The organism is Nonomuraea sp. NPDC049625 (genome assembly GCF_040675285.1).
Taxonomy (GTDB): domain Bacteria; phylum Actinomycetota; class Actinomycetes; order Streptosporangiales; family Streptosporangiaceae; genus Nonomuraea; species Nonomuraea angiospora_A.
Genome location: NZ_JBFAOQ010000010.1, coordinates 165766 through 223436, shown reverse-complemented (window position 1 = coordinate 223436; position 57671 = coordinate 165766). Strand labels below are relative to the sequence as shown.

At 69.5% G+C, this 57671-nt stretch carries 48 protein-coding genes and 1 pseudogene (1 of these 49 running past the window's edge); 27 read left to right on the top strand and 22 right to left on the bottom strand.

The genetic code is table 11. The features are described from left to right. Positions 1 to 218, bottom strand: the 5' portion of a protein-coding gene (locus tag AB0J87_RS37940) for a hypothetical protein (RefSeq protein WP_363973578.1). 37 nt of this gene lie to the left of the window's left edge; the window shows 218 of its 255 coding nt (coding positions 1–218); it begins with the start codon at positions 216 to 218; its stop codon lies off the left edge, out of view. A gap of 122 nt (positions 219 to 340) precedes the next feature. Here AB0J87_RS37940 and AB0J87_RS37935 point away from each other — a divergent pair, with 122 nt between their 5' ends. Both AB0J87_RS37935 and AB0J87_RS37930 read left to right on the top strand, forming a co-directional pair. After that, the gene (locus tag AB0J87_RS37935) at positions 341 to 472 is read left to right on the top strand and encodes a hypothetical protein (RefSeq protein WP_363973575.1); all 132 of its coding nucleotides are present in this window, start codon (positions 341 to 343) and stop codon (positions 470 to 472) included. Between the two features lie 427 nt (positions 473 to 899). Further along, a complete protein-coding gene (locus AB0J87_RS37930; protein WP_363974062.1) occupies positions 900 to 1220 on the top strand; it encodes a Tn3 family transposase in 321 nt (106 codons plus the stop codon). 6 nt (positions 1221 to 1226) lie between these two features. Here AB0J87_RS37930 and AB0J87_RS37925 read toward each other — a convergent pair whose 3' ends face one another. The 3 genes from AB0J87_RS37925 to AB0J87_RS37915 are packed head-to-tail and all read right to left on the bottom strand — an operon-like array spanning position 1227 to position 3562. Then, positions 1227 to 2162, bottom strand: coding sequence for an ABC transporter permease subunit (locus tag AB0J87_RS37925; RefSeq protein WP_363973572.1), 936 nt, complete (start codon positions 2160 to 2162; stop codon positions 1227 to 1229). A gap of 48 nt (positions 2163 to 2210) precedes the next feature. Next, entirely contained in the window at positions 2211 to 3173 is a 963-nt protein-coding gene (locus AB0J87_RS37920; RefSeq protein ID WP_363973569.1) for an ABC transporter ATP-binding protein, read from the bottom strand. Further along, a complete protein-coding gene (locus tag AB0J87_RS37915) occupies positions 3170 to 3562 on the bottom strand; it encodes a GntR family transcriptional regulator (protein WP_350730686.1) in 393 nt (130 codons plus the stop codon). The genes AB0J87_RS37920 and AB0J87_RS37915 overlap by 4 nt, the downstream gene beginning before the upstream one ends. Positions 3563 to 3880: 318 nt before the next feature. Here AB0J87_RS37915 and AB0J87_RS37910 point away from each other — a divergent pair, with 318 nt between their 5' ends. From AB0J87_RS37910 to AB0J87_RS37900, 3 genes are all read left to right on the top strand, one after another. Continuing rightward, positions 3881 to 4663: a recombinase family protein gene (locus AB0J87_RS37910; RefSeq protein ID WP_363973565.1), complete on the top strand. Its 783-nt coding sequence runs from the start codon at positions 3881 to 3883 to the stop codon at positions 4661 to 4663. A 240-nt stretch (positions 4664 to 4903) separates the two neighbouring features. Next, the gene (locus tag AB0J87_RS37905; protein ID WP_363973562.1) at positions 4904 to 6205 is read left to right on the top strand and encodes a DUF4158 domain-containing protein; all 1302 of its coding nucleotides are present in this window, start codon (positions 4904 to 4906) and stop codon (positions 6203 to 6205) included. Positions 6206 to 6221: 16 nt separating this feature from the next. Next, positions 6222 to 7892, top strand: a complete 1671-nt coding sequence (locus tag AB0J87_RS37900; RefSeq protein ID WP_363974059.1) for a transposase — start codon at positions 6222 to 6224, stop codon at positions 7890 to 7892. 325 nt (positions 7893 to 8217) lie between these two features. On the opposite strand, the gene AB0J87_RS37895 is transcribed toward AB0J87_RS37900, so the two are convergent. The 7 genes from AB0J87_RS37895 to AB0J87_RS37865 form a co-directional block, all read right to left on the bottom strand. After that, entirely contained in the window at positions 8218 to 8844 is a 627-nt protein-coding gene (locus AB0J87_RS37895; RefSeq protein WP_363973560.1) for a DinB family protein, read from the bottom strand. Continuing rightward, positions 8841 to 9392, bottom strand: a complete 552-nt coding sequence (locus AB0J87_RS37890; RefSeq protein WP_363973557.1) for a hypothetical protein — start codon at positions 9390 to 9392, stop codon at positions 8841 to 8843. The genes AB0J87_RS37895 and AB0J87_RS37890 overlap by 4 nt, the downstream gene beginning before the upstream one ends. A 6-nt stretch (positions 9393 to 9398) precedes the next feature. Continuing rightward, on the bottom strand, positions 9399 to 9827 hold the full coding sequence (locus AB0J87_RS37885) for a hypothetical protein (RefSeq protein ID WP_363973554.1): 429 nt from the start codon (positions 9825 to 9827) through the stop codon (positions 9399 to 9401). A gap of 228 nt (positions 9828 to 10055) precedes the next feature. Then, positions 10056 to 11408, bottom strand: a complete 1353-nt coding sequence (locus AB0J87_RS37880; RefSeq protein WP_363973551.1) for a hypothetical protein — start codon at positions 11406 to 11408, stop codon at positions 10056 to 10058. A gap of 231 nt (positions 11409 to 11639) precedes the next feature. After that, entirely contained in the window at positions 11640 to 11834 is a 195-nt protein-coding gene (locus tag AB0J87_RS37875; RefSeq protein ID WP_363973548.1) for a hypothetical protein, read from the bottom strand. A gap of 989 nt (positions 11835 to 12823) precedes the next feature. After that, complete coding sequence (locus AB0J87_RS37870; protein ID WP_363973545.1) at positions 12824 to 14179, bottom strand: aspartyl protease family protein; 1356 nt, start codon at positions 14177 to 14179, stop codon at positions 12824 to 12826. Beyond that, complete coding sequence (locus tag AB0J87_RS37865; RefSeq protein WP_363973542.1) at positions 14176 to 14388, bottom strand: hypothetical protein; 213 nt, start codon at positions 14386 to 14388, stop codon at positions 14176 to 14178. Before AB0J87_RS37865 ends, AB0J87_RS37870 begins: the two co-directional genes overlap by 4 nt. A gap of 896 nt (positions 14389 to 15284) precedes the next feature. Between AB0J87_RS37865 and AB0J87_RS37860 the strand changes: the two genes are divergently transcribed. Then, positions 15285 to 15851, top strand: coding sequence for a dihydrofolate reductase family protein (locus AB0J87_RS37860; RefSeq protein ID WP_363973539.1), 567 nt, complete (start codon positions 15285 to 15287; stop codon positions 15849 to 15851). Positions 15852 to 16105: 254 nt separating this feature from the next. Here the strand turns inward: AB0J87_RS37860 and AB0J87_RS37855 are convergent, their stop codons facing one another. From AB0J87_RS37855 to AB0J87_RS37845, 3 genes and pseudogenes are all read right to left on the bottom strand, one after another. Further along, complete coding sequence (locus AB0J87_RS37855; RefSeq protein ID WP_363973536.1) at positions 16106 to 16855, bottom strand: class I SAM-dependent methyltransferase; 750 nt, start codon at positions 16853 to 16855, stop codon at positions 16106 to 16108. Positions 16856 to 17094: 239 nt separating this feature from the next. Further along, a pseudogene (locus AB0J87_RS37850) lies at positions 17095 to 18239 on the bottom strand (sigma-70 family RNA polymerase sigma factor). Next, positions 18236 to 18643 carry a YciI family protein gene (locus AB0J87_RS37845; RefSeq protein ID WP_363973533.1) on the bottom strand — a complete coding sequence of 136 codons (408 nt, stop codon included), beginning with the start codon at positions 18641 to 18643 and terminating at the stop codon, positions 18236 to 18238. Before AB0J87_RS37845 ends, AB0J87_RS37850 begins: the two are co-directional and overlap by 4 nt. Positions 18644 to 18781: 138 nt before the next feature. On the opposite strand from AB0J87_RS37845, the gene AB0J87_RS37840 reads away from it, so the two are divergent. Both AB0J87_RS37840 and AB0J87_RS37835 read left to right on the top strand, forming a co-directional pair. Next, positions 18782 to 19672, top strand: coding sequence for a GNAT family N-acetyltransferase (locus tag AB0J87_RS37840; RefSeq protein WP_363973530.1), 891 nt, complete (start codon positions 18782 to 18784; stop codon positions 19670 to 19672). A 56-nt stretch (positions 19673 to 19728) separates the two neighbouring features. After that, positions 19729 to 21159, top strand: coding sequence for an MFS transporter (locus AB0J87_RS37835; protein ID WP_363973527.1), 1431 nt, complete (start codon positions 19729 to 19731; stop codon positions 21157 to 21159). A gap of 15 nt (positions 21160 to 21174) precedes the next feature. Here AB0J87_RS37835 and AB0J87_RS37830 read toward each other — a convergent pair whose 3' ends face one another. Continuing rightward, complete coding sequence (locus AB0J87_RS37830) at positions 21175 to 22578, bottom strand: FAD-binding protein (RefSeq protein WP_363973524.1); 1404 nt, start codon at positions 22576 to 22578, stop codon at positions 21175 to 21177. Between the two features lie 105 nt (positions 22579 to 22683). Between AB0J87_RS37830 and AB0J87_RS37825 the strand changes: the two genes are divergently transcribed. The 5 genes from AB0J87_RS37825 to AB0J87_RS37805 all read left to right on the top strand — a co-directional run bounded on the left by AB0J87_RS37825 (position 22684) and on the right by AB0J87_RS37805 (position 29603). After that, complete coding sequence (locus AB0J87_RS37825) at positions 22684 to 23130, top strand: MarR family winged helix-turn-helix transcriptional regulator (protein WP_363973522.1); 447 nt, start codon at positions 22684 to 22686, stop codon at positions 23128 to 23130. Positions 23131 to 23314: 184 nt separating this feature from the next. Then, complete coding sequence (gene lanKC / locus AB0J87_RS37820; RefSeq protein ID WP_363973519.1) at positions 23315 to 25873, top strand: class III lanthionine synthetase LanKC; 2559 nt, start codon at positions 23315 to 23317, stop codon at positions 25871 to 25873. A gap of 77 nt (positions 25874 to 25950) precedes the next feature. Next, on the top strand, positions 25951 to 26049 hold the full coding sequence (locus AB0J87_RS37815) for a class III lanthipeptide (RefSeq protein WP_350730711.1): 99 nt from the start codon (positions 25951 to 25953) through the stop codon (positions 26047 to 26049). Positions 26050 to 26226: 177 nt separating this feature from the next. Next, positions 26227 to 27516 carry an MFS transporter gene (locus tag AB0J87_RS37810; protein WP_363973515.1) on the top strand — a complete coding sequence of 430 codons (1290 nt, stop codon included), beginning with the start codon at positions 26227 to 26229 and terminating at the stop codon, positions 27514 to 27516. Continuing rightward, positions 27513 to 29603 (top strand): prolyl oligopeptidase family serine peptidase, encoded by a 2091-nt coding sequence (locus AB0J87_RS37805; protein WP_363973512.1) that lies wholly within the window; start codon positions 27513 to 27515, stop codon positions 29601 to 29603. The genes AB0J87_RS37810 and AB0J87_RS37805 overlap by 4 nt, the downstream gene beginning before the upstream one ends. Here the strand turns inward: AB0J87_RS37805 and AB0J87_RS37800 are convergent. Then, positions 29587 to 30438: an AfsR/SARP family transcriptional regulator gene (locus tag AB0J87_RS37800; protein WP_363973509.1), complete on the bottom strand. Its 852-nt coding sequence runs from the start codon at positions 30436 to 30438 to the stop codon at positions 29587 to 29589. The genes AB0J87_RS37805 and AB0J87_RS37800 overlap by 17 nt on opposite strands. Positions 30439 to 30741: 303 nt before the next feature. Between AB0J87_RS37800 and AB0J87_RS37795 the strand changes: the two genes are divergently transcribed. The 4 genes from AB0J87_RS37795 to AB0J87_RS37780 all read left to right on the top strand — a co-directional run bounded on the left by AB0J87_RS37795 (position 30742) and on the right by AB0J87_RS37780 (position 35646). After that, positions 30742 to 31059 carry a hypothetical protein gene (locus AB0J87_RS37795; protein WP_363973506.1) on the top strand — a complete coding sequence of 106 codons (318 nt, stop codon included), beginning with the start codon at positions 30742 to 30744 and terminating at the stop codon, positions 31057 to 31059. A 216-nt stretch (positions 31060 to 31275) separates the two neighbouring features. Continuing rightward, positions 31276 to 31467: a hypothetical protein gene (locus AB0J87_RS37790; RefSeq protein ID WP_363973503.1), complete on the top strand. Its 192-nt coding sequence runs from the start codon at positions 31276 to 31278 to the stop codon at positions 31465 to 31467. Between the two features lie 350 nt (positions 31468 to 31817). After that, the gene (locus AB0J87_RS37785; RefSeq protein WP_363973500.1) at positions 31818 to 35036 is read left to right on the top strand and encodes an AAA family ATPase; all 3219 of its coding nucleotides are present in this window, start codon (positions 31818 to 31820) and stop codon (positions 35034 to 35036) included. Positions 35037 to 35475: 439 nt separating this feature from the next. Then, positions 35476 to 35646, top strand: a complete 171-nt coding sequence (locus AB0J87_RS37780) for a hypothetical protein (protein ID WP_363973497.1) — start codon at positions 35476 to 35478, stop codon at positions 35644 to 35646. A 237-nt stretch (positions 35647 to 35883) separates the two neighbouring features. Here the strand turns inward: AB0J87_RS37780 and AB0J87_RS37775 are convergent, their stop codons facing one another. After that, positions 35884 to 36486 carry a dihydrofolate reductase family protein gene (locus tag AB0J87_RS37775; RefSeq protein ID WP_363973494.1) on the bottom strand — a complete coding sequence of 201 codons (603 nt, stop codon included), beginning with the start codon at positions 36484 to 36486 and terminating at the stop codon, positions 35884 to 35886. Positions 36487 to 37069: 583 nt separating this feature from the next. Here AB0J87_RS37775 and AB0J87_RS37770 point away from each other — a divergent pair. The 3 genes from AB0J87_RS37770 (at position 37070) to AB0J87_RS37760 (ending at position 40644) form a co-directional block, all read left to right on the top strand. Further along, positions 37070 to 37834, top strand: a complete 765-nt coding sequence (locus AB0J87_RS37770; RefSeq protein ID WP_363973491.1) for a class I SAM-dependent methyltransferase — start codon at positions 37070 to 37072, stop codon at positions 37832 to 37834. Positions 37835 to 38332: 498 nt separating this feature from the next. Further along, positions 38333 to 39106, top strand: a complete 774-nt coding sequence (locus AB0J87_RS37765; protein ID WP_363973488.1) for a TIGR03084 family metal-binding protein — start codon at positions 38333 to 38335, stop codon at positions 39104 to 39106. Positions 39107 to 39384: 278 nt separating this feature from the next. After that, positions 39385 to 40644 carry an SMI1/KNR4 family protein gene (locus tag AB0J87_RS37760; protein ID WP_363973485.1) on the top strand — a complete coding sequence of 420 codons (1260 nt, stop codon included), beginning with the start codon at positions 39385 to 39387 and terminating at the stop codon, positions 40642 to 40644. Between the two features lie 224 nt (positions 40645 to 40868). Here the strand turns inward: AB0J87_RS37760 and AB0J87_RS37755 are convergent, their stop codons facing one another. Beyond that, a complete protein-coding gene (locus AB0J87_RS37755; RefSeq protein ID WP_363974056.1) occupies positions 40869 to 41555 on the bottom strand; it encodes a discoidin domain-containing protein in 687 nt (228 codons plus the stop codon). Here AB0J87_RS37755 and AB0J87_RS37750 point away from each other — a divergent pair. Then, positions 41509 to 42048 (top strand): DUF4127 family protein, encoded by a 540-nt coding sequence (locus AB0J87_RS37750; protein ID WP_363973482.1) that lies wholly within the window; start codon positions 41509 to 41511, stop codon positions 42046 to 42048. The genes AB0J87_RS37755 and AB0J87_RS37750 overlap by 47 nt on opposite strands. A gap of 128 nt (positions 42049 to 42176) precedes the next feature. Beyond that, positions 42177 to 44609, top strand: coding sequence for a pentapeptide repeat-containing protein (locus AB0J87_RS37745; RefSeq protein ID WP_363973479.1), 2433 nt, complete (start codon positions 42177 to 42179; stop codon positions 44607 to 44609). 67 nt (positions 44610 to 44676) lie between these two features. Here the strand turns inward: AB0J87_RS37745 and AB0J87_RS37740 are convergent, their stop codons facing one another. Then, entirely contained in the window at positions 44677 to 45411 is a 735-nt protein-coding gene (locus AB0J87_RS37740; RefSeq protein WP_363973476.1) for a tyrosine-type recombinase/integrase, read from the bottom strand. A gap of 330 nt (positions 45412 to 45741) precedes the next feature. On the opposite strand from AB0J87_RS37740, the gene AB0J87_RS37735 reads away from it, so the two are divergent. The 3 genes from AB0J87_RS37735 to AB0J87_RS37725 all read left to right on the top strand — a co-directional run bounded on the left by AB0J87_RS37735 (position 45742) and on the right by AB0J87_RS37725 (position 49663). Continuing rightward, positions 45742 to 47226: an alpha/beta fold hydrolase gene (locus tag AB0J87_RS37735; RefSeq protein ID WP_363973473.1), complete on the top strand. Its 1485-nt coding sequence runs from the start codon at positions 45742 to 45744 to the stop codon at positions 47224 to 47226. A gap of 80 nt (positions 47227 to 47306) precedes the next feature. Continuing rightward, positions 47307 to 47753 carry a hypothetical protein gene (locus AB0J87_RS37730; protein ID WP_363973471.1) on the top strand — a complete coding sequence of 149 codons (447 nt, stop codon included), beginning with the start codon at positions 47307 to 47309 and terminating at the stop codon, positions 47751 to 47753. A 179-nt stretch (positions 47754 to 47932) separates the two neighbouring features. Beyond that, on the top strand, positions 47933 to 49663 hold the full coding sequence (locus AB0J87_RS37725; protein WP_363973468.1) for a tachylectin-related carbohydrate-binding protein: 1731 nt from the start codon (positions 47933 to 47935) through the stop codon (positions 49661 to 49663). Between the two features lie 13 nt (positions 49664 to 49676). On the opposite strand, the gene AB0J87_RS37720 is transcribed toward AB0J87_RS37725, so the two are convergent. Continuing rightward, positions 49677 to 50273 (bottom strand): HAD family phosphatase, encoded by a 597-nt coding sequence (locus AB0J87_RS37720; protein WP_363973465.1) that lies wholly within the window; start codon positions 50271 to 50273, stop codon positions 49677 to 49679. A gap of 89 nt (positions 50274 to 50362) precedes the next feature. After that, positions 50363 to 54394 carry a glycosyl hydrolase 115 family protein gene (locus tag AB0J87_RS37715; protein ID WP_363973462.1) on the bottom strand — a complete coding sequence of 1344 codons (4032 nt, stop codon included), beginning with the start codon at positions 54392 to 54394 and terminating at the stop codon, positions 50363 to 50365. Positions 54395 to 54596: 202 nt separating this feature from the next. Between AB0J87_RS37715 and AB0J87_RS37710 the strand changes: the two genes are divergently transcribed. Beyond that, positions 54597 to 55589, top strand: a complete 993-nt coding sequence (locus tag AB0J87_RS37710; protein WP_363973459.1) for a LacI family DNA-binding transcriptional regulator — start codon at positions 54597 to 54599, stop codon at positions 55587 to 55589. Positions 55590 to 55996: 407 nt separating this feature from the next. Here the strand turns inward: AB0J87_RS37710 and AB0J87_RS37705 are convergent, their stop codons facing one another. After that, a complete protein-coding gene (locus AB0J87_RS37705; protein WP_363973456.1) occupies positions 55997 to 56206 on the bottom strand; it encodes a hypothetical protein in 210 nt (69 codons plus the stop codon). A gap of 753 nt (positions 56207 to 56959) precedes the next feature. On the opposite strand from AB0J87_RS37705, the gene AB0J87_RS37700 reads away from it, so the two are divergent. Then, positions 56960 to 57364 (top strand): nuclear transport factor 2 family protein, encoded by a 405-nt coding sequence (locus tag AB0J87_RS37700; protein WP_363973453.1) that lies wholly within the window; start codon positions 56960 to 56962, stop codon positions 57362 to 57364. Positions 57365 to 57671: the final 307 nt, after the last annotated feature.

Sequence of the window (57671 nt, the reverse complement as noted above, 5' to 3'; positions counted from 1 at the left end):
GCGAGGCCGGCAGCGGTCGGGTCGCCGAGGCCGACGCGGACGCAGGCGGCTCCGTCAGCGAGCGTGAGCAGGGTGGCCGCGACTGCGTCAGGGGCCGTCTCCCCCGCCGCGGCGGCGAGTTCGGCGAGGTAGCGGAGGATTTCGCGCTTGTGGTCGCGGATCGCGAGACGCACCGGGGTGATCGGCGTCGGGGTTGGGCGGGTCAGCAGGATGCGCAAGGACCGGGTGCTGCTCACCGGGGATGCGGCGTTCGTAGTCCGACCCGCACACGGCGGCCAGCGCGGAGAAGTCGGCCACAGACGCCATCGCCCTTTTCGCCGCCCTGGGGCAGTTCCCATCCGTGGACGCCGCCCTGCAGGCGTGGGAGAAGGACCGGCTCGCCGAAGGAGCCGCCCTCTACCGGCACGGCGTAAGCCTCGGGCACCGGCTGGGCCTCAGCGCTCCCGCGGCGATGCCCGACCGAATCGGCTGACACAGCGTTCCCGGGCCGGCCCCGGGCGGGCCGTACAGGGCGAGCACCGCGTGCCGCCGGACTCCGCCGCCCTGCTCGGAACGCCTCGCCCGGGTCAGGACACTGGCGGAGACCCTCAACCCGCGCGCCGCCTGACCAGACCCTCGGCCATCTGGCTTGGCTCGGTGAACACGGCGCCGCTGGGCATAGGCCAAAGCTGCCTTTGCCGTCTTCACCTGGGATCATTTCTTCCCGCTGTCCGGCGACCCGGACGGGCGGCACTTCGAGTGCTGGACGGCGCTCGCCGACTGGGCCGAGTCCGCCTCACGAGCACACACCCAACAGCAGTCACGCGCCCTGGCGTCCGACGCGTCATCGGACGTGAGGCAGGCGGCAACCTTTCCGATCTCGTGCAACTCCCCCAACGGTCGAGCGGCACCAGCAATGTATCGCTGACCGTCCGATCGGGTCAGAGAGGGCACCGTCCCCGGCGCGGCACCTGGAGCAGCAGACCGAGCAGGCGTGGTGCCTGACGCTCGTGACCAACTCCGTGGTCGCATGGGCGACGGAGTTTTACGGCCTGGCCGTGGACTCGATGCGCGCCACCGGGCGGCGCGTCGACGATGAGGTGCTGGCCCAGCTTGGCCCCACTGGCTTCCGGCCCGACCTACGGTCCTGCATGATCCACTGCTTGCCCTCTACCGGACGTCTTGCAGAAGGCGGTGACGGTCCTGCGCCAGGCCGCCCCGTCACCGTGATGAGGCGATAACTGGCTTCAGATACGAGGCCGAAGGGTGCGCCGGACGGCGACACCGCCCAATGCGAGAGCGGGGATGAGCAGGATTCCCGCTTCGGTCCATTGGAACCGCCAGAACCTGTTCGCGGGGTGGAATTCGGCCACCTGTCGGTAGCCATGGCTGAATGAGCACTTGGCGTACTTCTTGGTCGTCTCGTCTGTCCCGCAAGGGCCGGCGAGCGCGAGCGCTACGTCCTGAGAGGTGAACTTCACGCCGCTCTTGTCGATCCAATAGTCGGTCACAGACAGGGAGTCTTCCGGTACGAGCTCGTCCATGACCTTGGCCTGCACGGCTCGCTCCGGCGGCGCGTAGGAGGACGGCGCCCTGAGGAGTCCGAAGAATGCCAACGCGCACACCGCCAGGGTCACCGCCATCGCCGGCAGCGTCCGCCGGAACAGCGCGCCCGTGGCCATGCCGAGCACGAACGCGGCCAGCCACCACGCCGCCGGAACGATGCCGACAAGACGGAACCATCTCAAGTCGAAGCGGTCGACGTTGTAGGGAGGGACGTCGAAGGCGGCCAGCCACGGACCCACGATGCCGGCCAGCGCCAGCCCGCCGAGCGTGACCGCGGCACCGAGGCCGACGATTTTGGCCGCCAACCAGCGGCGGCGCGTCACCGACTGGGTCCAGGTGAGCTGGTGCGTGCCCTGTTCGAACTCCCGGGCCAGGAGCGGAGCCCCCCAGAAAGCGCCGATCATTGCCGGGGCCAGCAGCGGAAGCCAGCCGAGGAGTTCACCCACCAGCCGTATGCGCTCGTTCATCTCCACGAGGTAGGCGCTGCACGCGGGCGTGTCCATCACACAGTCGGCCGCCGGAGCGTTCTGGGCGGCGAAATCCGCCGCGCCCAGACCGCTGACGAGCAGAACCGCGCCGAGGACGGCCAGCAGCGCCGTGGTGACGAGCACCTGCATGCGATGCTGCCGCCAGGTAAGCCACAACACTTCCAGGTCTCCTAGCAGTCAGGAAATGGTCAGGGTCGGACGAGGCAATGAGGTTGTGTCGGGGCGGCGCAGGTAGGCCAGCACCAGCTCCTCCAGGCTCACACCGGACTCTCTCCATCGCGGGTCGTGCAACGGCGTTCCCGAGCCGATGCGAGCCAGCAGGTCGGCCTGCCGTTCGCTGCGGCTGTCGCTGATCACCGGCACCCGGGCTGCCATCCCGTCGGCGAGCTCGGCCGGACCGGACAGCATCCGGTGAGTGGCGAGCAGCTCGTCGACCTCGCCGCTGATCTGGACCTGGCCGCGGTTGAGCACCACCAGCCAGTCGCAGGCGTTGGTCAGGTCGGACACCACGTGGGAGGACAGCACGACGGTCATCTGCGTCTCGGCCACCGCCGCCATCAGGGAGCGCATGACGTCGTGCCGGGCCACCGGGTCGAGGTTGGCCAGCGGCTCGTCCATGACCAGCAGCTCCGGCCGCTTGGCCACGGCGATGGTCAGCGCGACCTGCGCCTGCTGACCCCCGGAAAGCTTGCCGACCTTGCGGTTCAGCGGGATGTCCAGTTCCGCCAGCCGCTGCCGGGCCAGGGCGTCGTCCCACCCCGGATTGAGATGGTGTCCGAAGCGGAGCATCTCAGCGACGGTGAAGCCGTCGTAGAGGGGTTTGTCCTGGGCCAGGAACGCCACCCGCGCGAGGGCCTCCGCCCGCTGCCCGACCGGCTCGCCGAAGACACGCACGCTGCCCCGGGTGGGGGCGATCAACCCGGCGACCAGGTGCAGGAACGTGGACTTGCCCGCGCCGTTCGGTCCTACGAGCGCGACGACCCGGCCGGCGGGCACGGACAGCGTGCACTCGCGCAACGCCCACGTGCCCCGATACCGCTTGGCGAGCCTCACGGCCTCCAGAGCCGCCGGGCTCTGTGCGGGGGCGGTGAGCTCACCGGATCCGCCGCCGAACATCCCCACTGTCCAATCCGCCGTCATGCGATCCCCTCCTGGGGGAAGTCAGCGAGCACCGAGGCGAACAGCGCCTCCATATCCCCTTGGTCGAGCCCCGCTTCACGGCAGCCGCGCACCCATTGGGCGAGGTCACGGCGGAACCGGGTGTGATCGGCCGTGGATCCGCCGCCCAGGGACCGCTGCACAAACGTGCCCAACCCGGGCCGGCCGACGACGAGGCCCTCGTTTTCCAGCTCGCGGTAGGCCTTGGCCACCGTGTTCGGATTGATCGCGAGGTCGCTGACGACCTCTTTGATCGTCGGCAGCCGATCGCCCGGCATGAGCGCACCGAGCCGCAAGGCGTGTTTGACCTGATGCACCAGTTGCAGATAGGTCGCCACACCAGAGCTTGGATCGAGGCGAAACTTGATCACCACAATACCCTTTTCCTATTTGATTAGTAAAAGGGTATTAGCCGCCCACGATCTTCGTCAACTCGGCCTCCTGGCCTCTCGCGCGGGTCGTCGTCGTCTCTTCCCGTGAGCCCCAGATTCGGCCCGCACTGCCAGCCGCAAAGCAGCTCTGCGTGACAGCGGCGACGGACTGCGGTTCGCAGAAACGAAGAGCGGCGCCCGTGCCCGCGCTGCCTGGTCGAGCCCGGCTCGCCGTGTCGGTCGCGCTCCGGCACCGTCGCCGGCGCCTACCACGCCGGGCGGTTCACCAAAATCCCTCGGCCGGCGAAGCTGCTGCGCGTGCCGACCCCGACCGACCGCGGGCCGGGGCTGCTGTGGCGGCCAGGCGCCCCGCCTCCGACGCCGTTCCTCGCTGACACCCCGGCCACGGACATCCGCGTCGCCTACGCCCGCCGCTCCCGCCTCACCCAGGAACTTCAGTCCCAGCTGGACGCGCTGACCGCACACGGCATCCCGCGCGAGAAGATCTTCGCCGAGAAGGTATCCACTCGCGTGCGGGTTCGCCCGAAGTTCGAAGCCGCCCTGGAGGCCTGCCGCGCGATCAAGGCGCACGCCCCGCCGCACTGCCGAGTCATCCTCACCGTGTACGAGATGAAGCGGCTGGGCCGGGACTCGGCTGAGTTGACCGCGCCGGCCGACCACCTCACCGCGCACGGCATCGCCCTGGAGATGCTCGCCGGGCCGCTGACCGGGAGCTACGACCCATCCGGCGCAGGGCGGGTACTGTTCGCATTCTTCGCCGCAATGGCCGAGAGCGAACGCGAGAACATCCGCGAGGCCACGCTGGAAGGCCTGCATGCCGCCGCCCGCAAGGGAAACCACGGCGGACGCCCGCCAGTGATCACCGACATGCTGCACACCGTGCTCCGCCGCCGCGCGAACGGCGAATCGGTGGAGGAGATCCGCCCGGACCTGATCATCCCCACCGGCAAGCGCAAGGGACAGCACCCTAGCCTGGCGAGCATCTACCGGGCACCGGCCGAGCACAACAAGCGGCAGGCGTATCCCAAGGTCGTGGAGCAGGCCCATACCGACTTCGCCTTCCTCCAAGCGAGCACCTGATCGGCACGGCCAATCGGCCGCATCATCGCCGGCCGGCGATACCCGCCCGATTCTCGGCGGCAACCACGGCTACCCCCTTGGGGGGTCAGCCCACATAAGCCCAAAACCCACATTGGGGTGATCTTGAAGGGTTGAACGGCGAGGTTGATGAAGCTGTGATCTTCTCTTCCTGTTGTGTGCGTGTTCGTCTCGCTACGGTGTGTCTCGTCCGTTGGCGGGGTGAGCCGGGAGGCGTGTGCGGTGACGTCGGTGGAGCGGACCGCCTACCGGGTGTTCCCGCGGTTGGTGATGACGCGTGAGCTGTACCTCTCCTACTCGCCCTCGGACGAGGAGACGGTGTGGGCGCGGGAGAAGACCGACACCGATGAGCACTTGCTGGCGCTGATGCTCGCGCTGAAGTGTTTTCAGCGGCTGGGCCGTTTCGCCAAGGCCCGCGAGGTTCCGCCGGTGGTGGTGGAGCATGTACGGCGGTGCCTGGAGCTGGGCGAGGATGTTGTGCCGGTGTATGCCTCACCGCGGACGGCTGAGTCGCATCGGGTGCTGGTGCGGCGCCGCGAGGGAGTGGGCTACGCGCCGGGCAAGGCCCGTAAGATCGCAGCCAAGGCGATGACCCGGGCGGCGTGGGTGAAGAACCATCCGCCCGACCTGATCAACGTCGCGTTGGAGCGGCTGGCTCAGGCCCGGCTGGAGCCGCCGGCGTTCTCCACGCTGGACAGGATGGAGTCGACGATCCGCGGTCAGGTCAACGGGCAGATCTTCGAGACGATCTGGCGGCGGCTGAGCGCCCAGGACCGCGCCCGGCTCGCGGCGTTGCTGGTGGTCGGGCCGGGCGGCAAGAGCGATCTGGATCGATTGAAGAAACCGGCGCGCAGGGCGAGCTGGTCGAAGTTCAAAGCTCAGGCCGCGCACCTGGCCTGGGTGGAGGGAATCTGCGACACCGAGACGGTGCTGGAGGGCATTGCCGCCTCGAAGATCGCCGACTTCGCAGGGGAGGCGGATGCGGTTGATGCCGATGTGCTGGCCCGCACCTACAGCGTGGAGGCCAAGCGGATCGCGCTGCTGGTGTGCCTGGTCCATACCGCGCAGGCGCGGGCACGCGATGACCTGGCCGCGATGTTGTGCAAGCGGATGGCGGCCACCGCCAAGAAGGCCAAGGCCAAGTTGGAGGAGATCCACCAGCGGCAGCGGCAGGTGGTGGAGAACCTGATCGGAACCTACCGGGGCGTGCTGCAGGGCTTGGTGCCGGGCGGGCCGGTGGAGCGGCCGCGCAGCTGGCCGACATCGAGAGGTGACGGCCTACCAGCACGACAACCACGAGCTGCTCATCCAGCAGTTCTTCAAGGCCGACCGCTCCACCGTGCTCGCTCTGGCCGCGGTGCTGAGGTTCAAGGCGACATCGGCCGACCGCAGCGTGCTGGACGCGCTGCAGCATGCTCTCACCTACTGGAGCAAGACCCGCGACTTCATCCCCGGCTGGGACGCCGATGGCCGTCGCCTGGATCTGGGGTTTGCCTCGGCCAACTGGCAGCGTGCCATCTCTGACCGCAAGCAGCCGGGCATGCTGGTCAAACGGCACTTCGAGGCGATGGTGTTCGCCTACCTGGCCGAGGAGCTGCGCACCGGCGATATCGCGGTGGACGGGGCCGCGGAGTACGGCGACTGGAGCTCGCACCTGCTGAGCTTCGATGAGTGCAGGCCGCTGCTGGCGGCCTACTGCGCCGAGGCGGGGCTGCCGGAGAGCGCGGCCGAGTTCGTGGCGGAGTTGAAGGAGCGCCACCGCCAGGCCGCCGAGCATCTGGATGCCGGCTACGCCGACAACGAGGACTTGACGTTTGCCAAGGACGGCACCCCGACGCTCAAGCGGCTGGGCGGGCTCGGTACCAGCGTGGCCGCGACCAAGCTAGGGGCGGAGATCAAAGCGCGGATGCCCGAGCGCACGCTGATCGAGATCGTCTCGCGCACCGCGTACTGGCTGGGCTGGCATCGGCACTTCGGGCCTGCTTCCGGCCACGACAACAAGCTGAAGAAGCCGCAGGAACGCTACGTGCTGACCACGTTCGCGTGCGGGTCGAACATGGGCCCGGCCGAGGCGGCCCGGCACATCGAGGGGATCACCGCGCACGAGATCTCGCTGGCCAAGAACCGGCACATCACCTTGGCCAAGCTGAACAAGGCGATCACTGATGTGGTCAACGCCTTCGCTCAGCTGGACGTGGTCAAGGCTTGGGGCGATGGCAGCAGCGTGGGCACCGACGGCACCCAGGTCGACACTTGCATCGACAACCTGCTCGCCGAGACCTCGATCCGGTACGGAGGGTTCGGCGGGATTGCTTACCATTACGTATCGGACAACTACATTGCGTTGTTTTCCAGATTTGTGCCGTGCGGGGCGTGGGAGGCTATCTACATCATCGACGGGCTGCTGGCCAACGCCTCGGAGGTTCAGCCCAAGACCGTGCATGCCGACACGCAAGGTCAGTCGTTCCCTGTCTTCACGTTGGCGCACTTATTCGGGTTCGATCTGATGCCGCGTATCCGCAACTGGAAGGGCCTGACCTTCTTTCAGCACACCGACCAGGTCGCCTACCACCACATCGACTCCCTGTTTCGCGGGGAGGGCGGGAACCGCAACATCATCGACTGGGACCTGGTGAAGAAGATGTGGCCCGACCTCATGCGGGTGGCGATCTCCATCCGCGAGGGCAGGCTCAACTCCGTCACCCTGCTGCGCCGGCTGGGCTCCCACTCCCGCAAGAACGAGATCTACCGGGCCTTTCGCGAGGTCGGGCGTAGCGTGCGCACCGTGGCGCTGCTTCGTTTCCTGGCCGATCCCGCGCTGCGGCGGCGCATCACCGCGGTCACCAACAAGGTCGAGGGGTTCAACGGTTTCTCCGGCTGGCTGCGCTTCGGCAACGACGGCGTCATCGCCGACAACGATCCAGCCGAGCAGGAGAAGATGATCAAATTCAACTCGTTGCTGGCCAACTGCGTGATCTTCCACACGGCGCTGGACATGACTGATGTGCTGCGTCAGCTGCTGGCCGAGGGCTGGCAGCCCGAGCAGGGCAAGGAGATCACCGCCGCCGACATCGCGCAGCTGTCGCCCTATCTGACTGCGCACATCAGCCGGTTCGGGCTGTATGCCACCGACGTACTGCGCTTGCGCCCCGACGACTTCGACCCCGACCTACCCGCGATCGACTTCACCGCCTTGGCCGAGGCGGCGTAGACGGCAAGCAGGCCAGAGGCAAGCGCTGGGGATCGTGGTGAGGCGTTTCGGGCGGCAGGGGCAAGGCTGAACATAGGCACGGCGCTCTCGCCGATCTTGGCGTCGGCTGGTGGGCGCTTTTCCACGGTGTGGCCGTTCCTGTCGCTGCTGACCCAGGTCGTCGACTTCGGCGCGAGCCCGGAAGGGGCGCCGGTGCTGAAGGCCTTCAAGGCGCTGCTGGAGCTGATGGGCCGGAAGAAGGTCACCGGGAGGAAGGAGATAGCCGCCGACCCCGGCCGTTGTCTGGCGGCACACGGCCGCCGGACAAGGTCGCCCACCGACGAAATCAGACGTCTTCGCGCAGGTACAGGTCGCGCAGCAGGCCGATTTCGCCGCCGTGATGTGTGACCTCTTTCAGAGCGTGCAGCGCGAGCTTCAGATAGGTCTCATCGGCCCAACCGCCGGGGCCCATGCCTATCGGCGCCAGCAGGCGCTTGTCGCCGAGGGCTGCGATACGGGAGATGAAGTGCTCCCAGTCCTCGGCCAGCGCCTGGACGCCATCCTTCGCGGTGCCCGGCCACTCGTGGCGGTCGCCGAGCTCGGGGACGTCCTCGAAGCAGTAGATCACGTAGCCGCGCAGGCAGAGGTTGCCGATGTGCCAGATGCGCCAGGCGATTGTCGTGACGGGGTCCGGTTCCTCCGGGCCCGATTCCGGAAAGAGCGTGGCGACGCGGAAGACACCGTCGTCGCCGGGGCGGATGCTGATGCAGTCGCTGACCGGCTCCCAGTGATACTCGGCGTCGGTCAGGCCCTCTAAGCGCCCGAACAGCCGGGATCGCACGCCTTCAAAGGTCGCGAGAACGTCGCGGGTGACGGGGTCGGTCACGATCATGTCAGCCATGTCAGCTCCAGGGCTCGGTGGTTTCGGGTCGGTCGGGATGATCAGGATCGACGGGTCGGGCGGCTCGGTCACGTGTCGCCGCCTCGGCGTGTGTCGCCGGGTGCGAACAGGCTGGTGAGTTCGGTGATGGCGTCCGGCGACGGCTTGAAGTAGCGGCGGACGTTCTCCGCCTTCTTGTGCCGCGACTTGGCCATCAACATCAGCAGGCTCGCCCCCTGCTCCCCGAGGTGGGTCAGCCCGGAGCGCCGGAACCCCTGCAGATCCCAGCCTGTGCCCGCCCCGTGCAGCGCGGTGTGCTCGTCCAGCAGGGCGCGGGCCTGGCCGTACGACAGCCGGGCCAACCCGGAATCCGGGCACACGTCCCGCGACGAGACGACCTTGCCCGGCCCGGGGCGGCGGTGAGTGACGAACACCGGGCCGCGGGTGCGGTTCTTCAGCAGCCGCGGCAGCAGCCGGGCGGTGCCGGCGTCCCAGTACACGGGCTCCAGCACGAAATCCTCGCGGGCCTGGCCGCGGCGGCGGGCCTTGGACCGCGCGCCTTTGGCCTTCACCAGCGCGCGGCGGCCGGCGAAGTCCAGGTCTTCGATGTTCAGCGGCAGGATCTCCTCCGCCCGCGCCACGGTCTCCTACAGCATCCGGTAGAAGCACTTCTTCCGCAGGTGCACATCGCGGCGGGCGATCAGTCGGTCGATCGCCCTCTTCGAGCGCGCCGGCGTCTCGGAGTCCGGCGGGGTCAAGCGCTTGGCCCCGGCCGGCACCTCCGGGCCGTCGAAGCCGCGCTCGGCGCACCAGGAGAGCCAGGACAGCACCGCCGCCCGGCGGGCGTTCCAGGTGTTCACCGCCGTCGAGCCCCACAGCGCTTCGAGAGCCTCGCCGATCTCCTCGTCCGCGACCTGCCCGAGCGGCCGGCCCTCGCCGACCCGTTCGGCGGTCTTGCCGACCCCGATCGCGTAGTACCGCACCGTGTTCGGGTTGCCGAGCGCATCGAGGAAGGCGTCCGCGGCATCGCGGACGGTGAGCGCCTTCCCGGCGGGCAACTGCGCGACGGTGGCCACCGCTTCCCCCTTGCCACAGATAACAGGACCGCTTCGCGTAGCGGCCTGGAACCGTCGCCGCAGGTCGCGATCAACGATGCCCCAGATAATAGGGCATTATCCGTGGCAGCATTCGACTTCAACCAGCGTGAACGCTTGCCGCTCTCCGCTTCAAGATCATCCCAATGTGGGTTCTGGGCTTATGTGGGCTGGCCCCCCTTGGGGCCAGCTTCGGGAGTCCTGGGCCGTCTAGGACGAGCGAAGTTCCGCGGCCACCGCCCGTTCCCGCAACTGCGCCGCCTCCGTTCGCGCCGCCTCCAACTCGGCCCGCAGATCCTCGAGCCGCATCCGCTCCAGCCTCAGCTCCGCCAGCAACCCGTCGCGCTCCTTCGCCGCGGCATCGGCCCGGGACTTCTCCCGGGAGGCCAGCTTCCGCTCCCGGGTCAGCGACGCGGAAGCCTCCGCCACCTTCCCCTCCAGCCGCTCCACCTCGGCCGCCGCCTGCGAGGCGTCCTTGAGCGCCACCGCCCGATCCCGCTCGGCCTCTTTGAGTGCCAGGGCCCGATCGCGTTCGGCTTCCTTGAGTGTCATGGCCCGGTCCCGTTCGGCTTCCTTGAGCCTCATGGCCCGGTCCTGCTCGGCTTCCTTGAGTGCCACGGCCCGATCCCGCTCGGCCTCCGCCGCCGCCCGTTCGGCTGTGACGGCCCGCTCCACCGTCCGGTCCCGCTCCTGTGCCGCCGCCTCCGCGCGGGTCTGCGCCTCGATCAGCTTCCGTTCGGCCTGTTCACGCTCCCGCACCGCCGCCGCCGTCTCGTCCCGGGCCCGGTCGCGTTCCTCCCGTGCCCGCTCGGCCTCCTCCTGAGCCTGTACGACCTGCGCCCGCGCCTCGGCGGTGCGCTGCTCAGCCTGCGCCATGACTTCAGCCGTGCGCCGCTCGGCCAGCTCCGCCTGCTCGGCCAGCTCATGAACGACCTGGTCCCTGGCCTGCTCCGTCAACTCGCCCCGATGCAGCGCCTCTTCGGCCCGCCGCTCGGCCGTCTTCGCGCGCTGCTTCGCCTCCTCGGCCGTCTGCAGCGCCTGTCGTTCGGTGCTCGCGGCCTCCCGCAACGCGGCCAGCGCCTGCTCCCGCGCCCGTTCGGCATCCCCCAGTGCCGTCTCGCGCTCGGCCTGCGCCTCTTCGAGCCGTACCCGCATCTCGGCCGTCTGCCTGCGGGCGTGTTCGGCGGCCTCGCGCGCCAGCCGTACCTGCTCGAACGCCTGCTCCCGCTCCGTACGGGCGATCGCCACGCGCGTGTGCGCCTCGGCCTGCATCGCGCTCAGCTTCGCCTCGACCCCCGCCGGACTCAGCTCCGCAGCCAGTGCCCGCGCCAACGGCTCGATGGCGGCGGTCAGCCCGCTCTCCATCCGGTCGTACAACTGCTCGGCCCTGGCCAGCGCCCCCTCCAGCCCTGGCGTGGCCCGCCGCAACTCCCGCTCCCGCTTGGCCGCCGCCTGGCAGTCCTTCTCGGGGCAGTACGCCTTGGGCCGCCCTCTCCCCCGCCGCTGCTCGATCGGCGATCCACAGTGCTTACAAGGCGTTACCACACTGGCATCCGCAGTCACGGCGGCAGCCTACCATTTTTGATTTTCCAGAAAATAAAATCCAGAAAACATGACCTGTTGTGCCGCGCTCGCGCCCACACGACTTTCGACGGGAGCGTGCCGACTCGAAGTGATGCGCAGGACCTGCTGTTCCGGGGGTTGAGGAACCGCCGGACAGCCGTTGTCGATAAGAGCGATCTTGCTGGGGGCGCCAACGAGCAGAGCTGGGATGTGGGGTGGGACAGTTGCTGGTCAGGGTCGCGCAAGTGCTGCATAGCCGGTGGATCGGTCGACTCTGAGGGTGCGGGCGGCTTCGGTAACCGAGATGCCGACGTCGACCAGGCGGCGCGGTGCGGCCAGTCCGGCGGGGCCGATGGCGCGTGGCCGGCCGGTCTTCTTGCCGGGCAGCGTGGCGCTGTTGGCTTCGCGACACTTGGTGGACTGCATGGCGCCGGTGGTTTCGCGGTGCTTGCCGGGCAATGTGGTGCTGGGGTTTCGAGGTGCTTGCCGGGCAGCGTGGTGCTGCTGGTTTCGCGACGCTTGGTGGACTGCATGGCGCCGGTGGTTTCGGGGTGCTTGCCGGGCAGCATGGTGCTGGGGTTTCGAGGTGCTTGCCGGGCAGCGTGGTGCTGCTGGTTTCGCGACGCTTGGTGGACTGCATGGCGCCGGTGGTTTCGCGGTGGCCACGGTGATGGAGAGTTCTTCGGCTGTCTCGGTGTTGGAGATGCCGCTGCCGACGCGGGTGAGGACCTCGTGTTCGCGGTCCGTGACGTCGCCGTCCCCTGGCCGGCAGGTAGGGGCTGGTCAATGCCTGACCGGCGCTGTCGGCACCCGCATGGTCCAGGCCGTCGGGCTCGCTGGCCAGGCACGCCCCGCGATGGGACGTTTCGACGCCGGATTCCTCGACTGGCGCATTGGCGCCTGCTCCCACTTTGCCCCGCTGTGGGTGGACCGCGTCTTCGCCCTGGGCCATACGCTCAAGTCGCTGGAGGAGATCCTCGATGGCGACCCGCGCGAGCACGTACATGCCGCCCGCGTCGTCATCTGCAAGGCCGCGTTCACCGTCCTGGACCGCAGGTGCGGCCTCATCACCGCCTGCCCCGAGGCGGTCGGGTCTGCCAGCCGGCGAGCGCTGGATGCCGGGCTCACTGCCCCGCTCGCTCAGCGACTCGCCGGGCTCGCTGCTCTGCTCTGCTTGCTCAGCCATTCACCGGGATTGCTGCTCTGCTCTGCTTGCTCAGCGATTCGCCGGGGTTGCTGCCCTGCTTGCTCAGCGGCTCGTTTGGTCCGGCCGCGCATGGTTGCTGCGGCGCCCGGGACACCGCCATGTGCGGCATCGGGCGACGGGGGAAGGGTGTCTCGTTTGCCCTTACCCCGTCGCTCGTATGAGCCGGCAGCTCCAGGTAGCTCCAATTACGCCCGTGCAGTCGCGGTGATCAGGTGGCCTTGCCGCGGGCTATGTAGAGGTTCATGTCGGTGAAGTCGAGGGTGACGTTGTAGGGCTTGTAGAAGCTGTGGGAGAAGTGGGCCAGCACGTCGAACCCGTATGGGGCGAGCCGCTGGCTTGGGTTCACCATGCAGTAGACCTCCTTGGCGGAGGCGTTGCCGAGGCGGATCTCCTTCGGGTAGCAGGGGTACGCGACCACCGGGTGGCTGTGGGCGAAAGTCTCGACCGGGCGGTCGTAGTCGGTGCGAATCCCCAACTGCTTGGCCGATTCCTCGGACATGCCCGCGGCGATCTCGCCGGTTCCGCCGATGGGCGTGGCCACCACCCGTGTCCCGGAGCCGGCGATGCTGCCCCTGCTGTGCAGCATGTGCTCACGGGCCAGCCACAGCGGCAAGGGCTCTGCGCCCGCCTGTTTGGCGGCGGCGCGTGCCTGCCTCGCCGTTTCGGGGGTCCGGCGGCGCAGAATCAGCGACCGGCCCGCATAGTCGAAGGTGGTCAGCAAGTGGTAGAAGACCCACGTGCCGATGATGCCGTCGTTGGACTCCTCGGGCGTATCTGTTTCCGACCACTCCACGGGGATGTTGCGCAGTTCGATGTCGCCCAGCTTGAAGGAGTCCAGCACCCCGAAGTACTGCCATGCGGTGCCGCCCAAGTAATCGATCTTCTGACTGGCGACGGGGCTCAGCCCGGCCTCTTCGGCTACCTTCGCGGACATGCCCAGCCACCCGGCGCCGGTGTAGGGCAGGAAGCGTTTCGGCGGTCCCCCGTTGACCGAGGTCTCTACCAGCGGGAACGGGTCCATCTGCTGGAATGGCAGCCGCGCGATGTCGCCGTGGATCTGATACGGCTCGCCGCTGACCGCCGCGAACCACTTGGCGTAGGCGTCCACGCCGGCCGCTTGCCAGTGTGGTGCGGAGAGGGCGAGTTTGTCCTGCCGGATGTAGCAGTCGCCCAGAAGCTTGTTGGCTTCCTTGTCGTCGGGCGCCAGGTCGATGGCCATCTTGAGGTATTTCTCGGCGTCGGGGAACTGGTTGGACAGCAGCCCTACATAGCCGCGCTGGCGGGCCGCATGCACGTTCGTGGGGTCTGTTTTCAGGATCTCCTCGTACGCGCGGCCGGCCCTCTCGAACTTCCCGGCCTTGAACAGCGCGTCCGCGTCACCACTGCCGGCTGACGCCGTGGCCGCCGTGGCTGCCTTGCCCAGCAGCGGCGCGGTCGCGGCGGCACCGGCCAGCACGGCGGCGCCCCGGAACAGCGAACGCCGGTCCCATTCTCCGTCATCAGCCACGCCTTCTCCTTCTCGTGATCGCCTTTGTCGCAACGTTCTGTCCCAGCGGACGGTCACAGCATCTCCGGCCGGTTCATCTCGCCCTGCTTGATGAGGGAGACGCCGGAGTCGCCAGGGTCACCCCGGCCGAACAGCATCGACCCGACGCGAGCGGTCGGATCGGTGGCCTTGCGCCGGGCCAGGGCCACCTGGATGGTCGGTCCCTTCTGCTTCGACCGGTCGGTACGGTCACCGTGCTGCAGTCCATCTCCGGCTTGTCCGGACACGGATTCCAGTCCCACGGTGGACGGGTCGGATCAGGGCCAGCTCAAGGCCCTCCCGCACGACCGGGTCATCCTCGATCAACAACACTCGCGACACGCCCGGGGTTTCACCGCACGCTCCGCAACTCGCCCGCCGGTCAACCGGATCCACTGTCGACCGCCCGTGTCCCCGCCTCGTACGCGCCGTGTCATGGTTGTGTCACGGTCGCGCCGACGGTGGCCGCCGTCCAGAAACGGTGATATTCAGCGGACAACGCGCGCATTCGACCTCAACCCTGGTTCGTCATGAACGAGCCACGCGCCATCCTCCTCGGCCCCGAGGCCAGCTGTACGCCGCGGTCACGCTGGTGCTCGCCATGCTCCTGCTGTTCCCGGTCGAGCGGATCACGCCGGGCCAGCCGTACCTGTCGCGCAGGCCGACCGAGCGCGTCGGCCGGGCCACCGCGGCGGCCAGGCGGTCGGGCACCTGGACGAGGACGTCCGCGCCCTGGCGCCGGCCACGGCGGTCCGGTTCAAGACGGCGGCAAGGACGAGGGGCCACAGGCTGACGGCCGCGTGATCGTGGCGGTGTTCCGTTAGGGGACCCCCACCGGAACACCGAGCGATCAGGCTGAATGCCCAGGTCAATGCCGCAGCGTTCACCAGAGCGGAGTAGCGGTCGGCGGTGGACGCCGACGTCAAGAGTGTACGGACGGGCTCCGTGGCGAATCCGTGCCCCTTCCGTGGCGGTCAGGGGGTCTGCACGGATGTCCCGGCCTGTCGCGGCAGGCCAGAGTCGCAGGCAGCGACAGCGACGCAGAAGTGTCGCCTTGGCATGCCGAGCCTGCTCGCCATCGCATGTCAACAAACACAGACCGGCTCCGACCTACCTATGACCGCACAGACAAGAGGAGCAACTCATGGGCAAGATCATCTACTGGGTGCACGCGTCGGTGGACGGGTTCATCGACGGACCCGATGGGGAGTTCGACTGGCCGATGATGGGGCCAGAGTTGTCGGCGTACTCCGAAGGTCTGGACAAGAGGGTCGACACTCTGCTGTTCGGACGTCCGGTGTGGGAGATGATGGTGGGGTTCTGGCCGAACGCCGAGTCGCTGTTGGACGATCCGCATGTCGCCGCTTTCGCGCCGTTCTGGCGTGCCACGCCGAAGATCGTCTTCTCGCGTACGTACCCGGGTGACGAGTGGACCAGTCGCGTCATCAGCGGCAACCTGGCCGAGGAGGTCACTGCTCTCAAGGCCCGGCCGGGCGGGGATCTGCTCCTCACCGGTGGCTCCGCGCTGGCGGCGGCGCTGACCGAGCTGGGGCTCATCGACGAGTACCACGTCGCCGTGCACCCGGTGGTGCTCGGCGGCGGCCGGAAGCTGTTCGCCGCGCCGGAGCAGCGCCACAAGCTGCGGCTCGTCGACTCGCGCGTCCTCGACGGCCAGGTCGTGGTGTCGCACTACCAGCTCCCCTCCAGCTAGAGCGACCCGTGCGGCGGTGGAACCCACCGGCACGGTGCCGATGCCAAGGTTGCGGGGGCACACGCCAGGGAGTCAGTCCCGGTCGGCAGGTGTGGCGTGCAGGTCAGGAGGCTGGCGATCATCGCGGCCCTGCGCCTGGCTCGCGGACGCGAGCACGCTGTGCGCTGCCGGCCCGCAGGGCCTGTACGTTCTGGGCCGCCCGCAGCCGACAGCGGCCCGCGCAACACCTCCCGTGATCGGTTAAGAGCAGGTCCTCAGTCGGCATTCAGGACGAAGAACAGGAAGCTCGGGGTACGGGCGAGGAGGCGGTAGTCGTCGGGGAACAGCTCGCGGGCGGCCGGCACAGGCTGTGGCTCGCTGATGACGGCCAGCCGGAAACCGGCCGCGGTGAAGGCGTCGGTCATCGCGTGCAGCGGCCGGTGCCAGAAACTCATCGGGACGGTCTCTCCGCCCATGGTCCACTCTTCGCTCCAATTGCGGGTCGCGAAATAGCTGACCTCGCGCCCGGCCAGGCGGTGCATGGCGTGGATTATCAAGGGATGGTCGACGGACACGATCAGCCGGCCGCCGGTCCTCAGCACGCGCCGCAGTTCCGTGAGCGTCGGCCCCCAGTCTTCCAGGTAGTGCAGCACCAGGGACGCCATCACGTCGTCGAACGCGTCGTCGGGGAACGGCAGCGGGTCACGCAGGTCGGCCACCCGCAGGTCAGCACCGTCACCGAGCCGCCGCCGGGCCAGCTCCAGCATCCCGGTGCTGCTGTCGATGCCGGACACGACGGCACCCCGGTCACGCAGCGCCTCGAACAGCGGGCCCGAGCCGCAGCCGGCGTCGAGGATCCGCCGGCCGGACACCTCCCCGGCAAGGGCCAGGATGGCGGGCCGCTCGTAATAGGCGTTCATGATGCCGGCCTCGTTCTCGGCCGTGTACGCCTCGGCGAAACCGTCATAGTCGTTGACTCGGGACGGATGCGCGGGCTCAACGTGATCTTCGGGCACGGTAGGCATGCGAGCCATCCTGGCCCACCAGGCTCGGGCCCGCGAACCGCGCAGGCGCGAGTCAGCTCACCCCGCCCACGACCGCCTTCCCCCCGCGCGCCGCCGCGTAGACCGGCACGAGGGCCTCGAATCCCTCTCACCGGTCGCCGTGGCCGGCCACGGATAGCACAGCCGCCACTGACTGGTGCCATGCTCGGCCTCGGCCCTGCCCTCCGCGAGCAAGGGCGAGCTCCAACGTGATGGCGTACTCACGAACGCAGCAGTTGCCGCACCCGGGCGGCCTCGCGCGTGAGGTGGTCGCGCTCCGGCACGCTGGTGGCGGCGCGGGAGGCCTCGGCATACAGGTCGGCGGCGTGCTCGAGGTCGCCGGCGCGCTCGTGCAGGTATGCCGTCACCGCGGCGTAACGGGGCAGGTCGGGCTGCACGTCAGCCAGCGCCGCCAGGCCGGCCTGCGGCCCGTCGGCCTCCCCGACCGCCACTGCGCGGTTGAGCCGCACCACCGGGCTGCCGGTGAGGAGCAGCAGTTCGTCGTACCACTCCACGATCTGCACCCAGTCCGTCTCGGCGGCGCTCCGAGCGTCCGCGTGCAGGGCGGCGATCGCGGCCTGTGCCTGGTATTCGCCCAGCCGGTCGCGGGCCAGCGCGGTCTGCAGGATCGTCACCCCCTCGGCGATCAGGCCGGTGTCCCAGCGCGATCGGTCCTGCTCGCCGAGCGGCACCAGGCGGCCTCCCGGTCCGGTACGGGACACGCGTCGCGCATGGTGCAGAGCATGAGCGCGAGCAGCCCCGCGACCTCGGGCTCGTCGGTCAGGGCGACGAGCTGGCGGGTGAGGCGGATCGCCTCGGCCGCCAGGTCGACGTCTCCGCCGTAGCCCTCGTTGAAGACGAGGTAGAGCACGCGCAGCAGCGTCCCGAGATCGCCGGGCTGGTCGAGCGGCAGCCCCGCGATCCGCCGCTTGGCCCGGCTGATCCGCTGCGCCATGGTCGCCTCGGGGACAAGGTACGCCGTCGCGATCTGCCGCGTGGTCAGGCCACCTACCGCGCGCAGCGTCAAGGCCACGGCCGAGCTCGGCGGCAGGGTGGGGTGCGCGCTCAGGAAGTAGAGCCGCAGCGTGTCGTCCGTGGCGGGCGCCGGACCGGCGGGCGGCTCGACCTCCACGGTGAGCTCCCGTCCCCGCCTCGACGCCTCGGCCCGGGCGGCGTCGAGGAACTTGCGCCACGCGACCGCGACGAGCCATGCCTTGGGCTCGCGGGGCGGATCGTCGGGCCAGGTTTCCAGCGCCCGGATCAGGGCCTCCTGCACGGCATCCTCGGCCGAGGCGAAGTCGGCTCCGCGTCGGACGAGGACGCCGATCACCGCGGGCACGAGCTCCCGCAGCAGCGACTCGTTCACTCGGCCACCGTGGGCGACTCGGTGAGGAACGGTCGAACCTCGAGCCACTCGTGGATCGGCTCGCCGCCGGCCCCGGGAGCGGCGGACAGCTCCCCGGCCAGCTGGACCGCGCGGTCCCAAGACTCCACGTCGATGATCATCCAGCCGGCGATGAGGTCCTTGGTCTCGGCGAACGGCCCATCAGTCACCGGCGGGCGCCCCTCGCCGTCGTACCGCACGAACGCGCCCCCGGGCGCCAGTGCCTGGCTGGAGACGTACTCCCCCGTCTCCTCCAAGCGGGCGGCGAAGTCACGCATGTACTGCACGTGCGCGTCGACCTCCTCCGGCGTCCACCGGTCCATCGGCGCCCGGTCGACAGCGGGGGCCGGGCCACCTCGGTAGTGCTTCAGCAGCAGGTACTTCATGGTAGATCTCGCTCTCCGGCACACGGCCCGTCGCCCTGGGACACGACAATTTTCCCAGCAGTTTCCACCGCCATCTGACCCGCGACCACGAAGCTGAGGCCTCACGCCGGCCGGCCGAAAACCGGGTGCGGAGTGCCGGTGCGATGGAGTGTGATCGGGGTCATGGCGATGGTGTCGGGTGAGCCGGGAGTCGGCGGGCTGAGCGAGGTTGTGGGCGTGCTGCGGGAGTGGCAGCACGAAGGGGCGCCGACGCAACTGCATCCGGGGGACCTGGGCTGGTTCTGGCGGTTCGGCGCGGAGGCGACGGCCGCGGCGGTCCGTACGTGGAGCCGGGACGGCCGGATTCTCGCCATCGGGCTGCTGGACCAGCCCGACCTGTTGCGGCTGACGATCGCGCCGGACGCCCAGCGGGACGAGGAACTGGCGCAGCGGCTGGTCGAGGACGTGACCGAGCCGGAGCGCGGCGTGCTGATCGAGGGGAAGGTGAACGTCGAAGCGCCCATGTCCGCGCTGGTCCAGGATCTGCTGTCCGAGAACGGCTGGAAAGCCGACGAGCCGTGGACACCGCTGCGCCGCGACCTCACGGAGCCGGTGAAGGACCCAGGGGTGCGGATCGACGTGATCGGGCCGGAGCAGGCGCACGTGCGGTCCGCCGTACAGCGGGCATCGTTCGACGGGTCGACGTTCACGGACGAGCGGTGGCACGCGATGGCGGCCGGATCGCCGTACGCCGACGCCCGGTGCCTGGTCGCGTACGACGACCGGGGCAACGCGGTGGCGGCGGTGACGGTGTGGTCGGCCGGTCCGGGCAAGCCCGGGTTACTCGAGCCGATGGGCGTGCACCGGGAGCATCGCGGTCACGGCTACGGCAAGGCGGTCACCGTCGCCGCGGCGGCCGCGCTCCAGGAGCTGGGCTCGTCGAGCGCGATCGTCTGCACCCCGAGCTCCAATGTCGGCGCCGTCGCCACCTACCGGTCAGCCGGATTCCGGCAACTCCCCGAGATCCGGGACAAATACCGGGACGCCTAGCCACATGATCGGCCAGGAAGCCTACCTGGCAAGAACGCGGGTAGCCACAAAAGCTTATGAGCGACGTGGAGACCGGCACCATAACCACCAAAGTGCCCGCGCGCCTTGATCGGCTCCCCTGGTCCCGCTGGCACTGGATGATCGTCATAGGGCTCGGCACCGTCTGGATACTCGACGGGCTCGAGGTCACCATCGTGGGCAACCTCTCAGGGCAGCTCGCCAAGCCGGGCAGCGGCCTGGAGATCACTCAGGCGCAGGTCGCGGGCCTGGCCGCGGCGCTTTACGTCGCGGGCGCCTGCTCGGGTGCGCTGTTCTTCGGCTGGCTGACCGACAGGTTCGGCAGGAAGAAGCTCTTCCTCATCACGCTGGTCGTCTATCTGGCGGCGACCCTGATGACCGCGTTCTCCTTCCACGCGTGGTGGTTCTTCCTGTTCAGGTTCATGACGGGGTTCGGGATCGGCGGCGAGTACGCGGCCATCAACTCCGCCATCGACGAGCTCATCCCGAGCCACCACCGGGGGCGCATCGACATCATCATCAACGGCAGCTACTGGCTCGGCGCCGCCGGTGGCGCGTTGCTGACCGTGCCGCTGCTGAGCGGCCTGCCGGTGAACATCGGCTGGCGCGTCGCGTTCGGCCTGGGCGTGGTGCTGGGCCTGGCGATCCTGCTGGTACGGCGGCACGTACCGGAGAGCCCGCGCTGGCTGTTCATCCACGGCAAGGAGAAGGAGGCCGAGGAGATCGTCGGCGGCATCGAGCGGCAGATCGGCGCCGACCTGCCGGAGCCGAAGGAGTCGGTGACCGTGCACCAGCGCAAGTCCATCGGTTTCGTCCGGATCGCCCACACGATGGTGGCGCTCTATCCCCAACGTACGATCCTCGGCCTGTCGCTCTTCATCGGCCAGGCGTTCCTCTACAACGCGATCACCTTCGGGTACGCGCAGATCCTGGCCACCTTCTTCAAGATCGACACGAATGCCGGCTACTACTTCGCCGTCATCGCGGTCGGGAACTTCCTCGGCCCGCTCCTGCTCGGCCGCCTCTTCGACACCGTGGGCCGGATCCCGATGATCTCGGCCACGTACATCGGGTCCGGGCTGCTCCTGCTGGGCACGGCCTGGCTGTTCGACCAGGGCCTGCTGAACGCCGTGACGCTGACCGCGTGCTGGTCCGTGGTGCTCTTCGTGGCCTCGGCCGGGGCCAGTTCGGCGTACTTGACCGTCAGCGAGATCTTCCCCATGGAGACCAGGGCCCTGGCCATCGCGTTCTTCTTCGCGATCGGCACCGCCGCCGGTGGCATCGCCGGCCCGCTGGTCTTCGCCTCCCTTGTCGAGACCGGGGTGCCCGGGGACACGGCGCTCGCGTTCTCCATCGGCGGCATCGTGATGATCGTGGCGGGGCTGGTCGAGCTGCTGTTCGGGGTCAAGGCCGAGCGCAAGGGCCTGGAGGCCATCGCGACGCCGCTCAGCGCAGCGCCGACCTCGTGATCGATGTACGGCCGGTCAGTCCGTCGAGGCGCTCGACGGCGGGATGTTGTGGTTGATCCGGAAAAGCTGGTCCGGGTCGTACGTCGCCTTCAGCGCGGCCAGCCGCCGGTAGTCCGCCTCGGTGTAGGCCCGCCTGACCCGCTCGGGAGCCGAGTCGTGGTCGAACAGGAATCCCGGAAGCGCGGCGCCGGTGTCCCACCGCCGCAGCCGCTCCAGCGCCTCGTCGGCGGCTTTGCGCACCGCGTCGGCCTGCTCGGCCGGAGCCGGCATCCGCATCCACAGGTGGAAGGCCGCGCCCTGGGTGCTGACCGCGTGCGGGCGGCCGGGCGGCCGGTTCAGCGCCCCGCCCAGGTGACGTAGCTCGATGCCGGGGAACGGGCCCCCGGGCTTCGACGGATCGATGAACGAGACCAGCTCCTCCACGGCCTCGTCGTCCAGTTCGTGCAACAACGCGCTGCGCAGGTGCGCCATGACCGGGTTCCTGGGGTCCTGGTAGATCTCGGTGATCTGCGTGTACGGCCTGGCGTCGCAGGTGTCCTTCTCCGGGCCGAGCGCGCGCAACGGCTCCACCAGCCGCGCACCCTGCTCCTCGTCCCCCATGTAGACCACCCGGACCTGCACGAACGAACGGCCACGGAACTCCTCGGGCAACTGCGGCACGTCAGGGAAGCGCAGCAACGTCACAGAGGACGACATCTCCTCCGGCTGCTCCTTGGCCCAGGCCAGGTAGGAGCCGAGCACGTGGGCTGCGTGCTGGCGGTCTCCGACCGGGTAGTAGAGCTCACCACCGTAGACGGTACGCAGCGGCAGCAGCTCGATCTCGGCCGCGACCACGACGCCGAAGTTGCTCTTGCCACCCCGTACCGCCCAGAACAGGTCGGGCTCCTGGGCCGGCGAGACGGTGCGGAGCAGGCCGTCGGCGGTGACGATGTCGAGCGAGCGGACGTAGTCGGCGGCGAAGCCGTACGTACGGCCGGCCAGCGGGAGCCCGCCGCCGGTCAGATAGCCCATCACCCCGACCTGGCCGGAGGAGCCGCACAGCGGCGCGAGGCCGTGCTCGGCCGCCGCGGTGAGCACCTCACCCCACCGCAGCCCGGCTCCGATCCTCGCGGTGCCGGCACGCGGGTCCACCGACAGCTCGCGCAGCTCCCCGGTGGCGATGAACACGGCCCCATCCGCGGGCACCGACTTACCGTGCCCCGTCGACTGCACCGCGACCGGGCGTCCCGCCTCCGCCGCGAACCGGACGGCGGCGGCCACGTCATCGGCGTCGGCGGCGATCACGACCACCGCGGGCCGGTGCTCGACCGTCAGCAACCAGCCGGAGCAGGCCTCCTCAAAGCCCTCGTCACCGGGGTAGAGCGTGCGCCCCCGGATCGACGCGTCCAGGCTCACCATTGCGGAATTCGTCGTCGGCATGTCAGTTATCCGCCTTTCCCACGAGAATGTTGGTTAGACCAATGTTGGTGCGGCCAACAGTACACCTAATCGTGGGTACGGCCAACAATTTGCTAGATTGTCCCCGTGGACACGCCAGAGGGGCCGCCGCCACAGCGGCTGCGTACGCTGCCGAGCAGGCTGACCAACCATGCGGCGCAGATCGCCAACCGGATCGTGGACCAGGCGCTCGGCCAAGCCGGCCTTCGGCGCTACCACTACGCCCTGCTCGCCGCGCTGGAGGAGTACGGCCCGGCCAGCCAGGCCGCCCTCGGCCGCCGTACCGGCATCGACCGCAGCGACATGGTGGCGACCGTCAACGACCTCGCCGAACGGCAACTCCTCGAGCGCGCACCCGACCCGGACGACCGCCGTCGCAACATCATCACCATCACCGCGGCAGGCCAAAGCCAACTCACTCACCTCGACCGGCTGCTCGCCGCCGCCCAGGACGAGTTCCTCTCCCCGCTCCCCCCGGCCGACCGGCAGAGCCTGATCGACCTGCTCACCCGCCTCGTCGAGCATCACGGCTGAGGCCTCTCCGGCCTCTGCGGCTCACGGCGGTTTCCCGCGCGGCAGGCAACGGCCCGCAGCGGCCCTTGTGCCCCCGCCCGTGTCCCCGACCGCCTCCACCTGCGTGGCAACGGCCCGGCAACACCCCCCGGATACCAAAGAACCAGCGACGTACCGGTCGGGTCAGTGAAACGGGGACATACCAATGCTCGGCTTCTACAGTTACGCGCAGGCGGATCCTGAGTTCTACGCGCCGCTGTCCTGGCTGCCGGACCCAGGGAGGCGTTTCGCCCCCAGGTCCGTCTCCGACGGCTGGACCTCCGCCACGCATGACGTGTGGACCAGGTGGACCCATCCCGACGTGGTCACGCCGGACCAGGGGTGGAAGGTGCACGTCTCCGCCCGCCTCGAACGCGCCGACCTCGTACTGGACGCGGTCGCCCGCGCCTGCCACGCGGAGCGGGTGGCCTTCAAGCACCTGTCGGCCGAGGTGTTCTTCCTGTTCATGCACCACAAGCACGGACCGAGGCCGCAGGCCGGCAAGTTCTGCGCCCTGTACCCCGACGAGCGGAGCGCCCTGCGCCTGATGGAACGGCTGGCCGGCGAACTCGCCGGGGAGGAGGGGCCCTACGTCCTGTCCGACCGCCGTTTCCGCGACTCGCGCACGGTGTACTACCGCTACGGCGCGTTCGAGGCGCGCGGCGGCCTGCGGGCGGACGGCGGCAGGGAGAGCCTGGTACGTGACGGCTACGGCCGCGACGTGACCGATTCCAGAGGCGTCTCCTTCACGCTGCCCCCAGGCATCGGCGACCCCTTCGCGAAGCCGGCCGGGCGGCCGCGCAACGGCCCGCCGGTGATCCACGGCTACGAGATCGTGCAGGTCCTCCAGCCCAGCAACGCCGGTGGCGCCTACGAGGCCAAGGACACCCGGACGGGCCGCACCGTGTTCATCAAGGAGGCACGCGCGCACAACGGCCTGTACTGGGATCGCAGCACGGCCGTCGAACGGCTGCGCCGGGAGCACCGCGTGCTCACCGAGTTGTACCAGGCCGCGCCGGACGCCTGCCCGCAGCCGCTCGACTACTTCCAGGAGTGGGAGCACGAGTTCCTGGTGACGGAGTTCGTCGCCGGAACACCGCTGCACACGTGGGCGGCGCTGCACTCGCCGCTGATCCAGGCCGGCAGGACATCGGCCGACTTCGACGCCTACTACGGCGAATGCGAGAGGGTGCTCGCCGAGCTGGACCAGGCGCTCGCCCGGCTCCACGGAGCCGGGTTCCGCTTCGGCGACCTCAACCCGCGCAACGTGATGGTGACCCCCGACGGCGTCAGGCTGGTCGACTTCGAGTCGTGCACCCACCGCGACGCCCCCCTCATCCCCATGGGAGCGGACGGCTACGCGCCACCGGCCGGCTTCCCCCTGTCCGGCCCGTTCGCCTGGGACGAGTACGGGCTCTCCGCCATCGCGCTGCTGCTGGTCATGCCGATGCACGCGGTGGTCCAGCGCAGCCCCGGCAACCTGCGCTGGCTGCGCCGGGACGTCGGCAAGCACGCCCCCGTCCCCGCCGCGTTGTGGCGGCGTGCGACCCGCTTCCACGACGAGCGGGACACGGCGCGGACCGGCTCGCTGCCCGCTCCCGGAGAGCTCGACGAACGGCCACGGGAGAGTCTCGCCCGGTTCGCCGACGAGGTCCGGCTGGGGCTCATGGACATGATCGACGCCGAACAGCTCGACCGGAACTTCCCCACCGTGCCACGGGGATTCGAGACGAATCTGCTCTGCGTCGCCTACGGCCTGGCCGGCATCCTGCACGCCCTGCACGTCACGGGCTCCGCGATCCCTGCCGGGCTGCCCGAGCGCCTTCGCACCCGGGCGGCGGCCCACGCGGGCGACCTCCCGCCGGGCCTGCACACCGGGACGGCCGGCGTCGCCTGGGTCCTCGCCGACCTCGGCCTGCTCGACGAGGCCGGTGACGTGCTCGCGCACGCTGCCCGCCACCCGATCCTGGAGACGGCTACGACCCTCGGCGAGGGGCGGGCCGGCGTCGGCATGGCCGCCCTGCGCCTGCACCGCGGCACCGATCAGGCGCGCTTCCTGGACCTGGCGGCGACGGCGGGCGAGGCCATCGTGCGCGCCGGCGACCTGCGTCCCACTCTGGGGCCGGGCAACGCTCGCGGGCTGCTGCACGGCCGCGCGGGCATCGCCCTCTTCCTGCACCGGCTGAGCGCGGCGACCGGGAACGACAGTTACGCGCACGCCGGCAGGCGCCTGCTGCACGAGGAGCTCGACCTGGCCATCGAACTACCGGACGGCGCGCTCTCCTTCAGCGACAGCGACCAGACCCATCGCGGCCTGCCCTACCTGTTCAGCGGCTCGGCGGGGGTCGCGCTCGCGTTGAGCCGGTACGCGGCGGGCCCGGACGACGTCGGCGACGCCCGGATCACGACGGCGCTGCCACGCGTCCTCAGCGACGTCCGCAAGAACTGCTGCGCCTTCCCCGGGCTGTACTGCGGCCTGGCGGGCCTGGCGTTCGCGCTGGCGGACCACGCGGAGCTCATGGACGATCCGCGCTCGGCGGACGCCGCGCTCGACGTCGCCACCGGCCTCGTCAAGTACGCCGTCGGCGGCCGACGGGGCGTGCGTTTCCTCGGCGAGGGCTCGCTGCGGTTCAGCGGGGAGCTCTGGAGCGGCGGGGCGGGCGTCCTGCTGGCCCTGCACCGGGTGCTGAACCGCCCAGCCGGCCATTTCCTGCTGCTGGACTGACCTGCCCCACTCTGAGCTTCCGGCCGGCGACCGCCGGCCGGAGAAGGTGTCGAGAGAAGGAAGGAGGTGTGTGACCCATGTCGGAAGTTCTGGCCCTTCAGGAGCTTGACGTCGAGCTTGCGGAGGATGCTCCCTGGAGCACGCTGAGCCTGTTCAACTGCAACAACACCAACTGATGCCGCCATCGAGGCGGATGAACGCGGGGCGTCGGATCTGACGCCCGCGCCGAACGCGAGCGGCCGGCACCGAGACCAGCGGATGCCGGCCGTCTTGCTTCCCGGTCCCGCGTTCCCAGCGTTCGCACCGGTCTGCCGCCCACACTCGCCGGCCGGCCTGAAACTTCGGAGAATGGCATGACACGAGATTTCCGGCTCTTCCAGGGCGGCCAGGTCGCCTCGGCTTTCGGCTCGGTGTTCACGGTGATCGCGGTCCCCCTGGTGGCGGTGCAATATCTTGGCGCCTCACCCGCGGAGACGGGTTTCCTGGTCGCTGCGGGCAGCCTTCCCCTACCGCTCCTCGGGTTGTTCATCAGCAGCCTGGTCGACCGGCTGCGCTCCCGGCGGCGGGTGCTCATCGCGTGCGACCTCACGGTCGCCGTGGCCCTCGGCCTGACCATCGTGTCGATGCTCACCGGCAGGCTCAGCATCTGGGCGCTGGGCGCGCTGGTGTTCGTGATCGGCACGGTCGGCGTGATGGTGGAGACCCTGTACCTGGTCTACCTCAAGACCATCGTGGGCACCGGCGACATCGTCAAGGCCAGGGCCCGGCTCAATCGCGGCGAGTACGTCGGCGGCACGCTCGGCAGGGCGCTGGCCGGCCCGGCGGCGGCGCTCGGCCCCGTCGTCCCCTTCCTGGTGGACACGGTCTCGCGCCTGATCAGCGCGGGCACCACCGCTCTGATCAGGACACCGGAGCGGCCGGCCCAGCAGGCGCGGCAGGAACGCTCCTTCGCCCACGAGCTCGGCGCCGGGTTCAGGTCACTGTGGGGGCAGCCCTTCCTGCGCGCGCTCGTCCCCTTCCTCGTGGGCCAGCAGCTCGTCATGGGGATGACCCTCGCGCTGATCGCGCCGTACGTGTTGAAGGTCCTGCACGTCCCGGCGCAGTGGTACGGCCTGCTGTTCGTGCTCCTCGGCGTCGCCGGGGTGACGGGGACGTTCCTCAGCGAGCTGCTCTCGCGGCGGCTGAACACCGAACGGCTCACGATGGTGGGCCTGATCGGCGGCGCGATCGGCACCGTGGCGCTTCCGCTGGCGGGCGGGCCCGTGCTCGTGGCCGCCATCACGGCGGGCCTGGGCATCGGGCTCCCGTACCTGTTCGGCGCGATCGCGAACGTCGGGCTGCTCGGCTTCGTCACGATCCGGATTCCCGAAGAGGTCCTGGGGCGGCTGTCGGTCAGCGTGCAACTGCTCACCGCGGCCGGCGCCTTCGCGGGGGCGCTCGTCGGCGGGGCTCTGGGGCAGCAGGCGGGGATCGTCCCCACCTTGTGGGTCGCCTGCGGGGTGTCGGCCGTCAGCATGCTGCTCCTGCTTCCGGTGTTGCGGGTCATGCGGGCGGGCGACGAGCGCGCGCCGGACCACGCTCACGCGGCGGCGCCGGCCGGCGTGCCGGTCGCCGAGGGCGGCGACGCCGAAAGGCCCGCATGAACGCGCGGGCCTACCCGCCGGCCCGCCGGGGCGAGGACTCCGACGTCGTGCACGGACGGGTGATCCCGGACCCGTACCGCTGGCTGGAGGGTGACGGCGCGGAGAGCCGGCGCTGGCTGCGGGCGCAGCACGAGCTGACCGAGGATTATCTCAGGTCGTGCAGGCCCCGGCCGTTCTTCGCCGACCGGCTCGACCGGCTGATGACACCGGGGACGGACTCCGCACCGGTCTGGCGCGGAGCTCGGGCGTACTTCCTCAGCCGCCGCCCCGGGCAGGAACACGCCGCGCTGTACTGCAGGGACGACGGCGGCGAGCGCGTCGTGTTCGATCCGGCACGCCTCGGCGGGCCGGGAAGCGCCGGCGCCACGCTCGGCTCCTGGTCTCTCTCCCCGACCGGCCGCCTGCTGGCCTGCCAGGTGTCGCGGGACGGCACCGAGCAGGGCGTGCTGCTCGTCGCCGACCTCGTCTCGGGCGAGATCGTCGACGGGCCGATCGGCGGCGTCCGGTACCCGACCGTCGCGTGGCTGCCCGACGAGTCCGCGTTCTTCTACGTCAGGCGCGGTCTCGACGAGTCTCCGGGGGCCGTACGGAGCGTGTGGCTGCATCGGGTGGGCCGCGACGCCCGGAAGGACACGCCGGTCTTCGGCCTGGAAGGCGACGCCAGGACGAGCCATCGGGTCGCGCTGTACCACGGGCGCTGGCTCGTGGTGTCCGCCAGGGTCGGCACGGCCCCGTGGAACACGCTGCACCTCGCGGACCTGACCGTCTCCCCGCCCGACGAACCGCGGTTCCTGCCGATCCCGCTCGCCCCGAGGGCGCTCGGCTTCGCGCGGGTGAGCCGATCCGGCGAGATCTACCTGCACACCACCGGCGCGGCACCGCGGGGCCGCGTCCGCGCCATGGCCGCCCGCAACCTGGGAACGACGGCCGCGAAGTGGGACGGCCGGTCCTGGAGGGACGTGGTGCCGGAGGACCCTGCCGCGGCGATCTCCGGATTCTCCCTGCTGGAGGACGACGGGACGGACGCGCCCCGGCTGTTCCTGGTGCGCACGCGCGACGCGGCGTCGGAGGTCACGGTCTGGGACGGCCGGTCCGGCCGGTGCCTGGACCGCGTCGCGCTGCCGGGAGCCGGGACGGTGCGCGAGGTCTCCGTACGGCCCGGCGCGCCCGCCACCGCCTGGTTCACCTACACCGACTACACGACGGCGCCCACCGTCCTGCGGTACGCCGGACCGGCGGCGCGAACCGGCCCCGACCGGCGTACGACGTCCCAGGCGACGATCACCACGCGGCGGGAAAGCTATGTCTCGGCGGACGGCACCGAGGTCCGGATCTTCGTGATGGCGCCGGCGAGCTGCGCGTCCGGCCCGGATCGTGTCCGGCCGGCGCTGCTCACCGCCTACGGCGGCTTCGGCGCGGCCGTGACGCCGTCCTTCGAGCCGAGCGCCCTGGCCTGGGTGGAGGCAGGCGGTGTGTTCGCCGTCGCGTGCGTGCGGGGCGGGGGCGAGCAGGGAGCGGCCTGGCACCGTGCCGGCATGCGGGGGCACAGGCAGAACGCCTTCGACGACTTCCACGCGGCAGCCGAGTGGCTGATCGGCGAGGGCTGGACGAGCGGTGACCGGCTCGGCGTGATCGGGGCCAGCAACGCCGGCCTGCTGGCGGCGGTCGCCGTGACCCAGCGCCGTGAGCTGTACCGCGCCGCCGTCTGCATCGCGCCGCTGGCCGACATGGCGCGTTACGAGCGCTTCGGGATGGGACCGGCCTGGCGCTTCGAGTACGGCAGCGTGGACGTGCCCGCCGAGCTCGACTGGCTGATGGCGTACTCGCCCTACCATCACGTCGTCCCGGGCGAGACGTACCCGTCGTGCATGTTCGTGGTGTTCGAGCACGACACGCGGGTCGATCACATGCATGCGCGCAAGATGGCCGCCGCCCTGCAGCACGCCGCCACCGGACCGGGAACGGTCCTCTTCCACGTCGCCGGCGGCCTCGGCCACCAACCCCGGTCCCGCGGCAAGGGGGTGGCCGTGGGCGCCGACGCGCTCGCCTTCCTCGCCGTGGAGACCGGCCTCATGCGCAGTCGGTGATCGCCACCGGCGGGCCTGGCGACAGGCGGAGCAGCATCCGGGGGTCGGTGACGCCTCGCAGCACGCCCGCCTCGACGTGTCGTAGTCCTTCCCCTGGCTCGATGCCGAGCTCGTCGATCAAGGTGCGGCGAGCCCGGTGATAGGCGCCGAGCGCGTCCCCGGGGCGGCCGGCCGTGCGCAACGCCACGATGAGCAGCTCCCACAGCCGCTCACGCAGCGGATGCTCGCCCACCAGCCGCTCCAGACGGCCGACCGCCGTGTCCGTGACGCCCGCGGCCAGGCTCGCGGCGAACTCCCCCTCGTACGCCTGGAGCCGAAGCCCCTCCAGATAGCCGATCTCGGCCAGGGCCCAACCGTGCACCTGGCAGTCCGACACGACGTTCCCGCGCCACAGCGCCAGCCCCGCGCGCAGACTCCGCGACGCTTCGGCGAACCGCCCCTGCGCCGAGAACCGCAACCCCGTCGTCACCGACTCCTCGAACCGTTCCCCATCGACGTCCACCGCGTCCGCGCGCAGCAGGTAGCCGGGGGCCTGCCGCCGGATGGGCCGCTCGCCGCGATGCCGGGACAGGTCCGCGCCCAGCTTGGCGATGTGAGCGTGCAGCGTGCGTAAGGCCGTGGGCGGAGCATCCTCGCCCCATAAACCGTCCACCAGCTGTTCGGCGGTCACGACCCTGCCCGGGCTGAACGCCAGCAGCGCCAGCAGGCTCCGGCGCCGCGGGGGCAGCACGAGGGGGCGACCTGCACGCCGGACGTCGAGCGGGCCGAGCATCTTGATCGTCGAAGGGCCGGCCTGGTGACCACCAGGCTGGTCGAACGGACGGTACAACACCATGGACACCCTCCGATGACTGGTTCCGATGAGCGCGTCAGGCGGCGGCGAACACCGCGGACAGCGGTCACACCGGGGATCGCCGGGAGCCACCCCCGGTCCACCGACCTGACTCCCTACAGGTCCGGCGTTCCATCGCGTTCCTCGGCGTTCCTCGGCGTTCCTCCGCGTCACACCGGGTCGGCACTCCGCGTCCGGCCTTGATCGGTACCGCCAGGACGACTACCCTGATCGCCGTTCTGCCGGAAGGCGGGGGCCGAGCTGCTCGACCACACCGCCATGGAGTTTGGGACTGACTGACTGACGATGGGCGCGGAAGAGGATTTCAAGCAGGTCGGCGCCGAGCTGGCCGACCTGGGTGTACGGATCTCCAGGATGATGGGGAGTCCCGCGCTCAAAGATCAGGCGGGGAAGGTGTTCGCGAGCCTGCAGCGCGACGGCGCGATGGTGTTCCGGCTGGTCAGGGACACCCCCGAGCACGCGGCCGCGCTCCAGTTGGCCGGCGCATCCCTGTTCGACCCCTCGGGGCAGGGCAGGGCCATGAAGGACTGGGTCGTCGTGCCCCACTCCTCGGCCGAGACGTGGACGGATCTGGCCGAGGCCGCCCTCAGCCGCCCACGCTGATCAATGGGGCCTGTATAACTCCGCTTCTGCCAACATTCCGGGCCCGTGGCAAGAACAGCTGACCGGCGCCTTTGAGATCCTGCTCGGCCGTCCGCTGACGCCGCCTACGCGACGTTCTTCGGCGGCAACCTCATCAACGAGCTCGGCTTCGCGCAGGACACCGCCTGGATCCTCAACGGCGCCGAGCCGGTCGTCTGGGACTGCCCGATCTTCGACTTGGAGGAGCCGCTGCTGGAGTTCGACGCGAGCCGGTCGGTCTTCGAGTCCGACTGGACCGTCTGCTACCCGCGGCTGGTCTCGGACGGCACGCTCTTCGATGCGATGCGGGTCGCCACCGCGCTCGGCACGGGCCCCGAAAGTCTCCTTCCCCTTGAGGCGGAGGCGGCCGAGGAGTGGCTGACTCTGTAGGTGAGTGTGGGCGCCACATCTCGGCGAGTTTTGACTCCACCTGAAGATTCAACCGGCCAAAAATGTAGATGAGTTTTGACGCCACCTCGGGACGCGGAGGGGGTCTAGGGCCTATATCGAAGTCGGCGGCGAGGTGGGCCGCTGCGGTCTCTCGGTCGCGTGCGGCCTTGGCTCGCCGCCCTGCTCGCCACGCCCCACCCCGAGTGGTGGCCGGCTGGGGCGCGTGCCTGGTCGGATCGACGTTTGACGGGTTTCTGGGCAGGGTTTGGACCGGTAGGCTTTTGCGCGCTACAACTCCGCGTTCGACGGCTGGTCAGCCGACGTTCTGTCATGTTCCCGGGGGGGTCGGCGTGGCCTTGCCAGTTCATCCGGTCCAGCCTGACGACGAGGGGCGGCCGGTCGGTGGCGTTGGTTTGCGCCTGAAGGTCCTCGGCCCGTTACGGGTGTGGCGGGACGGTGTCGAGCTGGATACCGGTCCCCGGCAGCAGGGGTATCTGCTGGCCTTGCTGCTGGCTCGAGTGGGCAGGCCGATCAGCGCGAGCGAGTTGATCGATCTGATCTGGGGCGACGACGTCCCCAGCAGCGCGCTCAACATCATCCAGAAGTACGTCGGCGCGTTGCGGCGGCTCCTCGAACCCGCGATCCCCTCCCGTAGAACCGGCTCATACCTGCACCGCCGCGGCAACACCTACCTGTTCACGGCGTCTTCCGGCATGTTGGACCTGGTCGTCTTCCGGGAGCTCGTCGAGACCGCGAAAGAGGCCCTCGCAGAGCATCGTCACGAAACGGCGCTTGATCGCTACGTCGAAGCGCTCGGGCTGTGGCAGGGCCGTGCGGGCGACGGATTCACGCATGGGCCAACCGCGTTGCCGATCTTCGCGGCCCTCGACGACGAGTTCCACGCCGCGTGCGCTGCGGCGGCCGAACTGGCGATGTCGCTGCGCCGGCCGGTGTCTGTGCTGCCGGCGTTGCGGCTGGCCGCATCGATGGCGCCGTTCCATGAACCGGTGCAGGCCAGCCTTATCGCCATCCTCGGGGCCGCGGGACGCCGTGCGGAGGCACTGTCGGCGTTCCGCACGGTCAGCGACTGCTTTGCCGACGAACTCGGTGTCGAGCCCGGCCCGGCGCTGCAGGCCGCATATCTGCAGGTACTGGCGCAGCCTCCGACGTCGCCGGTCGTGACGGGTGCGGACGTCGGGGGTGACGGCGCGTCGGCGCGAGCGGCGGCCGGGCTGGTCGGCCGGGCCGAGGAGCTCGCCATCCTGCGGCAAGCCGTCGAGATGGCACTCACCGGCCACTCGGCGCTCGCCATCGTCGAAGGCGAACCGGGCGTGGGCAAGACCCGTCTGCTGCAGGAAATCGCCGCCGAGGCGAGCCGGCTCGGCCCGTTCGTGGTCTGGGGTTCCTGCTTGGAAGGTGATGGAACACCGCCGATGTGGCCGTGGGAGCAGGCGCTCCGTCCGATCCTCGACAGCCTGCCGGCGCCGTTGCGGGAGAAATGGCTCGCCAGTGATCTCGGCGGCCTCCTCGAACCGCGAAACGACAGCGCGGCCGCGCCAACGGTTCCTGACAGCGGCGCCCAGTTCCGCCTGCTCGAACAGGTCGTCACCGTAGTCGGGCAGGCCTCGGCGCAACGGCCCACGCTGCTGATCCTCGATGATCTCCAATGGGCTGACACCGCCTCGCTCCAGCTGCTCGGCCACCTCGCGGCCCGGCTACCCGCCGGCACGGTGATCATCGGCGCGCTCCGTGATCGCGTACCCGTACCCGGCTCTGACTTGTCGCGGGTCCTGGCCGCGGCCAGTCGGCTGCCGGATCACCGCAGGATCCGGCTCGGCCCGCTCGGCCTGACCGAGGTGACCGAGCTCATCCGCCGCGAAATCGGCCAGGACCCGGGCGCTGATGTCGCCCGCGGCATCCATACCCGTACGGCCGGCAATCCGTTCTTCGTCCGGGAGCTGTCCCGGCTCCTGAGCGATGGCGGCTCGCTGAGCGACGGCGAGGCAGCAGTGCCGGCTGGGGTACCGGCCACCGTACGAGACGTCATCCGCGACCGGATGGCCGGTCTCGACGACAGCGCTCGCGACCTGCTGCATGTCGCCGCGCTCATCGGCCGCGACGTGGATCTCGCCCTGCTCGCCGCCGCAGGCGGCGTCGACGTCGCGGACTGCCTCGAACGCCTCGAACCGCTGCAGGCGCTCGGTCTGCTGGAAACCAAGCCGGAAAGCCCGCACTCGCTACGGTTCGCGCACGACCTGGTCCGCGAGTCGGTCACCGAGACCACGACGCGGCAGCAGACCATTCACCTGCATCTGCTGGTCGCCGACGCCCTCGAACGCACCCATGCGGACGACGAGTCTGTCGCCGAACGCCTCGCCTACCACCTCTGGGCCGCCGGCCCGCTCGCCGACCCGGCTCGCACCGCGCAGGCACTGGCCCGTGCTGGGCGCCGTGCGGCGACCAAGCTCGCGTTCGCGGACGCCGCTCGGCACCTGGAATCGGCCGCCCAGATCGCGCGCACGGCCGGCCTGCGGGACCTGGAGCTGTCGGTGCTGTCACTGCTCACCCTTGTTGCCAGCAGGCACGGGGGATACGGCGGTTCGGCGTTCGACCTGCTGGAGCGGGCCGAGTACCTGGCCCGCATGCTCGGCCGTGAGAGGGAGGCCGTCCACTTTCTGTTCGTTCGGCTCGTCGGGGCCTACACCTCGATCGAGAAGGACCGTGGGAGGTGGGCTCACCGAGTGTACGAGCGAGGACAGGCGTCCGCCGACCCGACCATCCAGGCGTACGGTCGGGATGCCTGGGGCCTGTACCAGTGGGACATCGGCAATATCGGCGAGGCTTACCGCTTCTTCAGCGCGCAAGGCCACACCAGCCGGCACCATGGTGCCGGCGACCTCGGACCATGGAGGGTGCCGAATGAACGGATCGGTTGGCTGGCCGTGATCACCGCGCTGCACGGCGATGTCGAGACGGCACGGTCCGCGATCGACAAGGCGTACCTAGCCGACGAAGACCTGTTTGCGATGTCGGTCTGGGCCTATTACCACACCATGGCGGCCTCGATGGCCGGTGACGCGCGATGGGTGATGTGGGCGGCCGAGCGGTGGATCGCGGCCGGCGCCGACCGCTCCGGCGTCGCGCACGAGCACTACATCTGGCTGGACTGGCACTGGGCCTGTGCACTCACCGGCGACGACCCGGCCGGCAAGGCGGCAGAGGCCGAACAACTTTTGGCCGCGACCCTCCTCGACCCGCCGCGATGGGGCATCGCATACCACTACGGACTGATCGCCGAGATGTGGCTGGCCGCCGACATGCCCGACGCGGCCGCAACCGCCCTCGACCGAGCCGACCAGGCCCTCACGACCTACGGCCAACGTTTCGCCGAAGGGTTCCTGCTGTTGCTGCGCGCGCGCCTGCTGCACGCCCGCGGCGAACCCGTCGACGTCGTGCGAGCCGCCGCCGAAGCAGCCCGCGCCCGATCGGACGAACGCGGGGCCTACCTCTTCGCGCGCCGCTCCGAGCGGTTCCTGGCCGAAATCGACCAGGAATCGCCGGACATTTGATCGCGCGCTGGACGGTGGGCTGAGCCTCTGATGTTCGGGCGTGTCGAGATCGACAATGAGCGAGGTCTCCGGTAGGTGGTTGACCAAGAAAAACCGGAGACCACCGGAGACATCGTGACCACCATGGCGGTGACGAGGCGGCACGACCTGACCGACGCACAGCGACACCGAGGGCAATGAGTTCTGCGTCCTCGCCCCATCCTGCCACGGAGCCTTGACGACACTTTGACACGTCATGTGCCATGGCCTCGGGCGGGTTGGGCTGCGGCGTCTCGGTCGCGGTGAGAGCTTGCGTGCAGAGGGCGAGATCAACTGGCTGATGTCGGTCGGCTCCACCTCCGCGACCAGTCCGAACACCTCGCCCAGGCCTCCGAGAGGCTGGCCCTCGACCTGCACGCGGATGAGCTCGCCTCGCCCACCCAGCAAACCGGCTGGAGACTTGGGCCGATCGCCGGCTGCACCACCCCCCGTTCTGCCCCTGCTCACCCAGGCCCGCGCCGTCCTGGCCGCGGCCGTCGCCGCCGACCGAGCGGCCGGAGCCACCTGGGAGGAGATCGCCGCCATCCTGGATGTCAGCTCTGACACCGCCGCCCGCCGCTACCGCACCTGACAGCGGGCCGACCACACGGCTCAGTCGAAAAGAAACGAGTCGCCAGGAGCGATTTCGGGCTGAGACCCAGTCCGCGGCCAGCAGCCCACCCGCGAGAGCGAAACGCCACTTGCATGGGTTACCGGTCAAAATCGCTACATGCCGAAATCGATGGTTAACTCTTCGCATGTTGCACAAGCGATCCATAAGAGCTTGTGGGGAGTGGCGACTCGCCGTAACCATAGGGGGGCCAGGTCGTCACGTTGCATACTGCGGGCGTCCGGTGGGCCGGTAGACCTGGAGCGTTATGCCCTTCGGGAAAGCGCGCGAGTCGATCAGGTCGAGCGCGATGTCCGGGCCGGAGTCGGGGAACAGCCGCGTGCCCTGCCCGACGACCACCGGGACGATGAGCAGATTCATCTCATCGACAAGGTCGTTCTCCAGCAGCCAGCGGATCAGTCTGCCGCTGCCGTGCACCTGCAGCTCACCCCCCGGCTTGTCCTTCAGCTCTGCGATGGCGGCCGCGACGTCTCCGGACAGGACGGTCGTGTCCGCCCATCGCGGTTCGGTGAGCGTGGTCGATGCCACATATTTGGGCCGCGTGTTCAAGGCATCCGCGATGGGGCCGCTGCCCAGATCCATCGTCCCCCAGTAGCCGGCAAAAAGCTCATACGTCCACCGGCCGAACAGGAACGCGTCGGCACGCTGGTAGATCTGGTTGACGAGCGTTCCGGCCTGGTCGTCAAAGTGCCCCATAGCCCACCCGTCGCGCTTGAATCCGGCCATGCGCTCCTCCTTCGACGGGCCGTTTCCCTGCATCACCCCGTCGACGGAGACTTGCGTGGTGGTCGTCAGTTTCATGATCGTGGTTCTCTTTTCGCTGGTCTGGTCGACGACCGGTTCGACCGGCCCACTGAACTGTTTTCACGGCTTGTAACGCTGGTAGCGCTCTCGACTACCGGACATCAGGCGACTTCGTGGCCTGGACCGGCTGTTCGACTCGCCTCGACCGCGTTGCGCTTCAGGTCCTCCCACGCACTGCCGCCTGGCACGGCTTCAACCTCGCCGCCCCCGGGGTGCGGTGGGAGGTGGGGATAGTCGCCCCTGCCGCCTCCTGGTCACGGCCGCCGTCGACCGTTATCTCGACCGGACCGGGCGTCAGGACCGGCGACGAAGCCGTCTAGGAGAACCGAGTCAGCCGCGATGATTTAGTTCATGACCTTCACCTTGTGCTACGAGCTCGCTGGCGAACAGATGCATATGTCACCCGGCGAACAGTGAATTCCGCCAGTGGTGTCCTGGATCGAGTGGACACCGACTGCGGATTCTTATGCCTCTGGTGAAGGGGCGCCGGGATCAGCGGCGCACTTCGCCGCGCCCGCTTGGCGCCGTAACCCGAAAAAGCAGTGGCCGCGCGGGCTCGGGGCCACATACGTTCGCCGCCATGATTGACGCAAATTTCGGGCATCCGCGCCTCGCCGCCATCTACGACCCACTCGATCCGGACCGCAGCGATCTAGACGCGTATCTCGCGATGGCAGAGGAGTTCGGCGCGCGGTCCGTGCTGGACATCGGGTGCGGTACGGGCGTGTTCGCGCTGTTGCTCGCCGAGCGCGGGATCACGGTCACCGGGATCGATCCCGCGCGGGCGTCCGTTGACGTCGCGCGGGGCAAGCCGGGCGCGGAGCGGGTGCGCTGGCTCGACGGCGACGCGGGGGACCTGCCACCCATGCAGATCGACCTGGTGACGATGACCGGGAACGTCGCCCAGGCGATCGCCGATCCGCAGGCATGGCGTACGACGCTGCGCGGCGCGTACGAGGCGCTGCGGCCCGGCGGGCGGCTTGTCTTCGAGACGCGCGATCCGGCGCAGCGCGTGTGGGAGGAGTGGGCGGAGTGGACCCGCGAGACCACGTACCGCATGACGGACATCCCGGGCGTCGGGCACGTCGAGACCTGGGCCGAGCTGACGGACGTGAGCCTGCCGCTGGTGAGTTTCCGGGGTACGCACGTGTTCGCTGCGGACGGGGACGTACTGACCTCGGAATCGACACTTCGCTTCCGCGAACGTACGGAGGTCGAGCGGGACTTGCACGAGCACGGCTTCGTCGTTGAGGACGTACGCGACGCACCCGACCGGCCGGGCAGGGAGTTCGTGTTCGTGGCGCGGCGCGATACCGCGGAGCCCGTCCCTCCCGGAATGCCCTAGAGAGCGGCCAGAGCAACTCGCTCGCCAGTTGAAGCGTTAAGTCACACTGACGGCTGGTCGTTCGCTGCGGTCACCGGAGGGAAGCGGGCTGACCGCCGAACGCCAGGAGTTTCGCGAAGGGTTACGGCTCCAGGCCGCGGAGCGGTTCGCTCGGGGTGAGGCGAGTGTGCTGATCGCCAAGGACCTGCGGTCAGCGTCCGGTCGATGCAGCGGTGGCGGCGGACATGGAACGAGGGCGGTCCGTGGTCTCAGGGGCCGGCGTCGCTGCCGAGGCCCAGCCAGAAGCAGTTCACGCAGCTGGAGGCGGACCTGGCCAAGGGCCCGGCTGGGAGGACCAACGATGGACGCTCGCCCGGATCAGGACGTTGATCAGCCGGTCTGGTCTACACGATAGTTCGGCTTGCCTAGATCAACCTCAGATAGCCTGACCACGCTAGATCAACTTTACCCATCCGAACGGGACAAACCCGTTGCCGTCAATGTGTGAAGGTGACACCGATGTTGAACTACGGCCTTGATATGTCCGGCATTGAGCTCGACGTTGCTCTGCCCGACTTGGTGGCTGAAGGGGATGAGCTCGACGCCCTGGTATCAGCGCAGGCCGACTGGTCGACGCCTACTCCGGCAGCGGGGTGGACGATCGCCCACCAGATCGCTCATCTTGCTTCAGCTGATGCGAACGTTCTCATCGCTATTCGGACCCCGGAGGCGTTCGACGCTGTGCTGAAGCAGGCGGAGGCCGCGGGCAGCCAATACGCTGATCTCGACGCCGCCGCGGGAGCGGCCAAACCGCGATCGGCGCTGCTGGAGCAATGGCGCGCCGGTCGAACCGAGGTGGCGGCGGCGCTACGTGACGTTCCCCTGGACCATGGGTTTCCGTGGTACGGCTCGCAGTTGACCACAGCCCTTATGGTGCCGCTTCGACTGATGGAAACGTGGGCTCACGGGCAGGACGTTTTCGATGCGCTGGGTGTCTCACACCGTCCGACGGGTCGGCTCCGGCACGTGGCCTCGTTGGGAGTGGTGGGGCGAGAGCTGTCGTTCTATGCTGCCCAATTGCCTGTTCCGGCAGAGCCGTTCCGTGTCGAGCTGACCGGTCCCGACGGCCAAAGCTGGGCATGGGGCCCAGAAGATGCCGCGCAACGGGTTCAGGGCAGTGCCCTCGACTTCTGCCTTCGAGTCACCCACCGCAGGTCCCGAGCCCAGACCGACCTCACGGCGGTCGGCGATGATGCGCAGACGTGGCTTGACATCGCTCGCGTTTTCCTCTGACGCCGGGCGCGGCCCCAGCCGGGGCCGCCCCCGTCGCAGACCGGTCGGCACTGCGTGACGCGCATCTCGCACGACGCCGAGACGACCTGCCACGCCGGCTTTCGCAAGGCGATCGCGGGCGCATCACCGACGCCCCTGACGACGCCTCCAGACCGCCGCGCTCGAAGAGCTCCGTGACTGCCACGAGCGCACCGGCATCGGCCTCATCCTGAATTGCCTCTGTGGCTCCCCATGGACAGGGACGTACCTGTGCCAGGGCGGTGCTAGGTTGCGGTGGCATGGCGACATCCTCCCGGCAGAAGCCGCCGTCCCTTTATGTGATCGATGAGGACTTCGTTCCGCCCGATCGGGGTGACGAGCAGGAAGGGCCTGAGTATGCGGTTCCCGCTGGTGATCCGGACGAGGCCGTACGGCTCTTCCACCACTACCGGCGGCTGATGGCGCAGATCCTCGGATACGAGGAGGAACTCCCCAAGCCCGCGAGCGAGGAGGACCTGGCCGCGGTGGAGGAGAAGCTCGGCGTTGTCCTGCCTCCAGACCTCCGCGCGCTGTACGGCATCGCCGACGGCGATGGTGACCTCGTCAACCCGCTGTTCGACCGGCACGAGTGGCTCCCCCTTTCCGAGATCGGCGAACAGGATGACGAGTGGCTCGACATCGCGCAGGAATGGCAGTACGAACCCTGGCGCCGGACAGTGTTCGATACCGAACCCCCGAATACCGTCCGCAGGTCGCCGCTGCGTCCGGGCTGGATCCGGTTCGCGTTCGACACCGGCGGCAACTGGCTCGCCGTGGACCTGGATCCCGGGCCGAACGGTCGTCCAGGACAGGTCATCAAGGTCGGAGTCGACTACACGAACGAGCCGACGTACGTCACCGACTCGGTGACCACGTTCCTGCGCCGTCTGGTGGAAGCGCTGGAACGCGGTGACTACCGCCATCACGACAGGAGCCTGTGGATCGACGCGGACCTGCCGGATCTGCCCGGCGAACACTCCACGTACAGCGACAGGCGGCCCTCCCTCGCGCAGGCCATGCAGGCCGGTCCACATGTGCAGGAGGTCCGGGTGGTCGACGTGGAGGATTGCGCGTTCCTCGCCGCGGTGCCCGACGTGTGTTCGCTGGCGCTGTCGAGCAAGGGTTCGCCCGACCTGACCCCACTTGGTGGCCGTCCGGTGGAGTATCTGGAGCTCGATGTGGAGTCGCCCGACCTGACGGCGCCGGCCCGAAACCGGGAGCTGCGTTCGCTGTCGATCACCTGCGCGCGGCCCGTCGAACTGGCTCCGCTCCGTACGGTGCCGAACCTGTGGGCGCTGGACATCGCGGCGGCATCCGTCGCCGACATCGCCACGGTGACCGAGCTGAAGGGACTGCGGTACCTGGAGGTGACCCAGGACCAATGGCGGGAGCTGTCGGAACTCGATGCCCTGCTGCCGCTGGCCGTCGTCGGCATCCACCCCCGCCGCCCCGAACGCGAGTGGCCGCTCTCAACAGACTGGGTCACCGTTCATGACGAGCCGCCTACGCCAACAGCCTGATCGGTGCCTGGGTGAGGGGCTCTCCCAGGGCCGCTGAGCAGGTGAGGGCGTCGTTGTTGCGGCGGGTCGGCCCGTGGTGGGCGACGGCGGTGTAGGTGTCCACGATCCTTGAGCCGTTGCTCCTTGACGGCGGCGATGACGTCCGCCGTCAAGGAGCAACGGGCCATGATGGCCGTGCGCGGTCGTAGCCGGGGAATCCTCGGCCGTCCACGCGGCTGGTCCGGCTAGGTGGTGCGCACCTCCACCTCGTCGGTGAAGGACCAGGCGCTGCCGGCCGGCTCGACGGTGATCCGGACGTAGCGGGCGGTGGTGTTCAGCCCGAGGAGACGGTACGTGCGGGCCTGGTCGGCGTCCCCGGCCGCGGGGGCGGCCACGGAACCGGCCGCCGTGTACGACGATCCGTTGGCCGACACCTCGTAGGTCACCTTCTTCGGCAAGAAGATGTAGACACTCTTGGTCTGCAGCCAGTCGCTGCGCAGCTCCTTGATCGTCTTCTGCGCGCCGAGGTCCACGGTGATCGAGTAGGTGGCGCCGGTGTTGCGGCCCTGCCAGGCGGCGTCGCCGTACGACGCCGTGCCGTACGCGCCGTCGGTCAGCTCGCCGCCGCCGTCGGGATAGGACGGGGAGGCGGCGAGCGACACCGTGTACGGCCGGCCCGCTGCCAGGTTGACCGGGTTGCTCGGCGCGGCCGGGGTCGTGGCGGAGGCCGAGCCGCTCGCGGCCGACTGGTTGCCGGCCGCGTCGAAGGCCCGCAGCGTGTAGGTGTAGGCCGTGGACGGGTCGAGCCCCGCGTCGGTGAAGGTGGTGGCCGTGCCGTACAACGTCTTGACCGGCGTGCCGTTCCTGGTGATCCGGTATCCGGCGATGCCCACGGCATCGGTCGCGGCGCTCCACGAGAGCGTGACGGTCAGCGGATCGGTGGTGGTGGCGGTCAGCCCGGAGGGCGCGGTCGCGGCGACGGTTCGCGCGGTCCGCGAGTCCGTCGTCCCGGTCGCGCTGGCGGACGTCCGTCACACCAACGGCGGCGACCCGGACCTGATCGCGGCGCTGCAGGCGGAAGGCCTGGTGGACGGCCTGGTGGCCTACGGCGGCTGGAACACCGCGGGCAACACGATCGGCTCGGTGGTCGCCGCGGCCGTGGCGACCGTCGTCGGGGACAGGGAGCACACCCTCGACCGCACGGCCGCCCGCCGCCTCCTGCTGCACCGCCTCACCGAGGACTACGGCTACCAGGCCGTCGTCCGCGCCGCCGGCCCCGACGCCGCCGCGGCCCGCGAGCGGCTCCAGCCGATCCTGCACGGGTTCGACCCGGACTGGACGATCGAAGACGTCACGTTCCCCTGGAACCGATCCTTCGAGATCGACTTCACGCTGGTACGGCGGGGCGGCCCGCACGATCGCTGAGAGCGTGAAGCCGTGCCCTCCTCAACCGGCTCATTTCAGAGATCCCCTCAGAGATCGCTGACGATCAAGTAAGCTCACCCGAATTCGGGGGCTTGATCAGTCAAATTCGTCGTGCCTGTTGGAGGACGATGGTGAACGGGGAAACGAACATGAGCCCGGAGGTGCGGCGGCTCGGATCGCCTGGCCTGGTCAGACAGTCGGACCTGCGGGCCGCGCTGACCATGCTGGCCGCAGGTCCGGCCGGGCTCGTGATCAACGGGGGCGCGGGGGCGGGCAAGAGCGCCCTGGCTCGCCAGGTGCTCGGGCGGCTTCAGGCCGATGGCTGGGGAGCGGCCGCCGTGGTGGGCAGATGGGCTCCGCAAACGCTGTTCCGAGGTGTCACAGAGGCCTTCTTAGGTTGGGGCGAGGAGCTCTCCCAGGAACAAGCGCGCATCATAGGGACCCTCGGCCTGGCTCCGTCGGACGACGCCATGTTGGACACGACCTGCCAACTCCTGAAGAGCTTCCCCCTCATCCTGCTCTTCGACGACCTGGGCCAGAACCTCGGCGGCACGGGCTACCTGGATCCCGGCTTCGGCGAGGTCTTCGACCGACTGTGCCAGGCCGCCGACCGGGGCCGGGTGCTGGTGACCAGCCGGACGCCGCTACCGCCGTCGACCGCGGGCAACCGGCTCGGTGTCCTGCGGCTCGACCCCTTGGACCTCACCGCGGGAACCGAGCTGGCAGCCGGACTGCCCTTCCTGTCCACAGTGGATCCGGCCACCCGCGAGCGAGTGGTCCGCGCGACCGCGGCGCATCCACGGTCCCTGCAACTGGTCGACGCCTGGCTGTCCGCGAACCCCGAGAGTGCGGGGGCGCGGCTCGCGGCCGTGACTCAGGGGGCCGCACCGCTCGACCTCATCATGGCCGAGCTGACAGGGCAACAGCGAGAGACCCTGCTCCAGGCCGCGATCTCCACCTTCCCCGTCACCGCGTACGACCTGGCCGTCGCCTGCGACACCAGCAAGCCGGACCGGAGGGAGCGCCCGAAGCCCAAGCGGGCGGCGCTCAACAGCGTGCAGGCCACCGCGGCCCGGCTCGCCGAGCTCGGGCTGCTCAACGTGTGGGAGGGGTGGGACGGGGACACCGTCTACTTCGCCGACCGCTGGATCGCGGAGATGCTGGCGCAGCACCAGGGCCCGGCGATCGCCGACCGTCACGAACGCGCCATGAACATGCACTACAGCCGGACACACGGCGACGGCACGTTCGACGACTACGTCGGGGTCTGCCGGCACCTGGTGGCGGTGGACGGGATGGGTGACCTGACACACTTCGTCCTCGCCGTCATCGAGAGCCTGGAGCCAGACTTCGAGTACGCGGGGATGGCACTCCTGGGAGAGATCGCGCCGTACGTGTCGGCGGCCAACGGCCACCACCGTCCCATCCGTGACAATCTGGTCGCCATGTTGATCCGGCACAACTTCCCGCGCGCCGCGCGAGAGGTGGCCGAACGGTCGCTGTCCGCCGTCAAGGAGTGGGCCGTCACCCACCCGCAGCGCGACGAGGCCAGGTTCTGCCTCGGCGCCGCGCACGACACCTGCGGCCAGGCCCGGTTCGCCGACGGCCGGTTGGGGGAGGCCGAGGCCGTGCTCACGGTCGCCGTGGACATCTACCACGAGCTCGCGGCCGAGCACCCGACCTTCATGGAAGCAGACCAGCGGCTCGCCAACTCGTTGCAGCACCTCGGCGAGGTCTATCGCGCGCTGGACCTGCCGGAGCACAAGGACAAGGAATACGAGATCTGGGCCGAGTGCTCTGCGATCCGTACCCGGCTCTTCCAGGCGAATACGAGCCCGGAAACGGCCATGGAGGCCGGCCTGGCCTTCCGGCGCCTCGCCGACCTGGCCAAGGGCAACGGCGATCGGGACAACGCGCTGAAACTGCTGAGCACCCGCCTCGCGATGACGGAGGCGATGGCGGACATGTATCCGTACGATGAGGAGCTCGCCGCGGAACTCGCCGGCGCGAGGGAGGACGTCGCCGCGCTCGACGCCTACACCACCGACGGTCCTGAGCGGCTGGGGCGTCCCGACGGGGAGTCCGGCGTGGCGACGGTTGTCGGGATCCTGAGGCAGGGGCCGTTCGCCTTCAATCAGTGGCGCGCCGACAACCCGGAGGAGGAACTCGACCTTTCCGGCGCCGATCTGCGCGGATTGGACCTCGACAAGATGGTCTTCGCCGGTGCCAACCTCGCCGGCGCGGATCTGTCGCGAGCCTCCGCACGCGGCGCCATCTTCTCCGGTGCCGACCTGACCGGCGCCAATCTGGCCGGCGCCGACCTCACCAGGGCGGGGTTCGGCTTCAGCGAGATGGTCAACGCGACCATCGCCTTCACTCGGCTGGGCAGTGCGATGATCCAGCCGGCGACCTTGACCGATGCGGTCTTCACCGGTGCGATCCTCGACCACACTTCGTTCCGTGAGTGTGACCTGGACGGCGTCGACCTGCGGGGATGCGACCTGAGCACGCTGGATCTCAAGCGCTCCGGCCTGGACGGCGCGATCACCGGCATGCCGTAGCACCGCCTGGTCACGGCGGGATCGCCGCGGTGGTCTCGCTGGTGCCGCGGCGGGACGGTGGCGGCCCTCACGCGTCGTCGAAGTCGGCTTCGAGCTGGTAGGCGACGTGCCCGCCGAGGTCTTGGTCGGGATGATTGTAACGCAGCGTGGTGGCGATGCCGGCGTGCCGGGCGGCGGCCTGCACCTTGTCGGGTGCGATGCCCAGGGCGAAGGCGTGGGTGATGTAGGTGGAGCGCAGCATGTGCGGATACAGTTGCGCGGCGCGCTCGGCAGGGATGCCGGGCTCGCGCACGCCGTGGCGCAGCCGTCCGTTCAGCGCGTCGTCCTTGTAGGCCTGCAGATGGTCCTCGGTGACGGCCAGCAGCCCGGCCGGGCGTTGCTGGGCGTCCAGCGTGTTCAGCCAGGCCAGGAACCCGGACAGGGCGGCCAGGTAGGTGCGGCGGGTCTCGGCGGTCTTGAGGCTCTGCAGCCAGGTCGCCGCCGCGTGCCACGCGACCGGGTCGAGAGCGTCGACGCGGTCGGCGTCGTGCCCGGCCACCTCGCCGCGATCGCCGCGGTGGCGGCGCGGCGGCAGCCCGGCGATCTCGCCGACGCTGCGCACCAGCGCTCCCGGCGGCGGCGCGACGTCCTGGTCGTGTACGCGCATGGCGGGCGCGGGCAGGCCGGGTTCCGCCGTGGCGTGGCCGGTGGGGCCGTGCGAGGCGTCGCCGGGCCGGAGGATCGCCGAGGGCTGCAGCGGTTCGGCGGGGCCGGGGCGGCGGTGGGCGGGGTGGTGTTCGCCGGCGGCGTCGTTCGAGGTCATGGCATGTTCACCGTGGGATGGTCCGTGGCGGACGTCAGCGGGCGGTCGCGCAGGTTCACGTCACCGCCGGTGATCACGGCGTCCGAACTGCAGCAATGCCTCACGACCGCCGCCCTACCTGGAGCATCTGGTGATCCTATATTGACCTCTCCCGGCCACTCTAATAACAGAGCACGCGCTCCAAAATGATGTACCCTGTGGGTTGTCCATTCTGACCAGAGCCATTACCGGAAGCAATGAAGCCGCGGCAGGACAACAGCGATCTGGGACAGGAATTCCATGCGAAAAGGGTTAGTCAGCGCTCTCTTGGCGGGTGTGATGCTCGCTACCGTGACCACCACGGCCGCCTCGGCCAAACCGGACCCCCAGCCGGCCGCCCCCACCCCGGTCAGCTGGGCGGCGTGCGGCGACCATGGCGGCGAGTGCGCCACGATCAAGGTGCCGGTCGACTACGCGAACCCCTCGGGCCCGACCCTTGACCTGGCGATCGGCCGGCTCAAGGCGCTCAATCCGGCCAAGCGGATCGGCGTGCTGATCGTGCACCCCGGCGGGCCCGACGCCTCCGGGATCAACCCGTTCATCCTCCGCAACGCCATCCCCGCCGAGAGCGCGCTGCGCCAGTACTTCGACCTGGTCAGCGTGGACCCGCGGGGCGTCGCCCGGAGCAACCCGATCCAGTGCGACCGGGACCTGGTGGAGCAGATGCCGGTCACCTACCCGGCCGACGAGAGCGAGTACGAGGCCTGGCTGGCCTACAACGCGAAGCTGTCGCAGAACTGCCGCGAGCGCACCGGCCCGGTGTTCGACCACGTGGACACCACGAGCGCCGCCCGTGACGTGGACGCCATCCGCGCCGCGCTGGGCGAGCGGCAGATCAGCTTCTTCGCCATCTCGTACGGCACCCAGGTCGGCCAGCAGTACGCGGAGCTGTTCCCGCGCAACCTGCGGGCCATGGCGATCGACTCGAACATGGACCACAGCATCACCTCCGCCTTCCGCTACCTGCAGACGACCACCGAGGACTTCGAGGGCTCGTTCAAGGCGTTCGTCACGTGGTGCGGCGAGACGCAGGCCTGCCCGCTCAACGGCGAGAACGTCACGGCGATCTGGGACGGGCTGCACCGCAAGGCGGCCGAGGGGACGCTGAAGGACCCCTCCACCGGTGAGCCGATCACGGCCGAGCAGTTGCGCATGTTCCTGTTCGACGGCATGTACGACCCGGCGGGCAACTGGTTCGAGGTCGCGACGACCCTGGAGGCCCTCGATGCCGGCAAGCCCGCCACCCTCCGCGCCTTCGCCACGCCGAAGGCGGAGACCGTCAGCTACGCCTACCCGGCCATCTGGTGCTCCGACTGGAAGTGGCAGATCAGCAGCTTCAGGGAGCTCGACCAGTACCGCAAGGCGCTCGAGGCGCTCTACCCGCACACCAAGCTCTCACCGTTCTGGTCGGACGTCGTCTACTGTCTGGGCTGGCAGGGCAAGGTCACCAACCCTCAGCACCGGCTGGACATTTCGGGAGCCCCGCCGGTCCTGCTGCCCAAGGCCCGCCGCGACGTCGGCACCCCGGCGGCCTGGAACTACGCCGCGGCCGCGCAGATCCCCAACGTGAGGATCCTCGAGTACGACGGCGTGGGCCACGGCCAGTACCGCAACAGCACCTGCGCCCGCAATCACATCGAGACGTACCTGACGAGCCTGAAGCTGCCGCCGAACGGCACGCACTGCGCTCCCGAGTACCCCTCGCAACCGCCCACCTCCGTGCGCCGCCCCCAAGAGGAGCGGCCGCTCTCGGTGACCGCCAGGCCCCTGCACTGAACTGGCCAACTTTGACGTCGAATCAGGAGTTTTGAATGTTTCGCGAATCTCTGTCGGTCGTGCTTGCGACGGCCTCCGTCATGACTCTGCAGGCGCTCGCGTCAGCGCCGGCGAACGCGAGTGCGTACGGCTGCACCGGCTCGCTGGTGCGCAGCTGGCCCCTGCCGCTGAAAGACGCGATAACCAAAAAGACCTACTACCGGAGTGACATCAAGCTCTACTACAACGCGAGAACCGGCTGGAACTGCGCCGTCCTCGCCAAGCGTCCCGGCCTCCCTCGGTACGGCGTGCGCACCCCGATGGACATCTACATGGAGAACGACCTCATGGCCGACGACTACGTGAAGAACGTGAAGGGCAAGAGGGACTCCGATGGCGGGAGCTTCAAGTACTACGCGGGTCCGGTGAAGGTCTACGGCAAGAACCTCTGCGTGACCATCAAGGCCCAACACGATGACGCCGAGGACAACGGCGGCAAGCCCACGTACAACGGCCGTCTCTGGCTCCTCAGGGTGGCTTGCCACTGAACCACCGATCCGGCGTGCTTCCTGTACGCGCCCGCAGGAAGCACGCCGGCACAAGACGGCGCCTCGCGCATGAGGCCCGCGGGAGCGGTCGGCGGCAGCCTGGCCGCGGGGACATCCGTGAGATCATTTCCTACGATCAGCCCGGCGGCGTCGAGGCGTGAGATCGAAAGGTTGCGGACATGCTGCGTACACATCTGGCCGTTCTGGCCGCGGCAATCGTCGGAGCTTCCCTGCTGTCCACGCTCAACCCGCGACCTGCCGTAGCCGCCTCAGCGATGACCTGCTCGGCGGTCGTGCCGGTGTACGGCATCGATGACGGGGGAAAACTGCGCTGGTACGGCCACCGCGCCGGCGCCTCCGGCGAGGATTCCTGGGTCGCTGACAGCGGCAAGGAGATCGGCTACGGCTGGAACACGCTGGCCAGGGTGTTCTCCGGCGGCAACGGCGTGATCTATGCGGTCGACGGCGACGGGGACCTGAAATGGTACCGTCACCTGGATCCGGCGACCGGTGAGCGCGGCTGGGCTCCCGGCGAGCGCACAGTCATCGGCCACGGCTGGGGCGACTTCGTCGACATCGTGTCGGCCGGTTCCGGGGTCATCTACGCACTCGACAAAGCAGGCGACCTGCACTGGTACCGCCATCTTTCGCCGACAACCGGCGAGGCCCAGTGGGCAGCGGGGAGCGGCAAGGTCATCCGTTCGGGCTGGACAGCGATCACCACCCTGATGACCGGGCGCGACGGCATCCTGTACGGCGTGAACACCAAGGGACACGTCCGCTGGTACGACCACACCGATCCGGTCGCAGGCGGCACCACCTTCGGCCCGGGCACGGGACTGGTGACCGGCGAGGGCTGGAAGGATTACCGCAGTCCGTCCGGCGCCGGAGCGGGAGTCGTCTACGCGCTCGACGCGTCCGGCCGGATGTGGTGGCAGCATCATGCCGACCCCCTCGCCGGGGCACCGGTCTGGCAGGACCGCCGCCCCTTGAAAGAAGGATTCACCTCCTTCACCACCCTGTTCGCTGACGCCACCGCCTGCTCGCCGGGACAGTCCTTCACCGGTTACTCCCCCGGCGGATCCGGCCAGAGCCTCTACTACAGCCAAGGCCGGGTCGGCGCTGTCCTGACCGAAGGCGCCCGAACCGCCGTCACCTACGGCCAGCAGCGTAAGTTCGCCGAGGCAACGACCGAAGCGACCGTCTCGACCCGGGCCTGGGTCCGCCTGCTGCCCGGCCCGTGGTCACCCTCTGCGCCATGGGCGGCCTCATGGCCGGCGGCCAACATCGCCAGGACCGACGAGGATCTGCTGGACATCGCCACGCAGTACCTCGCGGATGCCCCCGCCAAGGTCCGTGACGGCCTGCGCTACGCGGGCGACGCCCACTACGGCCCCTTACTCCCGGACGGCACCCGGGAAGAGGGCTCGGACTTCAACGACTACCTCGGCCTCACCTGGACCTACGACGACAGGATCGACCCCCCGGAAGCCCGCCAGTTGGAATCGCTGGACTGTTCCGGTTTCGTCAGAATGGTCCTTGGCTACCGCGGCGGATACCCCCTGGGCATCGGCGACACGCTGAGCAAGTCCGCACTCCCCCGCCGAGCCGTACAAATGGCCGATGAGAACGCCCCGGGGGTCACTGTGGTCGACGGCGGAACGGCCAAACCCACGTCCTACGCGGAGCTGCAGACGGGCGACCTGCTGTTCTGGGACGCCAGCACGGACGACGGCACAGCCCTCGACCATGTCGGCATTTATCTGGGAATCGACTCCACCGGCAAACACCGGTTCATCTCCAGCCGCAAGACGGTCGACGGTCCTACGCTGGGCGACGAAGGCGGCCCCTCGACCCTCGACAGCGCCACGCTCTACGACCACTCATGGCGCAAGGCCAAGCGCGCCTGACCGCTGCGGTCTGTTACGAAGTCGCAGCTCGGCCGAGGGCCGGCCGTACGTCGATGACCCGCATGCCCGCAGCCAGCGCCGCAGCCGCTCCCTCATCGGTGTCCTCATAGGCCACGCAGTGCGCCGGGTCGACCTCCAGCCGCTCGGCGGCGAGCACGTACACATCCGGAGCGGGCTTGCCGTACCGGACATCGTCGCGGGTGACGACCGCGTCGAACAGCGGACGCAGGCCCGTGGCCCGCAGCCCCTCCTCCACTCCGCGCCGCGAGCCGCCCGACGCCACCGCCAACGGCACCCGCCCGTGTTGCGCCCGGGCCACAGCCGCCACCGGCTCGTGCGGCTCCACCACGCCGACGAGCCGGCTGTAGGCGTCGAGCGCGGCAGCGCGCACGGCGGCGTGGTCGAACTCCCGTCCGGTCTCCGCCGTCAGCTCGGTCATCAGGGCATCAGCGGGCAGTCCGGTGCGGGCGCGATACCACCCGGAGTCGAGCTCGATGCCCCACTTCCCCAGCGCCGTTCTCCAAGCGCTCTCGTTGGCGGCGGCCGTGTCGAGGAGGGTGCCGTCACAGTCGAAGATCAGAGCGGCGTACGGTGGATCCGGGTTGAGCATGGGCACACCTGCGAGTCGGGGGACACAATGGCTGCTCCAGCTTAGAGGGGCCAACGTGATGAGATGAGGCGCCGCTCGGTGTCAGAGCGTCATGAAGCGCTCGCTCTCCGGTCGCTGGGGGTCTGGAAGCCGGTGAGGCCGGGCGTGTCGTCCGTGGTCAAGACGATCTGGTTGAGCACCAGCCCGGCCTCGCGAGGCGCCAGCGAGATCGTGTGCTCACCCGGCCCGAGCGCCAACGCGGCCGCGGCGACGCTCGTGCTGCCGTACCAGGTCTCGAACCCGGTCTCCGGCCCGGACTTGTTCGACTGGTATCTCCACCGCCCATCGATAAGCACGTGGTAGGAGTCGGCGTCGGCGTTCGGGTTGCTCGTGTTGACGAACAGGTAGTACGTGCCACCGGTCCGGATGTCGACGGTGAAGTCGAGCCGCGGTGGTGCTCCCGCCGCGGAGCTCCCGTTGACCTTCTGCGTCGGGCCCGCCCCGAACAACGCCTCGGCCTGGGCCGCCGTGGTCGCCAGCCACTGCGCCTTCGCGCCGGCGTCGGCCGGCGGGACGGCCTGGAGACCGTTGCGGGCCAGTGCCCAGCCGTGCGTCCCGTTGTTGCTGTCGACCGCGTTGGCGAAAGCACTCTTCTCCAACGCGTCGGCCGCGTCGAAGACGACCGAACCGTCCCGCTCCAGATAGGCGCCGACCGGCGCCCCCGCAGCCCTGCCCACCGTGACAGGCACCACCCACGCCTCACCACGACCGGCGGTGACGGAGACCTCGGCCGTCCCGACCCGGTGTCCGGTGACCCGCACCTGACCGTTCTGCACCGCGACCGACACGGCGGTCTCGTTGTCGGAGGCCGCGGACACCACATCCCGCACGCCCTCGACCGTGCTCGTCTCGCCTGCCGACGTCCGGATCGCGGGCAGCCGGCGCAGCTCCGGCATCGTGTCAGGACGAGGCGCCACGATGGCCCTCTGGGGTGCGGCGATGTTGTTCGGGCTCTCGGGCGGGCCGACGAGGCCGTCACCGACCGAGCCGGCGCGGGTCTCGATGATGATCCGGTCGAAGAGGATCGCCGCGTCCGAGCGGTAGACCACGAGGTCGTGCCACCCCGGCGTGGTCACCTCGACGGTGAAGTTCAGGGGTTCGATTCCATGCATGACGTTGAATCCCCAGGTGCTGGTGCTCGTACCGGCGACGGAGTTGCCGCGCAGCAGGCTGGGGGCCTGGTCGTCGAGTCCGATCGCCGTGCGCGCGGTTCGCGGCGTGCCGCCGTCCTCTGTGCCTTCGTTCAGCGTCGGAATCCGGTAGAAGGTCCCGGTGAACCTCCCGGTGGAGGTGAAGTAGACCCGGTATCTCAGGCGGGCGGTCGTCTCGAAGCCGGAGTCGACCCGGGCCGCGATCTCCGGGAAGCTGCCCATGGACGCCCCGCGCTGCCCCACGCCCTCAAGGGGGGCCCACCGGCTCCCGTCGGCGCCGCGCACGTTCTCGGAGAAGTGCTCGGCCTCGATGGCCACGTATCCGTTGGCCTCCAGGTGCGCCGGCTCGGCGACCCGGCGCAGATCCACGGCTGCCCGCTCCGCGTCGACCGTGAACGTCGCGACCGGGTCGCCGGTCTTGGCGCCGTCGACGGCGTTGAAGACTTTGATCGTCCCCGTCGTGGCCGGGTGGTTCCTGGCGACCGTCACCGTGACGCGTTGCTCTGTCGCGGTCGTGCCCGAGCGCCGGGAAAGGGCGATCCACGGAGCGTCGGCCTCGGCGACCCACTCCTGCGGGTCGGTTACGTCGTCCCGGGAGAACACGTCGAAGAACCGCTTGTCGTCGGGCGCGGCCGAGTTGAACCTGAGCGTGCCGCGGCCAGGCTCCCTGCTCCCCTCGGCGGCGGCGCCCACCGCATCGGTCGGTGTGGCCACCCGGGCATACCGGTCGTTGGTGAGCATGACGGCGCCCTCGTTCGGGAAGCCTTCGGGATGGCTGTGGCCGATGGCGTGGTCCCACTTGCCGCCGCTGATCGTGTTCCAGTAGTCCTCGTCGGTGAAGATGCGCTCACGGGCCTGCTTCGAGAGCAGTTCGTAGCTTCCCGCGCTGGCGTAGCGGCCTTGGGCGGCAGCGAGCTGGTTCTTCCAGTAGTAGCCGATCTGCTCTGCCATGTTGCGATAGGACCGGATCCGGTGGAGCACCTGTTGATAGAACGCGGAGCGATAGCGCGGGTCGAGCTTCGCGGAAGCATCCTCGAGAATCGCCACCAGCTTGCCGGACTCGTTGATGTAGCGCTGGAGCTCGTCCCCGTCCGAGGTGGCGCTGAACGGGAAGACCTGACCGTTGTGGATCCTTCCCGAGTTCGCGTTGGACGAGTTGATCTCCCCCCAGAACTCGGCGCGCTTGGTGTTCTCGAGCGCATCGAACCTTTCCAGCGCGTCGGCGACCACGGCCGCGTTGGCGCCCCTCAGCCGGAAGTCCCGCTGCACGTGCTCGGTGAGGAACCTGCTCGCGATGTTCGTGTCGTCATAGCCCTTGACGTCCCACGCGAGCTTGGCGAACAGGTCGAGCTTGATCTCGCCGGGCTTGATGTCCCCGACGTTGAGGATCCAGTAGCGCCCCGCACCGGAACTCCACGCCCGACGCAGCTGCTGCACCATCAAGGACATCGGCGTCGAGTTCAGCCACAGGTAGCTCTTCGGCTCGCCCCAGTAGGAGATGTGGTAGTAGACGCCGTTCCCTCCGGAACGGGCGGCTTCGGTACGGGTGGGCACCTGGCGCAGATAGCCCTGGTTGTCCTCGGCCCACATCAGGGTCACGTCGCCGGGGATGTGGTCCTTCAGCCCGGCGTTGTAGAGATCGTTCATCTCCTTGTAGGGGATGAACACCTGCGGCACGGCGTCGACGCTGCCGTAGACCGCGGCGATCAGCTTGCGCTGCTCGCGGATGACGTCGGCCAGCATCTCGATCTTGTCCTTGAACCCGTACGGGTTGCCGGGCGTGAACACCGGATCGCTGTCGTGCACACCGCGGATACCCAGGGCGAGGATGTTCTCGAAGGCGGCGTTGGCGACCACCCGCTGGCGCCAGTACTCCAGGATCGCGGGCTTGTTGATCGAATAGTCGAAGGCCGCCACGGCGTCCGGGCCCTTGATGTCGAGCGCGTCCTTGTTGCGGGCGTACCACTGCCGCCACTCGCCCTCGTTGTTGCGCAGCATCAGCTCCGCGTGGGAGGAGGATGCGACCACGCCGAACGCTGCCGCCTCGCGGGCGTTGACCGGGGTCCCCTGGTCGTACGTCCCGGTGTCGGTGACCGCGTTGAACGCCCTCGAAGCCAGGTGCATCGCCGGCCACAGGGTGTTCAGCCCGAGCCGCAGCATCAGCTCATAGACATGCCGGTAGTAGTTGACGTCAGGCGTGCCGTTGGCGGTGGGGAACTTCTTCTTCGCCCACGCGACGGTGCGTTCTTCGTCGTTGACGAAGATTCCGCGGTACTTGACGTCCGGCCCGTCGTCGGCCCGGGCCTTGCCTGAGACCTTGATGTCATCGCGCTTTTTGACCGGTACGTCGCTGTACCAGTACCACGGCGAGACGCCGATCTCCTCGGAGATCGAGTAGATCCCGTAGATCGTCCCGCGGGCATCGCTGCCCGCGATCACCAGTGCGTTGTCGACCCCGGGGACCGGGTTCTTGATGGTCTTGGTCGCGTACGCCTCCCACCTGCCCTTGATCCCGGCGGCCTCCTCGAACTTGCCGGCTCCGACGATCCCGTCGATCAGCCGGCTCTGACCGATCTGGCCGACGATGATCGCGGTCTTCTGACCCGCGGCCCCGGTCAGCAGAGCCGGGAGCTTGCTCCGGTCGGCCTTCGCCAGCCGCGCCTCCTTGGCCGGCTCATCGTCGGCGAACAGGCTCTGCACCTCACCGGGATCGATCGCCCCGGTCACCATGGCGACGTCCTGGCGCAGGTCCTGAACCGCGCGGCGCACCTGCTTGTAGTCCCGATCGGCGTGATCGCCGCCATAGGACGGGTCGATCAGGATCGGAGCGGTCGTACGGCCGTTGAAGATGGTGAAGTCGGTCGATGCCGCCTGCGCCGGTGTCACCCCGACCGACGTCAGCGACGCGGCCAGCAGAGCGCTGGCCGTCACAGCCGCGTACCACCGCCTGGCCCGACCCGAGATACCGCGCTCGTCGTGCTGCACACCTCGACCTCTTTGCCCGGGCTGCGACACTCCGCGCTCCTCTCGTCCGAGACGTCATCGAGTGGCCGGCATGATCGCAACGTAGGTACCTTGCGACAAGTTCTGCAAGGTGTTGCCAAAATTTCCACTTTCGTGGCTAGATGCGTTCGTGGAGCCCACCATCTTCGACGTCGCGCAAGCTGCGGGCGTGGTCGCGTCGACGGTCTCCCGGGCGTTCAACAAGCCCGGCCGGGTCAACGAAGCGACGCGACAGCGGATAGTCGCCGCCGCCGCGCAGCTCGGCTACCAGCACAGACCGCAGAACCGCGCTCTTCCGGGTCTACGCCACCGCACCATCGCCATGGTGCTCTCCGACATCACCAATCCCCACTTCTTCGAGCTGATCCGGGGCGCGGAGCAGCGCGCGAAGGCGTCCGACGTCACTCTGGTGATCGTCAACGCCGAGGAGTCCCGGCGCATCGAGGAGAACCAGATCCGCGACCTGTCCGCCGGCGTGGACGGGTTCGTGCTGGCCTCCAGCCGACTCGACGACGAGGTCCTGCGCGACCTCGCCAAACTGCACCGGATCGTCCTGTTCAACCGGGAGCTGCCCGGGTTGACCAGCGTGACGTTCGACACCGGCGCCGGCTGCCGGCAGATCCTGGAACACCTGGCCTCGCTCGGGCACCAGACCCTCACCTACTGCGCCGGGCCACCCAGCTCCTGGATAGGCGCGGCGCGCTGGGCGGCACTGAGCGCCGGGGCCGAAACGCACGGTCTGACGGCGCACCGGATCGGTCCGTACGCCCCCAACGTCGCCGGCGGCGGGGCCGCCGCCGACGGAGCACTGCGCACCGGCGCGACGGCGGTCGTGGCCCACAACGACCTCCTGGCGATCGGCATCATCCGACGCCTCGCCCAGCGCGGTGTTCGAGTCCCGGCCGACATCAGCGTGATCGGGTTCGACGACATCTTCGCCGCCGACTTCGTCCATCCCTCGTTGACCACCCTGGCCGGGCCCGGCTCGCACGCCGGTCGGCTCGCGGTGGAGCCTTTGATCGAGCAGTTCGCCGCACGATCACAACGCGAGGGCGAGGCGATCCGTCTGCCTACCGAACTGGTGCTTCGCGAGTCATCCGGCCCAGCGAAACACCGCACCTGAGCGTCGGAGGCGTGTTGTCAGGCGAACCCCATGTGGCCTTGCCGCCTGGCCGGCCATGGACACCGACGTCGCTGACGTGGAGGCCGACGCGGGCGCGGTTCACGGCCCATCCGCGGGCGCGGCGCAGGGTCGCGGCGTCCGGGGTCGGTTGGTAAGTGCTGTAGAAGCGGTTGGCGGTGCCGTCCACGGTGAGGACGTTGGCCGGATGCAGGTCGCCGTGGAGCCATGGCGCCGAGCCTGCCCAGTCGGGAGCGGCGGCGGCGTCTTCCAGACCGCGCGGACGGCGTCCGGGTCTGGGATGAGCCCCATCTCAGTGGCCTCGGCGAGCTGCTGGGCGACCCACTCGGAGGAGCCGACCATCGGCCCTCCGCGCCCCCGCCGACGGTGTCCACCCCTTCCGGGGCGGGTTAGTGAAGAGCGGTCAGGAAGGCGGCCAGGGCGTCGCCCGTCTCCGCGCCGCGTGTGACGGGGGCGCGGTCGGCGGGCTCGCCCGGCACCCAGGTGTGCTCCTTGCGCAGCTGATCGTCCGCGTCCTGTGTCGCCCAGGGCAACCTGACGGCGAGGTCGTCGCCGAGCCGCCACAGCTGGTTGTCCCAGCCACGCGCGCCGAGCCTCACCGGGTAATCGGCAAGGTCAGGGTGCTGTCACGCAGCAGCTCCCCGGTGATCTCGATCTCGGTATGCGTCATGCGGACCAGCGGTAGCCGAGTGGCAGCCGACCCAATTCCGCCCGCTGGACGATCATAAGGACGCGGGCGTCTGGACTTTGTTCACACGGTGTCAGACCAGGAGACCCAGGGTTGCGGTGCGTTTCCCAGGCTGTCAGATGCCGGTTTTTCCTCCTGCGCGAACCGGTTGGTCGGCGAGGGCTTGCCGGTCCTGCTCGGGTATGGGTCGTAGGAGGGCGATCATCGGCTCGAGCACCTCCGACGCGTGGCTGCGGGACATGCGGGTCGCCCTCGCCTACGACGACGTGGACCCGTGAGCGAACCCCCGCCGTACAGGGTGTGCATTGTGTACACGTATGGCGCCCAGCGACAGGGACCTGGCCGCCCCGGACGCGGCCGCACCCGAGACGGCAATCGGGCAGCCGCCGGCGGAGCGAACTGGGCATCCGTGAGGCGCGCGAGCAGCTCGCCGACGCGCCCGCTACCTGGCTGAGATCACCTACCTGACCAAGCACCGCACCCGCATCGCCGCGGTGATGCCCGCCGACGCGGCCCGCTCCCGAAGCCGCGCTGGCTACCGTCCTGTCCGCGCCTACCTCGCGACGTCCAGACCTGCCCCGCGAACGCCTGTACAAGGCCTTCGTGGGCCCGTTGCCTTTTCCAGCGACCAGGGAAAGGCAGGCTGTGATATGATCATTTTGTCATGAATAGTCATGACACATCCCAGCCTTGCGTGGTGCTCTCCGGCGACGCCGACAGCCCCGCCGCCCGCTTCGTCACCGCGATGAACTCTGGCGATCCCCAGGCTCTCGACCACGTCTACGAGGACGACGCCGTCCTCGTCCCGGTCCCCGGCCAACCCGTCACCGGCCCCGCCCGGCTCGCCGCCAACCGGCACCTGCAGAGCTTCGGGCTCCCGATCGAGGCCCGCCCGAAGCACGTGTACGTGTCCGGCGACATCGCCCTGCTCATCGTCGACTGGTCGATGCGCGGCACCGCGCGCGACGGCACCGAGATCGACATGAGCGGCACCGCCACCGACGTCGTCCGCCGAGGCCCGGACGGGCAATGGCGCTACGTCATCGACAACCCCCATGGCACCGCCTGACCAGGGTCAAAGCCGCGACAGCTCAGCCGCGCGCCCCTGTTCCGGCGAGGGCTCCGGAGGGGTCCGCCTGAACACCGCGGTGACGGCCGTCGCCGCGAGCAGCACGAGGGCGAGCCCGAACGCGAGCGCCGCCGCGGCGTTCGCGTTCGGGCCGCCGCCCCAGGCCGTGGAGGAAGACGCTGCCGAGGACGGCGATCCCCGGCGCGGGGGGGGGCGCGCGGGGGGCGCGAGTGAGGGCCGGGGGCCGGCCGCGGCGCCCAGGAGCGGGGGGCGGGCCCGGGGGGGGGGGTGAGGCGCCGCGCGCGAG

Excerpts from the sequence above, each read along its gene's own strand:
- AB0J87_RS37700 (WP_363973453.1), top strand. The coding sequence starts at position 56,960 with ATGAATAGTCATGACACATCCCAGCCTTGCGTGGTGCTCTCCGGCGAC.
- AB0J87_RS37760 (WP_363973485.1), top strand. The coding sequence starts at position 39,385 with ATGGCGACATCCTCCCGGCAGAAGCCGCCGTCCCTTTATGTGATCGAT.
- AB0J87_RS37845 (WP_363973533.1), bottom strand. The coding sequence starts at position 18,643 with ATGAAGTACCTGCTGCTGAAGCACTACCGAGGTGGCCCGGCCCCCGCT.
- AB0J87_RS37740 (WP_363973476.1), bottom strand. The coding sequence starts at position 45,411 with ATGACCTCGAACGACGCCGCCGGCGAACACCACCCCGCCCACCGCCGC.
- AB0J87_RS37770 (WP_363973491.1), top strand. The coding sequence starts at position 37,070 with ATGATTGACGCAAATTTCGGGCATCCGCGCCTCGCCGCCATCTACGAC.
- AB0J87_RS37830 (WP_363973524.1), bottom strand. The coding sequence starts at position 22,578 with ATGCCGACGACGAATTCCGCAATGGTGAGCCTGGACGCGTCGATCCGG.
- AB0J87_RS37750 (WP_363973482.1), top strand. The coding sequence starts at position 41,509 with ATGCCCACGGCATCGGTCGCGGCGCTCCACGAGAGCGTGACGGTCAGC.
- AB0J87_RS37765 (WP_363973488.1), top strand. The coding sequence starts at position 38,333 with ATGTTGAACTACGGCCTTGATATGTCCGGCATTGAGCTCGACGTTGCT.
- AB0J87_RS37725 (WP_363973468.1), top strand. The coding sequence starts at position 47,933 with ATGCTGCGTACACATCTGGCCGTTCTGGCCGCGGCAATCGTCGGAGCT.
- AB0J87_RS37720 (WP_363973465.1), bottom strand. The coding sequence starts at position 50,273 with ATGCTCAACCCGGATCCACCGTACGCCGCTCTGATCTTCGACTGTGAC.
- AB0J87_RS37920 (WP_363973569.1), bottom strand. The coding sequence starts at position 3,173 with ATGACGGCGGATTGGACAGTGGGGATGTTCGGCGGCGGATCCGGTGAG.
- AB0J87_RS37775 (WP_363973494.1), bottom strand. The coding sequence starts at position 36,486 with ATGAAACTGACGACCACCACGCAAGTCTCCGTCGACGGGGTGATGCAG.
- AB0J87_RS37855 (WP_363973536.1), bottom strand. The coding sequence starts at position 16,855 with ATGCCTACCGTGCCCGAAGATCACGTTGAGCCCGCGCATCCGTCCCGA.
- AB0J87_RS37805 (WP_363973512.1), top strand. The coding sequence starts at position 27,513 with ATGAACGCGCGGGCCTACCCGCCGGCCCGCCGGGGCGAGGACTCCGAC.
- AB0J87_RS37800 (WP_363973509.1), bottom strand. The coding sequence starts at position 30,438 with ATGGTGTTGTACCGTCCGTTCGACCAGCCTGGTGGTCACCAGGCCGGC.
- AB0J87_RS37730 (WP_363973471.1), top strand. The coding sequence starts at position 47,307 with ATGACTCTGCAGGCGCTCGCGTCAGCGCCGGCGAACGCGAGTGCGTAC.
- AB0J87_RS37925 (WP_363973572.1), bottom strand. The coding sequence starts at position 2,162 with ATGCAGGTGCTCGTCACCACGGCGCTGCTGGCCGTCCTCGGCGCGGTT.
- AB0J87_RS37835 (WP_363973527.1), top strand. The coding sequence starts at position 19,729 with ATGAGCGACGTGGAGACCGGCACCATAACCACCAAAGTGCCCGCGCGC.
- AB0J87_RS37815 (WP_350730711.1), top strand. The coding sequence starts at position 25,951 with ATGTCGGAAGTTCTGGCCCTTCAGGAGCTTGACGTCGAGCTTGCGGAG.
- lanKC (WP_363973519.1), top strand. The coding sequence starts at position 23,315 with ATGCTCGGCTTCTACAGTTACGCGCAGGCGGATCCTGAGTTCTACGCG.
- AB0J87_RS37745 (WP_363973479.1), top strand. The coding sequence starts at position 42,177 with ATGGTGAACGGGGAAACGAACATGAGCCCGGAGGTGCGGCGGCTCGGA.
- AB0J87_RS37810 (WP_363973515.1), top strand. The coding sequence starts at position 26,227 with ATGACACGAGATTTCCGGCTCTTCCAGGGCGGCCAGGTCGCCTCGGCT.
- AB0J87_RS37860 (WP_363973539.1), top strand. The coding sequence starts at position 15,285 with ATGGGCAAGATCATCTACTGGGTGCACGCGTCGGTGGACGGGTTCATC.
- AB0J87_RS37795 (WP_363973506.1), top strand. The coding sequence starts at position 30,742 with ATGGGCGCGGAAGAGGATTTCAAGCAGGTCGGCGCCGAGCTGGCCGAC.
- AB0J87_RS37900 (WP_363974059.1), top strand. The coding sequence starts at position 6,222 with ATGCTGGTCAAACGGCACTTCGAGGCGATGGTGTTCGCCTACCTGGCC.
- AB0J87_RS37875 (WP_363973548.1), bottom strand. The coding sequence starts at position 11,834 with ATGCAGTCCACCAAGTGTCGCGAAGCCAACAGCGCCACGCTGCCCGGC.